This is a genomic window from Brevibacillus sp. IT-7CA2, assembly GCF_949767855.1.
Classification (GTDB): domain Bacteria; phylum Bacillota; class Bacilli; order Brevibacillales; family Brevibacillaceae; genus Brevibacillus.
This window is the reverse complement of record NZ_CATKQT010000051.1, coordinates 1-57,671: the sequence shown is the minus strand read 5'-3', so window position 1 is coordinate 57,671 and position 57,671 is coordinate 1. Positions and strand designations below refer to the sequence as shown.

At 48.2% G+C, this 57,671-nt stretch carries 56 protein-coding genes (1 of these 56 running past the window's edge); 37 read left to right on the top strand and 19 right to left on the bottom strand.

What is annotated here, in order from left to right:
• Positions 1–146, top strand: the end of a protein-coding gene (gene ytxJ / locus ACM6JA_RS23835; protein WP_414854366.1) for a bacillithiol system redox-active protein YtxJ. 181 nt of this gene lie to the left of the window's left edge; 146 of the gene's 327 nt are visible here — the last part of the coding sequence; its start codon lies beyond the left edge, outside the window; it ends in the stop codon at positions 144–146.
• Between the two features lie 71 nt (positions 147–217).
• Here ytxJ and ACM6JA_RS23830 read toward each other — a convergent pair whose 3' ends face one another.
• Positions 218–2,374: a cell division protein FtsA gene (locus ACM6JA_RS23830; RefSeq protein WP_414854365.1), complete on the bottom strand. Its 2,157-nt coding sequence runs from the start codon at positions 2,372–2,374 to the stop codon at positions 218–220.
• 314 nt (positions 2,375–2,688) lie between these two features.
• Between ACM6JA_RS23830 and ACM6JA_RS23825 the strand changes: the two genes are divergently transcribed.
• From ACM6JA_RS23825 to ACM6JA_RS23810, 4 genes are all read left to right on the top strand, one after another.
• The gene (locus ACM6JA_RS23825) at positions 2,689–3,786 is read left to right on the top strand and encodes a bifunctional 3-deoxy-7-phosphoheptulonate synthase/chorismate mutase (RefSeq protein ID WP_007720963.1); all 1,098 of its coding nucleotides are present in this window, start codon (positions 2,689–2,691) and stop codon (positions 3,784–3,786) included.
• A 126-nt stretch (positions 3,787–3,912) separates the two neighbouring features.
• Complete coding sequence (locus tag ACM6JA_RS23820; RefSeq protein ID WP_007720961.1) at positions 3,913–4,221, top strand: metal-sensitive transcriptional regulator; 309 nt, start codon at positions 3,913–3,915, stop codon at positions 4,219–4,221.
• Positions 4,222–4,336: 115 nt separating this feature from the next.
• Positions 4,337–5,347 carry a catabolite control protein A gene (gene ccpA, locus ACM6JA_RS23815; RefSeq protein WP_017250448.1) on the top strand — a complete coding sequence of 337 codons (1,011 nt, stop codon included), beginning with the start codon at positions 4,337–4,339 and terminating at the stop codon, positions 5,345–5,347.
• 44 nt (positions 5,348–5,391) lie between these two features.
• Entirely contained in the window at positions 5,392–6,324 is a 933-nt protein-coding gene (locus tag ACM6JA_RS23810) for a 5'-methylthioadenosine/adenosylhomocysteine nucleosidase (protein ID WP_414854364.1), read from the top strand.
• A 65-nt stretch (positions 6,325–6,389) separates the two neighbouring features.
• On the opposite strand, the gene ACM6JA_RS23805 is transcribed toward ACM6JA_RS23810, so the two are convergent.
• The 6 genes from ACM6JA_RS23805 to ACM6JA_RS23780 all read right to left on the bottom strand — a co-directional run bounded on the left by ACM6JA_RS23805 (position 6,390) and on the right by ACM6JA_RS23780 (position 15,653).
• Positions 6,390–7,544, bottom strand: coding sequence for an acetoin utilization protein AcuC (locus tag ACM6JA_RS23805; protein WP_414854363.1), 1,155 nt, complete (start codon positions 7,542–7,544; stop codon positions 6,390–6,392).
• Positions 7,541–8,185: a CBS and ACT domain-containing protein gene (locus tag ACM6JA_RS23800; RefSeq protein WP_007720953.1), complete on the bottom strand. Its 645-nt coding sequence runs from the start codon at positions 8,183–8,185 to the stop codon at positions 7,541–7,543. Before ACM6JA_RS23800 ends, ACM6JA_RS23805 begins: the two co-directional genes overlap by 4 nt.
• A gap of 34 nt (positions 8,186–8,219) precedes the next feature.
• Positions 8,220–8,852, bottom strand: a complete 633-nt coding sequence (locus ACM6JA_RS23795; RefSeq protein ID WP_414854362.1) for an N-acetyltransferase — start codon at positions 8,850–8,852, stop codon at positions 8,220–8,222.
• Positions 8,853–8,922: 70 nt separating this feature from the next.
• Positions 8,923–12,063 carry a transglycosylase domain-containing protein gene (locus tag ACM6JA_RS23790; RefSeq protein ID WP_414854361.1) on the bottom strand — a complete coding sequence of 1,047 codons (3,141 nt, stop codon included), beginning with the start codon at positions 12,061–12,063 and terminating at the stop codon, positions 8,923–8,925.
• Between the two features lie 409 nt (positions 12,064–12,472).
• Positions 12,473–13,072, bottom strand: a complete 600-nt coding sequence (gene rpsD, locus ACM6JA_RS23785) for a 30S ribosomal protein S4 (protein WP_015892403.1) — start codon at positions 13,070–13,072, stop codon at positions 12,473–12,475.
• Positions 13,073–13,364: 292 nt separating this feature from the next.
• Positions 13,365–15,653 (bottom strand): YcdB/YcdC domain-containing protein, encoded by a 2,289-nt coding sequence (locus ACM6JA_RS23780; protein ID WP_414854360.1) that lies wholly within the window; start codon positions 15,651–15,653, stop codon positions 13,365–13,367.
• Between the two features lie 229 nt (positions 15,654–15,882).
• Here ACM6JA_RS23780 and ACM6JA_RS23775 point away from each other — a divergent pair, with 229 nt between their 5' ends.
• From ACM6JA_RS23775 to ACM6JA_RS23745, 7 genes are all read left to right on the top strand, one after another.
• Positions 15,883–16,464 (top strand): histidine phosphatase family protein, encoded by a 582-nt coding sequence (locus ACM6JA_RS23775; protein ID WP_007720935.1) that lies wholly within the window; start codon positions 15,883–15,885, stop codon positions 16,462–16,464.
• A 38-nt stretch (positions 16,465–16,502) separates the two neighbouring features.
• Positions 16,503–18,743: a sensor domain-containing diguanylate cyclase gene (locus ACM6JA_RS23770; RefSeq protein ID WP_414854359.1), complete on the top strand. Its 2,241-nt coding sequence runs from the start codon at positions 16,503–16,505 to the stop codon at positions 18,741–18,743.
• Between the two features lie 66 nt (positions 18,744–18,809).
• On the top strand, positions 18,810–19,808 hold the full coding sequence (locus ACM6JA_RS23765) for an MBL fold metallo-hydrolase (RefSeq protein ID WP_414854358.1): 999 nt from the start codon (positions 18,810–18,812) through the stop codon (positions 19,806–19,808).
• A 126-nt stretch (positions 19,809–19,934) separates the two neighbouring features.
• Positions 19,935–20,843: a DUF6612 family protein gene (locus tag ACM6JA_RS23760; RefSeq protein WP_414854357.1), complete on the top strand. Its 909-nt coding sequence runs from the start codon at positions 19,935–19,937 to the stop codon at positions 20,841–20,843.
• 255 nt (positions 20,844–21,098) lie between these two features.
• A complete protein-coding gene (gene refZ, locus ACM6JA_RS23755; RefSeq protein ID WP_414854356.1) occupies positions 21,099–21,701 on the top strand; it encodes a forespore capture DNA-binding protein RefZ in 603 nt (200 codons plus the stop codon).
• A 47-nt stretch (positions 21,702–21,748) separates the two neighbouring features.
• On the top strand, positions 21,749–24,199 hold the full coding sequence (locus ACM6JA_RS23750) for a septation ring formation regulator EzrA (protein WP_414854355.1): 2,451 nt from the start codon (positions 21,749–21,751) through the stop codon (positions 24,197–24,199).
• The gene (locus ACM6JA_RS23745; protein ID WP_007720915.1) at positions 24,196–24,405 is read left to right on the top strand and encodes a hypothetical protein; all 210 of its coding nucleotides are present in this window, start codon (positions 24,196–24,198) and stop codon (positions 24,403–24,405) included. The genes ACM6JA_RS23750 and ACM6JA_RS23745 overlap by 4 nt, the downstream gene beginning before the upstream one ends.
• Positions 24,406–24,638: 233 nt before the next feature.
• Here ACM6JA_RS23745 and ACM6JA_RS23740 read toward each other — a convergent pair whose 3' ends face one another.
• Positions 24,639–25,940: an NAD(P)/FAD-dependent oxidoreductase gene (locus ACM6JA_RS23740; protein WP_414854354.1), complete on the bottom strand. Its 1,302-nt coding sequence runs from the start codon at positions 25,938–25,940 to the stop codon at positions 24,639–24,641.
• 78 nt (positions 25,941–26,018) lie between these two features.
• Positions 26,019–26,858, bottom strand: coding sequence for a GNAT family N-acetyltransferase (locus ACM6JA_RS23735; protein WP_414854353.1), 840 nt, complete (start codon positions 26,856–26,858; stop codon positions 26,019–26,021).
• A 153-nt stretch (positions 26,859–27,011) separates the two neighbouring features.
• Between ACM6JA_RS23735 and ACM6JA_RS23730 the strand changes: the two genes are divergently transcribed.
• Together ACM6JA_RS23730 and ACM6JA_RS23725 are read left to right on the top strand one after the other, a co-directional pair.
• Entirely contained in the window at positions 27,012–28,091 is a 1,080-nt protein-coding gene (locus ACM6JA_RS23730) for a M42 family metallopeptidase (protein ID WP_414854352.1), read from the top strand.
• Positions 28,092–28,132: 41 nt separating this feature from the next.
• Positions 28,133–28,648 carry a hypothetical protein gene (locus ACM6JA_RS23725; RefSeq protein WP_414854351.1) on the top strand — a complete coding sequence of 172 codons (516 nt, stop codon included), beginning with the start codon at positions 28,133–28,135 and terminating at the stop codon, positions 28,646–28,648.
• Positions 28,649–28,722: 74 nt separating this feature from the next.
• Here ACM6JA_RS23725 and ACM6JA_RS23720 read toward each other — a convergent pair whose 3' ends face one another.
• Positions 28,723–28,860, bottom strand: a complete 138-nt coding sequence (locus ACM6JA_RS23720; protein ID WP_414854350.1) for a hypothetical protein — start codon at positions 28,858–28,860, stop codon at positions 28,723–28,725.
• Positions 28,861–29,024: 164 nt separating this feature from the next.
• Positions 29,025–30,272 carry an MFS transporter gene (locus ACM6JA_RS23715; protein ID WP_414854349.1) on the bottom strand — a complete coding sequence of 416 codons (1,248 nt, stop codon included), beginning with the start codon at positions 30,270–30,272 and terminating at the stop codon, positions 29,025–29,027.
• Between the two features lie 172 nt (positions 30,273–30,444).
• Here ACM6JA_RS23715 and ACM6JA_RS23710 point away from each other — a divergent pair, with 172 nt between their 5' ends.
• The 5 genes from ACM6JA_RS23710 to ACM6JA_RS23690 all read left to right on the top strand — a co-directional run bounded on the left by ACM6JA_RS23710 (position 30,445) and on the right by ACM6JA_RS23690 (position 32,648).
• Positions 30,445–30,603: a hypothetical protein gene (locus ACM6JA_RS23710; RefSeq protein WP_238543277.1), complete on the top strand. Its 159-nt coding sequence runs from the start codon at positions 30,445–30,447 to the stop codon at positions 30,601–30,603.
• A gap of 1 nt (position 30,604) precedes the next feature.
• Positions 30,605–30,829 (top strand): hypothetical protein, encoded by a 225-nt coding sequence (locus ACM6JA_RS23705; protein ID WP_007720895.1) that lies wholly within the window; start codon positions 30,605–30,607, stop codon positions 30,827–30,829.
• A gap of 132 nt (positions 30,830–30,961) precedes the next feature.
• Positions 30,962–31,273: a YtrH family sporulation protein gene (locus ACM6JA_RS23700; RefSeq protein WP_007720892.1), complete on the top strand. Its 312-nt coding sequence runs from the start codon at positions 30,962–30,964 to the stop codon at positions 31,271–31,273.
• Between the two features lie 62 nt (positions 31,274–31,335).
• Positions 31,336–31,815 (top strand): hypothetical protein, encoded by a 480-nt coding sequence (locus ACM6JA_RS23695; protein ID WP_414854348.1) that lies wholly within the window; start codon positions 31,336–31,338, stop codon positions 31,813–31,815.
• 56 nt (positions 31,816–31,871) lie between these two features.
• A complete protein-coding gene (locus tag ACM6JA_RS23690) occupies positions 31,872–32,648 on the top strand; it encodes a sporulation protein (RefSeq protein WP_409174944.1) in 777 nt (258 codons plus the stop codon).
• 70 nt (positions 32,649–32,718) lie between these two features.
• Here ACM6JA_RS23690 and yjcZ read toward each other — a convergent pair whose 3' ends face one another.
• Positions 32,719–32,808, bottom strand: a complete 90-nt coding sequence (gene yjcZ / locus ACM6JA_RS23685) for a sporulation protein YjcZ (protein ID WP_007720887.1) — start codon at positions 32,806–32,808, stop codon at positions 32,719–32,721.
• A 188-nt stretch (positions 32,809–32,996) separates the two neighbouring features.
• Between yjcZ and codY the strand changes: the two genes are divergently transcribed.
• From codY to ACM6JA_RS23635, 10 genes are all read left to right on the top strand, one after another.
• The gene (gene codY, locus ACM6JA_RS23680; protein ID WP_414854347.1) at positions 32,997–33,773 is read left to right on the top strand and encodes a GTP-sensing pleiotropic transcriptional regulator CodY; all 777 of its coding nucleotides are present in this window, start codon (positions 32,997–32,999) and stop codon (positions 33,771–33,773) included.
• 205 nt (positions 33,774–33,978) lie between these two features.
• Positions 33,979–35,472: a M81 family metallopeptidase gene (locus ACM6JA_RS23675; protein ID WP_414854346.1), complete on the top strand. Its 1,494-nt coding sequence runs from the start codon at positions 33,979–33,981 to the stop codon at positions 35,470–35,472.
• Complete coding sequence (locus tag ACM6JA_RS23670; RefSeq protein ID WP_414854345.1) at positions 35,473–36,351, top strand: MurR/RpiR family transcriptional regulator; 879 nt, start codon at positions 35,473–35,475, stop codon at positions 36,349–36,351.
• 25 nt (positions 36,352–36,376) lie between these two features.
• Entirely contained in the window at positions 36,377–37,975 is a 1,599-nt protein-coding gene (locus tag ACM6JA_RS23665; protein WP_414854344.1) for an ABC transporter substrate-binding protein, read from the top strand.
• Between the two features lie 17 nt (positions 37,976–37,992).
• The gene (locus ACM6JA_RS23660) at positions 37,993–38,913 is read left to right on the top strand and encodes an ABC transporter permease (RefSeq protein ID WP_414854343.1); all 921 of its coding nucleotides are present in this window, start codon (positions 37,993–37,995) and stop codon (positions 38,911–38,913) included.
• Positions 38,914–38,928: 15 nt separating this feature from the next.
• A complete protein-coding gene (locus ACM6JA_RS23655) occupies positions 38,929–39,783 on the top strand; it encodes an ABC transporter permease (RefSeq protein ID WP_414854342.1) in 855 nt (284 codons plus the stop codon).
• Positions 39,784–39,805: 22 nt separating this feature from the next.
• Complete coding sequence (locus ACM6JA_RS23650; protein ID WP_414854341.1) at positions 39,806–40,795, top strand: ABC transporter ATP-binding protein; 990 nt, start codon at positions 39,806–39,808, stop codon at positions 40,793–40,795.
• Positions 40,792–41,799, top strand: a complete 1,008-nt coding sequence (locus ACM6JA_RS23645) for an ABC transporter ATP-binding protein (protein ID WP_414854340.1) — start codon at positions 40,792–40,794, stop codon at positions 41,797–41,799. Before ACM6JA_RS23650 ends, ACM6JA_RS23645 begins: the two co-directional genes overlap by 4 nt.
• Complete coding sequence (menC, locus tag ACM6JA_RS23640) at positions 41,780–42,892, top strand: o-succinylbenzoate synthase (RefSeq protein WP_414854339.1); 1,113 nt, start codon at positions 41,780–41,782, stop codon at positions 42,890–42,892. The genes ACM6JA_RS23645 and menC overlap by 20 nt, the downstream gene beginning before the upstream one ends.
• A 33-nt stretch (positions 42,893–42,925) precedes the next feature.
• Entirely contained in the window at positions 42,926–44,362 is a 1,437-nt protein-coding gene (locus ACM6JA_RS23635; protein WP_414854338.1) for a serine hydrolase domain-containing protein, read from the top strand.
• A 68-nt stretch (positions 44,363–44,430) separates the two neighbouring features.
• Here the strand turns inward: ACM6JA_RS23635 and ACM6JA_RS23630 are convergent, their stop codons facing one another.
• Both ACM6JA_RS23630 and ACM6JA_RS23625 read right to left on the bottom strand, forming a co-directional pair.
• Complete coding sequence (locus ACM6JA_RS23630; protein WP_414854337.1) at positions 44,431–45,750, bottom strand: MFS transporter; 1,320 nt, start codon at positions 45,748–45,750, stop codon at positions 44,431–44,433.
• Entirely contained in the window at positions 45,722–46,456 is a 735-nt protein-coding gene (locus ACM6JA_RS23625) for an ArsR/SmtB family transcription factor (protein ID WP_414854336.1), read from the bottom strand. Before ACM6JA_RS23625 ends, ACM6JA_RS23630 begins: the two co-directional genes overlap by 29 nt.
• Positions 46,457–46,620: 164 nt before the next feature.
• On the opposite strand from ACM6JA_RS23625, the gene ACM6JA_RS23620 reads away from it, so the two are divergent.
• Positions 46,621–47,829, top strand: coding sequence for an MFS transporter (locus tag ACM6JA_RS23620; protein ID WP_414854335.1), 1,209 nt, complete (start codon positions 46,621–46,623; stop codon positions 47,827–47,829).
• 148 nt (positions 47,830–47,977) lie between these two features.
• The gene (locus ACM6JA_RS23615; protein ID WP_414854334.1) at positions 47,978–49,234 is read left to right on the top strand and encodes an MFS transporter; all 1,257 of its coding nucleotides are present in this window, start codon (positions 47,978–47,980) and stop codon (positions 49,232–49,234) included.
• On the opposite strand, the gene ACM6JA_RS23610 is transcribed toward ACM6JA_RS23615, so the two are convergent.
• Complete coding sequence (locus ACM6JA_RS23610; protein ID WP_414854333.1) at positions 49,211–50,041, bottom strand: SDR family NAD(P)-dependent oxidoreductase; 831 nt, start codon at positions 50,039–50,041, stop codon at positions 49,211–49,213. The genes ACM6JA_RS23615 and ACM6JA_RS23610 overlap by 24 nt on opposite strands.
• Before the next feature lie 52 nt (positions 50,042–50,093).
• Between ACM6JA_RS23610 and ACM6JA_RS23605 the strand changes: the two genes are divergently transcribed.
• On the top strand, positions 50,094–50,318 hold the full coding sequence (locus tag ACM6JA_RS23605; protein ID WP_007720868.1) for a DUF1540 domain-containing protein: 225 nt from the start codon (positions 50,094–50,096) through the stop codon (positions 50,316–50,318).
• Between the two features lie 57 nt (positions 50,319–50,375).
• On the opposite strand, the gene ACM6JA_RS23600 is transcribed toward ACM6JA_RS23605, so the two are convergent.
• Positions 50,376–50,966, bottom strand: a complete 591-nt coding sequence (locus ACM6JA_RS23600; protein ID WP_414854332.1) for a 5' nucleotidase, NT5C type — start codon at positions 50,964–50,966, stop codon at positions 50,376–50,378.
• A gap of 97 nt (positions 50,967–51,063) precedes the next feature.
• Here ACM6JA_RS23600 and ACM6JA_RS23595 point away from each other — a divergent pair, with 97 nt between their 5' ends.
• Complete coding sequence (locus ACM6JA_RS23595) at positions 51,064–51,645, top strand: DUF456 domain-containing protein (RefSeq protein ID WP_414854331.1); 582 nt, start codon at positions 51,064–51,066, stop codon at positions 51,643–51,645.
• 65 nt (positions 51,646–51,710) lie between these two features.
• Here ACM6JA_RS23595 and ACM6JA_RS23590 read toward each other — a convergent pair whose 3' ends face one another.
• Positions 51,711–52,241, bottom strand: coding sequence for an inosine/xanthosine triphosphatase (locus ACM6JA_RS23590; protein ID WP_414854330.1), 531 nt, complete (start codon positions 52,239–52,241; stop codon positions 51,711–51,713).
• Between the two features lie 141 nt (positions 52,242–52,382).
• Between ACM6JA_RS23590 and dapF the strand changes: the two genes are divergently transcribed.
• Entirely contained in the window at positions 52,383–53,243 is an 861-nt protein-coding gene (gene dapF, locus ACM6JA_RS23585; protein ID WP_414854329.1) for a diaminopimelate epimerase, read from the top strand.
• A gap of 113 nt (positions 53,244–53,356) precedes the next feature.
• On the opposite strand, the gene ACM6JA_RS23580 is transcribed toward dapF, so the two are convergent.
• The gene (locus tag ACM6JA_RS23580) at positions 53,357–53,503 is read right to left on the bottom strand and encodes a hypothetical protein (RefSeq protein ID WP_414854328.1); all 147 of its coding nucleotides are present in this window, start codon (positions 53,501–53,503) and stop codon (positions 53,357–53,359) included.
• A gap of 276 nt (positions 53,504–53,779) precedes the next feature.
• On the opposite strand from ACM6JA_RS23580, the gene ACM6JA_RS23575 reads away from it, so the two are divergent.
• From ACM6JA_RS23575 to ACM6JA_RS23565, 3 genes are read left to right on the top strand one after another with little or no spacing between them, the layout of a single operon-like run.
• Positions 53,780–54,949, top strand: a complete 1,170-nt coding sequence (locus ACM6JA_RS23575) for a cysteine desulfurase family protein (RefSeq protein WP_414854327.1) — start codon at positions 53,780–53,782, stop codon at positions 54,947–54,949.
• 25 nt (positions 54,950–54,974) lie between these two features.
• The gene (gene thiI / locus ACM6JA_RS23570) at positions 54,975–56,174 is read left to right on the top strand and encodes a tRNA uracil 4-sulfurtransferase ThiI (protein ID WP_007720861.1); all 1,200 of its coding nucleotides are present in this window, start codon (positions 54,975–54,977) and stop codon (positions 56,172–56,174) included.
• Between the two features lie 42 nt (positions 56,175–56,216).
• Positions 56,217–56,993 carry a fumarylacetoacetate hydrolase family protein gene (locus ACM6JA_RS23565; RefSeq protein ID WP_173618447.1) on the top strand — a complete coding sequence of 259 codons (777 nt, stop codon included), beginning with the start codon at positions 56,217–56,219 and terminating at the stop codon, positions 56,991–56,993.
• 68 nt (positions 56,994–57,061) lie between these two features.
• Here ACM6JA_RS23565 and ACM6JA_RS23560 read toward each other — a convergent pair whose 3' ends face one another.
• Positions 57,062–57,343 (bottom strand): hypothetical protein, encoded by a 282-nt coding sequence (locus tag ACM6JA_RS23560; protein WP_007720859.1) that lies wholly within the window; start codon positions 57,341–57,343, stop codon positions 57,062–57,064.
• Positions 57,344–57,671 lie beyond the last annotated feature (328 nt).

Sequence of the window (57,671 nt, the reverse complement as noted above, 5' to 3'; positions counted from 1 at the left end):
GCCCTGTCTCCAACGCAGTTGCAGATCGTTTTTCCATCAAGCACGAATCCCCGCAAATCTTTTTGCTGGAAGACGGAGAAGTAAAATGGCACACATCTCACTGGAAAATTACAAAGGACGCGATTGGCCAAGCGCTAAAAGCGTAATCAAAAAGCCGGACACCCGATAAGCGAGGTGAAACCGGCTTTTTGTATGGAGAAAAAGAGCACTGGAGAAACTATTCCCAGAATAGCTCCAACTTGTCTCCACTTTTCAATTCTGTCTGGAAGTTGGCTTGTTCGCCGTTGACGAGCATGACGAATCCGGAGATACTCTCACGGTCGGGCTTTTCCAAGGAAACATCGACAAAACGGAAGACGTCGCTAAACACAGGTGTAGACGCAGGTGACGACTTTACTGTAATGGCGGCACCTTCGCTCACGGGATCGGAGGCATTCGCCGCTTTTCCGTCTATGGTAATCGTTACCTGTGCGACAGGCAATACGACCCGTTCACCATTGAAGTGTACGATCATTGTCTCCTGTACCCATTCTTCCAAGGGGATGACATCTTGTATGGAAGGGGCGGGGACTTCATCCAGCTGATATACGAGGACATCACCTTGCCGGACGCTATCTGTTAAAGCTGCTGGTCTTCCGTTCAGCTCGATCACCTCGATACGGGACGGAATAGAATAATCTTGTCCATTCACAGAAAAACGCAAGCCTGATTCCGCTGACATTTTCAGTTCTGCGAGCTCCAGTACTTCATAGACAGTGCGAGGAAGGCGGATATCCACCTCGGCACGATCAGTGATCAACGTATCGAGAGTAGCAACCGCTCCGTTAACATGTACGACTGGACCGAGCGAGTAGGGACGATCATTGCAGATGACTTCAAGCGTGTCCAGCTCATCGAATAAATCTTTGGCAAATACACGTGCATCATCGCCATTTGTACCTGCCACTACGGTGATTTGGTCCCCGTCCTTTATTGGCGTGTCGAGACTGACGCTCTCTCCGTTGCGCTCCATCACCGGCGCCGTACCATGACCACCCGGAATCATTTTCATCCGTCCGTTTACGGTGACTGTCATCGCCATTCCGGGGCGACCATACAGACGGCGGATATCCAGTCCGGATGCAATGAGCGCATCACCCAACGTCATTTTTCGCAAATCGAAAATGCGCACAGGAGCGTCATTGACCGTGACCGTTACATAGCGCAACGGATGACGGCGCGCGGCAACAGCAATACCGACTGGCGTTACGAACTCAGGTCCACTGAGCGCAGGATTGTCTCCGACGTACTGTTTGATCGCATCGCCGCCTCTGACAGCAACACGGGCGGCAGGAATATTCAAGACCTGAGCGACTTTTCCAGTAAGCCCAGGGGTGAGACTGCCGCCGCCGATCAGCATCACCGCTTGCGGAGCTTTTCCGTTGAGCTCCAATATTTTGAAGGCAATTTTATCGGCGAGTTGCTGGATGTCTGCTTCAATCGCACTCGTTACCTCGGCAGCGCTCATCGTATGCTCCATGCCGAGAATGTCGGTGAAGGTGACGGATTCCTCAGTGGATAAGAGACGCTTCACTTCTTCTGCCATCGGAAAATCCATGAGAAAGGCGTTCATGAGCGCATCTGTGATTTCATCGCCTGCAACAGGCACCATGCCGTAAGCGGTAATGGCCCCTTCCTCAGTCAGCGCTACGTCAGAAGTACCTGCCCCGATGTCCACCAATGCGATATTCAATCGGCGCATGGTCACAGGAATCAGGACGTTAATCGCCGCAATCGGCTCAAGCGTCAATGCCTGCATTTCCAGATCGCATCGTTTCAGAGCAGCGATCAGCGAGTCGACAACCACGCGTGGAAGGAAAGTTGCAATCACATCTGCGCTTGCTATGTCACCCCGCTGGTCAATCAGACTCCCAATCAACTCTCCATCCAGATGGTAATTGACGACGCTGTAACCGACGCAATAATAGCGGGTGACGTCTTGATCCTTTAGTTCTTGGGCTAATGCGGATTGGGCCTCCTGTACAGCGGAAAACTCCAAAGCGACAACATCTTCACGCGAGATGAAGGCATGTCTGGCTAACGGCATGTCCACACGAACTCGGCGGGTGCGCAATGACCGACCGGCAGCTGCGACCGCTACCTGATGCAGTTTGCCATATTTTCCTTCCAGCTCTTCTTTTATTTGTTGAATCACCTTAGCTACGGCGACAATATCGTGAATTTGTCCATCGAGCATGGAGCGTTCATCGTGCTCTCGAATTGCGCAGTCCAATACGCGGTACTGCTCGCCGGTCGTTTCCACGATCAGGCCGACGACGCTGCGTGTTCCAATATCTAATGAAAAAATAAGCTCAGGGGCTGTGATGTCAGACAAAAGTAGGTCACTCCTTGTAAGAGGTTGTTCAAAAAGTCTTTACAATACTTATCGGTGATTTTGGACTGTATCGGAAAGGAACATTTACTTTTAGCTAGAACATATATCCAAAACTATTCGATTTGAAAGGGAAAGAATCCTGTCGAATCAAGGAATCTTCTTGGGTTTGACGAATAATTGGAAAAGATAAAAAAACAGAAAAAATTTACTTTCGCGCTTTTTGGCGCTAAACTGCTGACAAGGGTGTTTGAATCGATTATAATTACCCTAATTTATCGATAAATCCCTATATAAAAAGAGGAGAGTGGAGAGAGATGGCACACGATCAAATCGAAACCATGCGCAAGCAGATAGACGAGATCAACCTGCAAATTCTTGAATTGGTCAACAAACGAGCTACCTTGGTTCAAGAGCTCGGCAAAGAAAAAGAAAAACAGGGCAGCAACCGTTTTGACCCAGAGCGTGAGCGCCAAATGCTCAATCTGCTCGTTGAAAACAATAAAGGTCCTTTCAATGACAATGCTATTCGTCATTTGTTCAAACAAATTTTCCAAGTTTCCTTAGATCTGCAAGACGACGATAAGAAAAAAGTACTCCTCGTTAGCCGTAAGAAAAAGGCAGAGGATACTGTTATCACGGTAAAAGGCGTAGAGTTCGGTGGGAAAAATCCGATTCTCATCTCAGGTCCTTGCTCCGTGGAAAGCTACGAGCAAGTAAGAGCAGTAGCAGAAAACCACGCAAAACGCGGACTGCGCACACTGCGCGGCGGCGCATACAAGCCTCGTACTTCGCCATACGACTTCCAAGGTCTGGGTGAAGAGGGCTTGCAAATCCTCAAGCGTATCGGGGATGAATTCAACCTCGTAACGATCAGTGAAATCGTGACGCCAGCAGATCTTGAGATGGCGACGAAATACATCGATGTCATCCAAATCGGTGCTCGCAATATGCAAAACTTCGAGCTGCTGAAGGCGGCAGGTCGTGTGAACAAGCCGATCCTCTTGAAGCGTGGCCTCTCTGCTACGATTGAAGAGTTCATCTACGCGGCAGAGTACATCCTGTCCGAAGGTAACACACAAGTCATGCTGTGCGAGCGTGGAATCCGCACATATGAAAAAGCGACACGCAATACGCTCGATATTTCTGCAGTACCACTCCTCAAGCAAGAGACGCACTTGCCAGTGTTTGTAGACGTGACGCACTCTACCGGTCGTCGTGATCTGCTCTTGCCTTGCGCGAAAGCAGGTTTCGCAGTCGGTTCTGATGGAATCATGGTAGAGGTTCACCCAGATCCAGATGTGGCACTGTCTGATGCGAAGCAACAGTTGAACATTCCACAGTTCAACGAGTTCGTTGATGAACTGCTCGCTTCTGGCTTGTACAAAGGCGAGATTGTGGCAACGAGAGCATAAGAATACCTTTCGAGTACGATTTGAGGGTCCTTCCTGCGCGCGGAAGGACCTTTCTTATTTGACGAACCATTGGCGACCAAGTAAGCTAGAATTACGTGCTGATATTGGTGAAGGAGGATAAGCCATATGGAAGACAACCATCAATGCTGCTCGACTGATCGGTCCACCGAAAGGCCGGATAAAATCAAGTCTAATCTCATCTCCCGTCTGAATCGGGTAGAGGGACAAGTTCGCGGAATTCGCGGAATGGTAGAAAAGGATGTCTACTGCGACGACATTCTCAATCAAATTGCGGCTGTGCAGTCTGCACTGAATGCGGTTGGGAAAATGCTCCTCGAAGGACATATGAAAAGCTGTGTAATGGATCGCATTCAACAAGGCGATCATGAAGTGATTGATGAGCTTTTGAAAACGATGAACAAACTCATGAAGTAACGGGTGCGTAAGCCGTCAAAAACGATTGCATCGGCATACGGCATGTCGTATCATAGGTGCATATATTTATGAAAACGCTTATGAAAACCAAAAAATAGGGAAATGAGGGTGCATGATGCCGGTTACTATATACGACGTAGCAAGAGAAGCGGGGGTGTCGATGGCGACAGTTTCCCGCGTAGTCAACGGGAATCCCAACGTAAAGCCTTTGACCCGAAAAAAGGTATTGGCTGCGATTGAGCGCTTGGGATATCGACCAAATGCGGTTGCTCGTGGACTCGCTAGCAAAAAAACGACAACAGTTGGTGTCATCATCCCGGATATCTCCAGTTTGTTTTTCTCCGAATTGGCGCGAGGGATTGAAGATATCGCTACCATGTACAAATACAACATCATCCTGTGTAACTCTGACCAACGGATGGAAAAGGAATTGCAGCTCATTAATACCTTGCTCGAAAAGCAGGTGGACGGGCTCCTGTTCCTGGGCGCAGAAATCAAAGAAGATCATTTGCAGGCATTAACAAGCACGTCTGTACCGACTGTACTCGCCGCGACTCGTGATGCGGACAACGTACTTCCGTCGGTTAGCATTGACCATTTCCAAGCCGCATACGATGCGACGGAAGCATTGGTTGCACGCGGGCACAAGCGCATTGCGATGATCGCGGGTCCTGCAAACGATCCATTGGCAGGGTTGATGCGGTATGAAGGCTATAAAAAGGCATTGAAAGATGCAGGTATCGAGCTGGATGAAGAGCTGATTGCGACAGGCAATTACTTTTATGAATCAGGCTTGTCCACTACAAAAGCGTTTCTTGCCCTTAAAAATCCGCCGACGGCGATTTTCGCAGCAAATGATGAGATGGCCATTGGTGCGATCCACGCCATTCAAGATTCCGGCCTAAACGTGCCAGGTGACATCGAAGTCATTGGTCACGATAATATTCGTCTGGTTGAAATGGTACGTCCACGACTGACTTCTGTCGTACAGCCAATGTATGATATTGGTGCGGTGGCGATGCGCCTATTGACCAAGTACATGAATAACGAGAATGTCGAAGAGCATGTCGTGCTGCTGCCGCATCGAATTGAGTATCGGGAGAGCACAAAGCCCGAGCAAGCTTGATCGAAAAGGGACGTAGGCAATTGATAGCAAGAGGGGGATGGGAAATGCGTTACGGAATTATCGGCGCGATGGATGAAGAAATCGCGCTTTACTTGGAAGCGATGCAAGACACGACTACTGCCACCAAAGCAAGCATTACCTATTACACAGGTAAAATGGAAGGCAAGGATGTCGTGCTGTGCAAATCAGGTGTTGGCAAGGTGAATGCTGCCGTGACGACACAAATCCTCATCGATTCATTCCAAGTAGAACGTGTCATTTTCACAGGTGTGGCAGGAGCCGTACACCCTGAATTAAATATTGGTGACATTGTGGTTTCGACGGATTGCATCCAACATGACATTGATGTGACACCGCTTGGCTTTGAACCAGGACAGATTCCGTTTACAGAGCAATGGACTTGGCAAGCGGATGCTGGGCTGATGCAGCAAGCGATCGATGCGGGCAAGGAGCTGGAAGCGGGAGTTCAAGTAGTGAGCGGGCGGATCTTGTCCGGCGACCAGTTCGTTGCCAGTCGGGAAAAGGTGCAATGGCTGTATGAGCAATTTGCAGCACATTGTACCGAAATGGAAGGGGCATCTGTAGGACAAGTATGTGCGATGAATGGCGTGCCGTTTGTCGTAGTTCGTTCGATGTCGGATAAAGCAGACGGCTCCGCGCATGTAAACTTCGTGGAATTTACCAAGCTGGCTTCCCAGCGCTCCTACGCGATTGTCCGTAACATGCTGACAGCTTCTCAAGCATCGACAGCTGCGGGAGTGATCGTCTACTCGACGAAAAACTGTGTGGATTGCGATATGGTTAAAAATTGGCTGACAGCAAAAGGTGTTTCCTTTGAAGTGCGCGATGTCATGACGAGTCGTGCCTATCAAGAGGAAGTGGAGCGCTTTGGCTTCATGGGTGTGCCTGTAACAGTGGTAGGCGATAAAGCGGTAAAAGGCTTTGCACCTTCTGAGCTAGAAGAGCTTGTGAAATAAGTTTTGGAACAGAAAAAGCGTGCTGACCAGTACCAAAAAGGTACGAGGGCAGGACGCTTTTTTTACTACTCTGATCCAATAGGTGCGTACAGCATCGCACGTTCTAACGTAAGCCGATTTTTTTCCGTGATCTCTGCTCGTCGTGGGATTGTTGGGAATGATTCGTCAAAAAGCCGAGGTGGCAAGGGCAAATCCGTTTCAGGTTGCCATCGCTTGAGCCAGGCTTCGGGAAGATCACCGTCCGTAAGAGGCTGATCGCTCATCTCACTCCATACCAGGGTCCACGCCCGCGGCACCACCCGCCAAATATCGTAGCCCCCGCCGCCTACAGCAATCCAACGACCGTCGCAATATTTATGAGCGAGACGGTGGGCAAGACGAGGAATCGCTTGATAAATCTTCATCGAACAAGACAAATGGGTGAGGGGATCGTATGCATGAGCGTCACAACCATTTTGGGTCAGGACGACATCAGGCTTGAAGCCAGCCGCTAGCTTTGACACTAGCTCTTCATATACTTCCAGAAAAGAATCGTCTTCCGTGAAGGCATCGAGAGGAACGTTGACAGAATAACCGTAACCGCTTCCATCTCCACGTTCAGATAAATTCCCTGTTCCCGGGAAGAGATACTTTCCCGTTTCGTGAATGGATACAGTCAGTACATGAGGGTCATCGTAAAAAGCCCACTGTACCCCATCTCCATGATGGGCATCTGTGTCGATATACAGCACACGTGCATTCCAGTTTTTTCGCAAATAAGCGATCGCGACAGAGCAATCGTTGTAGATACAAAATCCAGAGGCGCGACCACGAAAGGCATGGTGCAGTCCACCGGCGGGATTGAAGGCGTGTTCTGCCTGTCCACTCATAACTGCGTCCACTGCGTTTAACGTACCTCCGACGATCAGCGAGGACGCTTCATGCATGTTCGAAAAACAGGGAACATCCTCTGTTCCCAAGCCATAACTGGCTGCCTGCGGAAGCTCGTGTTCACTATGGCCCTGATCGCGAACAAATTGGATATAACGTGGGTCATGCACCAGGGCGAGCTCTTCATCTGTCGCCGGTCGGGGAGTCAGGATGTCTGAGTCTTTGAGTATACCGTAACTGCTCATCAGATCGTGTGTGAGGAGCAGACGACGCTGGTTGAACGGATGATCATCATGAAAATAATATTGCGTGTAGTCTGGAGAGTAGATCAGACGAGCATTTCGGCTCACTGGGGTATCCCTCCTTCCGTAGGTCCGATTACGGAAAAGCCCTTTTCAAGAAGCAATTGCTTCACGATACGCGGATCAATTGTCTGTACCCGAAAAACAAGGTTCTTTTTTGCGGGCTGTTTCCCAGGAAAGACCACGACGCTGGTGACATTTACTTGTGCATCGCGAAAGACTTGACTGACTTCTGCCAGCATGCCAACGCGGTCATCTACTTCGACTTCGATATGAGAGCTAGGTTTGTTAACGCCGAAAAGTTCGATCAGGCTAGAGAAAAGATCCGATTCTGTGATTAATCCTACGAGCCGATTCCCTTCGACGATGGGGAGTGAGCCGATTTTGTGCTCGTATAGTTGGAGGGCTGCGTCTTCGATGAAATCCAGTGGGTGGGCAGTGATGACTTGTTGATTCATGATATCGGCTACAGGCTTGTGCAGGACGGTGTCGTCATCGTCATGTGTCAGCAGGCGAGAGGGGAGAGCGTCTCGCAGGTCACGGTCCGAGATAATGCCTACGAGTGAGTCGTTTTCAATGACAGGCAAATGCCTGATTCTGTTTGCACGGAGGAGGAGAAGCGCTTCTCCGATTGTAGTGGATGGCTGGATCGTAACAATTTTTTTCCGCATAATCTCTTCAATACGCATAAGAGTGACCTCCTGGAATCAAAAGGCATCCAAACTAGTACAGAAAACGATTTTGAAACCGCATAGCATCAAAGGCAACGACTGTTTCTGGCGGTACACGCTTGCCGATTTTTGCCATTAGACAGTTGGCGGGATGTGAGCATATTTCTGGATCATCTGTCGCCATCCAGCTCAGGCCTGCGCTGCCCATGACCTTTTCCATGACCTTTCTGTATTGCCATACATCGAGTCCTGTTCCTTTCAGATCCCAATGCCAGTAATACTCAGTTGTAATAATGACGTAGTCTTCCATGGCGTCGTCCAAGAAGGCGACTTCCAGCAGCTTTTTGCCTACGCCACCCGCTCTCACTTTATGACTGATTTCAATCGCGCCCAGCTCCAGCAAATCGGGCAGTTGGGCTTGCGACCATCGCTCCAGTGGATCGGGGTGCAGAAAGGTCACGTAGCCGAGGACGAGGTCTCCTTCGCGTGCAATAATAATGCGTCCTTCAGGCAAATCAGCGATTTCGATGAGAGCTTCATGCTGCTGTTCAGGGATACGAAAAGCTTTCAGTCCCTCATCAAAGCGTAATGAGGCCAGATGACTTCCTGTAATCGGTCCTTCGACGAGCAGCTCCTTGTTGTTCACCATTAGGCTCAATGAGTGATAGCGTTTGACGTGCTCCATCAGTTCCCCCCCTACGTTTGTAGAAAAACAGAGATGGCGTCTAACCATCTCTGTCAGTTGTCATTCCAGTTTATTCTGTGGTGTTGGCAGTTACGATGTTAGAATGTGGCGATTCTCCGTAACTGTTGACTGCGGTAATGTAATAGTTGCTGCCATTCGGTACTTCTGCTGCATGTGTAAAGCTTGTGCTAGAGACTGTACCGAGCAGCAAATAGCCACTTGCTGAGTCTGGGCTAAAATATACGTTGTACATCTGCTCAGACGAGCTGCTTCCTTTCCACTGTAGCTGCCAACCGTTTGGCGTATTCTTGATGGACAAGGATTTCGGAGCAGCAGGTGGTGAAGTGGAATCAGTGTTTGTGTTCGTGCCTCCTGATCCATCTGGCGGGTTAGTCGCAGTTCCATCTGGATCTGTTTGACCATTCCCGTTATCGTCCGTTGGATTCGGGATGCCTGTTTCCGTACCTTGGTTTGGATCAGGCAACTGCCATGTCTGTGTAGAACCGACAGAAGCGATTGCGGAAGGCTGCGATTCATTGCCAGCGATATCCACAGAAGTGACATAATAGCCTAAATCTCGATGGGCTGCAGTCGTATCGGCAAAAGTCAATTCCGATGGATCTTTCACAGTCGCTACTTTGACAAAGCCGTTCTGCACATCAGCGCGGTAGATGCGATAACCGACCAAGTCAGCTTCTTTGGCTGATTGCCAGGTAAGTGAAATTTGCTTGCCTGAGCCTGTAACTGTTACACCGCTTGGCGAAGCTGGCGCTCCACCTGCCTCTGTGCGAGGGTCTTCCTTGTCAGGCAGGCGGTCCTCCCAATCTGGTGGTTGGGTGGCGACCCTACTGTTTTTCGCTTGAATTTGCTCCTTGGTAGGGAGCGGATCAGGTGAGCGGTAGAAGACGCTTTCGGTAACAAAATCTTCAGGTGTCCCTTCCTTCGCCAAATACCGTTCGCCATTATACGTAATGACGCGTGCTTTTTGGTGGGTATCGTCCACCTTCGTCGGAACGAATTTGCTGTTGAACAAATCAGTGATCAAATGGCCAGCTTCTTTTGAAAGCTCACTTGGCAAAAGGCCTGACTTGGAGTCAACAGTCGCACTGACAATTCCTGCTGGCTTTTTAAAGCTGGAGTCAGGAGGTGAAAGGTTTGGATGCTTCGCAATGACATCCTTCATGACCTTACCCCATACGACCATCGGAACATATTTGTCCGCGTCTGGCATTGGATATGGCTCGTCAAAGCCAACCCATACCCCCATGGACAGCTCTGGCGTGTAACCGACGAACCAGAGGTCGTTGCTGTTGTTCGTTGTTCCGGTTTTCCCTGCCACATCGACTTTGCGCGGCACGTATTTGCGGACGTGTGTACCTGTACCGTTATTGACGACGGAACGCATCATATCAGTGATCAGGTATGAGGTTTGCTCGCTGTACACTTGCACAGGCTTGGTTTCGTGGCGATAAATGGCTTTTCCGGTGTTATCCTCAATTCGGTCAATCAAGTAGGCATCCACAAAAGAACCGTGATTTGCGAATGTCGCATAGGCGTTTGTAATTTCCTCGGCAGTTGTTCCGTAGGTAAGACCGCCAATTACGCCAGTAGCTGCATAGTTGTCAGCATCCACCAATGTTGTGATTCCCATTTTCTTCACGTATTCGAGAGCCGTTGGAATGCCAACTTTCAAATACGTCTTGATCGCCGGAATGTTCCAGGACATCCGTAGCGCTTCACGGGCACTCATAATCCCTTGCCATTTGTTGTTCCAGTTCTTAGGTAAATGGGAACCGTTCTGGCCGTCAGCGAGTAACACCGGAGCGTCATCGATTGGGGATGCTGGCTGGAGCAATCCCAATTCAAAAGCAGGAGCATAAGCGGCAAGTGGCTTCATGGCCGAACCAGGCTGGCGTGGTACGGTGGCGTGGTTCGTCTGTTCCACCTTGAAGTCACGTCCCCCGATCATGCCGAGGATGGCTCCTGTTTTGTTGTGAATCAGCATTGCGCCGACTTCTTCCAGAGCATTTTCAATTTTTTCTGTTTTGCCGTTAGAGCGACGAATCGTATAGGTACGATTCTTACCGAAGTTTTTCGGGTCGGCTGCAACAGCCTGCATGATGTCATATACGCTCTTGTCGATAGTGGTATGTATCTTGTACCCTTTTCGCAGTATGTCGCGACGTTTCTCTTCAACTAGCTGTCGGTATTCGTTGCGGCCGATGGTTGATTTGTCTCGTCCTTTTTCCAAGAGGTCTGCATCCACAAGTTGACGTGCGGCACGATCTTCAATCTCCATCATCAAGAAAGGTACTTCTCGATAAGCTTGCTGCGTCGGTTTTGCTAGCTGTGCCTTCAATTCACTGGCGAGAGCTCCATCGTATTGGGTTTGTGTGATGTAGCCATTTTCCAGCATGCGATCCAACACCATTTTTTGGCGTTCCTTCCCGCGCTGATAGCTTTCTGCACGGAATGGAGAGTAGGCACCTGGGTTTTGAATCATGCCTGCAAGATAGGAGCCCTCAGCGAGCCCGAGCTCTTTTACATCTTTGCCAAAAATCCCTTTCGCGGCAGCCTGAACGCCGTATACGTTTGATCCGTTGGCGTTTTTTCCGAAGTAAATTTCGTTCATGTAGGCTTCCAGAATCTGATCTTTGGAAAACATGCGCTCGATCCGAATCGCGGTAAAGATTTCACGGGCCTTACGGGTGTGGCTAACTTCAGCAGAAAGGATTGTATTTTTTACAAGCTGCTGTGTAATCGTACTACCACCTGTTACGACAGGTTGGTTGGTAATTTCCTGAATCGCTCCGCGCATGGTAGATTGCAGCGAAACTCCGGAGTGGTGGTAGTAGGTTTTGTCTTCAGTTGCGATGATGGCATTAATTAAATAGGGAGAAACGTCTGCTTTCTTCACCAAACGTCGATCGCCTTCTTCGGCCCGCAATTGGCCGATCAGAGAGCCGTCGTTGTAGTAGGCGAATCCAGTCAGATAGTTGGTGAAGATTTTATTCTCCAGTTCCTCCTTGCTGCGCACAGGCTCGTCCTTCACGAGTGCGGCAACATAACCTGTCACGATTCCTCCCGCAACTGCAGCTCCCATTAGCCCTAGTACGAAGACGATTTGGAAGATGATCCAGAACGTTCTACCACGGCTTCTGCGTCGCTTTTTCTTCGTCGGTTCAGAGGAAGATGTGTGGTTATTCGACATAGTTCTACGACCCCCTAGCATACCCCCTGATTATACCATACGAGGAACCTAGAGGATAGAAAATGCGGAGGAGATAGCAAAATGTGTCAAAAACCGTTGAAAGTTGTCAACGGCATGTGTTTGATTGCGTTTCACAGATATTGTTAAGCTTACAGAGTGGGATCAGGAAATAGATTTCATAGGAGGAGACAAATGAACATAGACGAGCCGATTCATCTCGAAGGCTTCACAGAAAACTGGTCGCAGATGTTTACAGAGGAGCAGCAGCTACTCTCCGTGCATCTGGCTGACCTGTAATGAATTCGTTCGCGAGGTGTTGGCGTGAGCGAAAGCGTGGCATAAGGCAAATAAATAAAAAAAGAGCAGGCCGACAAGCGGCACTACTCTTTTTCTTTTTATCCTCAGACGATTAACGGCTGTAGAACTCAACGATCAGAACTTCGTTGATTTCAGCTGGCATTTCTTCACGGTCTGGCAGACGAGTGAAGGTACCTTCAGCAGCAGCATCGTTGAATGTAACGTAGTTCGGCAGGAAAGTGCGACCTTCCAGAGCGTCCTTGATCAGTTGCAGACCACGGGACTTTTCACGAATGGAGATTACATCACCCGGTTGTACGCGGTAGGATGGGATGTTTACTTTTTTGCCGTTTACCAGGAAGTGACCATGGTTTACCAACTGACGAGCAGCTGGGCGAGTTGGAGCAAAGCCCATGCGGTATACCAGGTTATCCAGACGGGATTCCAGCAATTTCATGAAGTTTTCGCCCACTACGCCAGCCATTTTGCTAGCATTGTCGAAAGTGCGGCGGAATTGTTTTTCGTTAAGGCCAAACATGTGGCGCAGTTTTTGCTTTTCTTGCAACTGGATTCCGTACTCGCTCAGTTTACGACGGTTGTTGTGACCGTGTTGACCTGGAGGGAAGTTGCGTTTGATGTCTTTTCCTGTACCATCGAGGGAGATACCCAGACGACGAGCCAGTTTGTGACGAGGTCCTGTGTAACGTGACATGTTTTCATTCTCCTTTAATATGGATTCGCAGGTGTTTACTTCCGGCAGGTTAGTTCCTACTTTATCTACACGAACTTCGGACGGTAGCGTTTCCGCATCGTGCTCCTCACAGATGATCAGCCGCAGTCTGTAAAGGGAGGGAACTAAGAGGGTACATCCTTCCGTTTTTACCTACAATCAATGCTACCCTGTACACATACATTCAATAATACTAGGCGCGATATAGTAAAGTCAAGGGAAAAGAAGCGCGCCATCCGCCGCAAGAAGTGGGCTGGATGGCGCTTTTTGGGTATTATTTTCGCAACAAAGTAACCGGCCCGTCTGAAGTATCCCGTTTTTCGAGGAAACGGGTAAAGGTAATGGCTGCATCGGCACGAGGGACAAGGCTTTGCGGCTGGAACTTCTGCTTGTCGGTTGGCACGATATCGAGTGTAGTCGCGATGATGATCGAACCGCGGTACTTCGAATTGGCAATGTCTGAGAGCTGGGACTGGAACATACCAGGGAAGTCGGTCAGTTTTTTGTAACCGAGTGCACGAACAATCATATCAGCGAGCTCTTCACGTGTAATCGTCTCATTTGGGTTCAGCTTGGAAGCATTTTTATCGAGAAGTCCACGATCAACAGCACCTTCCACGGCTGAGAAGAAGCGCGAACCATTTGCCACATCGCTATAAGTGGCCTTGCGTTCCAGAGAGTACTGTGGATAGTGTCTGCCTTGGTTGAGACTGATCATGAGCATTTCAATCATTTCGCCACGTGTGATCGGTTTTTGCGGCATGATATTGCCGTTTTCAAGCGTTAGTGCGTCGTATTCATACATCAGCAAGAGTTCCTTCTCCGCTGGATGACCTTTCAAATCGGCAGGAGCCGGACGATGCAGCGCAATCGTTTTGCCAGTAGAGGTGGAGCTCCACTCGCCTGTTACACCATCAAGGTAATATGGCTGCTCAAACGGCGTCATTGTCGCGCGATAGACCATCTTGGCAGTTCGCTTCGGGGTGTAGGAAGGCTGCTCTTTTGCGCGTTTGGCATCCTCAGGACTAAGAGGGACGAGGGCGTATACTTCCTCTGCTTTTGTCTCGGTCCACCACTTCTCGCTCGCTTCGGCAGCAGGCAGGTGCTTGGGAACTTGTGTCGGGTATGTTTCGCTGCCCAATTCAGTACTGTAACTCAGCAGATCGCCTGTTTCTGTGTCAAACGTGAAGTAGGCAGAGCCGCTAGCTGCAGCTATTCCATTGATAAAACGCTCAAATCGGATCTGCGTCCGCTCGGAATCAACGGGTTGGTTTTGGATTTCCTCTTCAAAACGCTCTGTCCAGTAAAGCTGGTGGGCCATGGTTGGCGCCAAATCACGAATCGTTTCCATCGCTTTTGCCTTGAATTTTTCCATGTCTGGTTTTTTAGAAACGGTTGTTTTTTCTTTATGGCTACGGAAGTCCTTGTTCAATCGGTAGATGTCCCCGGATACAGCATCCACGGAGACATACGCAAATCCGTCTTCGCTATTGCCTTTTTCGCCAAATTCGAGATCCCAGACAGGACGATTGCCACGGTAGTCTCTTTCATTGTAATTGGCAGAACGAAGCTCATAGTTGGACAAATTCAATGATTTCGATGCCCATTGTACAGCTTCCTCTTGGGAGAGCGGTTGTCCGCTTCGGCGTGCAGGAAGGACTTTGCGGCTTACAGGCTCAGGATCTTTCGGCGGTTGATACGGGGTCAACGATTGTGTCAATGCTTTCCCAGTCTCCGCATCAATGTAGAATGTGAAAGGATTCATATACCCGAGAGAAGGCTTGTTATTTTGAGTCTCCATCCGCTCCCACGGCAGCAGGTAAACTGGTTTTGGATTCGCTTGTTCTTTAAACAGTTTCTCAGCTTCTTCTTCTGAGATTGTCATATCCGTGTCCTCGAAAGTCACGTCGTTCCACGACAGAGAATAGTTGGTCACTTTGCCAGAAGCATCTACTGTGATATCTGCGCCGTTGTCAGGAAAGAGAATGCCGTCCACTTCACGAACAAAGCGGAAATTATAGTAGACTTCCGAGTTCAACGGAGTTTTTGGCTCTGGCATATCGCGGGTATACAGTCTTGTTTCCGCTGCTTTTCCTGCATTGTTTTTCTCGAAAAAGCGCTTCGCCTGTTCTTGCGCCTCTGTATAGGAAATTCGTTTTGCATAGGGAAGCGAAGATGCGTCCTGCTCTTGATGTGAATAGGAAGTCAGTTCGCCTGTATTAGCGTGGATACTGACGCTATATGATAGTAGGGCTTTACTGTTTTCTGGATCTTTCTTCACCCAACTAAACGACCATTCTGGAAATGGGCGCCAGCTGTCCGCTGAACGAAATGACACATTCTGCACTGTCATCCCAGCGGTAGGCACTATTTTTGTAGCGAGTGCCAAGGCTGCTTCCTTGGATAGCTTTGCTTTGGCTTGTGCCACGGAGTCTGCTTGTGCCACAGTAGTCGCTATTTTATTGGTACTCACATGAGGTGATTGTGCATGCGCTTGTGCGACAGGCAGCAACAGACTGGCAGATAGAACAAATGAGCTAGACCGAATGATCCACGGTTTCATAGGAACCCCTCCAACGATGTCATATTCTTCTTATCACCTCTGACGAGAGGAAGTAAAGGTTCGTTTCAGTTCAAATTCATGAAAAAAAGTGCCTGGTATTTGCAGAAAGGAATGAAATATAGGAATTTTGTACCAAATGTTTTTTTATCAATCTAGAATTGTGAACATGCATCTTATATAATAAGAAATACTATCCATAGAATACAGAACGGTAAGGAGATAATTCGTTTTGGAAACCATCATGTATCTCATTCGTCATGGAGAGACGGAGTGGAATCAGATTCGTCGTATACAAGGCCACAGTGATATCGCATTGAACGAGCTCGGGGTACGTCAGGCCGAGCAAGTAGCAGACAGGTTCCAAGGCGAGAAGATTCACGCTTTTTATTCGAGTGATCTCAGTCGAGCACACGATACGGCTGCCAAGATTGCTGGTAACTTCCAATCCTCTGTTTCTACGCGGCCAACCTTGCGGGAGCGCTGCTATGGGGAGTGGGAGGGACTCACCTATGAAGAAATACGTGAGCGATTTGAAAATCAGGATGAAGCCTCCTGTGGAATCGAGACATTTGAAGACATGCAGCGTCGAGCTGTAGCTGCCATGACAGAAATAGCAGGGAGCCATCCAGGTGAGGCGATTGTCGTTGTCTCGCATGGCGGTCTTATTAATAGCTTCTTGCATTATGTGACGGTAGGAGAACAAGGAACGGGTATCACACGTATCGATAATACCGGTATTACGATATTTCGGTATGTAGATCGCAGGTGGGAAGTTCTATCCGTTAATGATACAGACCATTTGAAAGCTTGAGAAAATGCTGAGAGAGGGAGTTTCTCGTGTCAAGTAAAATGTTGGGGAAGTTAGAGACGGTCTTTTCCTACACGGCCCATTTTATCTTACAATCTTGGCCGGAAAAGCGCCCAGGCATCCTTTTCTTGACAGATTCCGGGGGCCGTGTAATCAACTACATGGAAATGCAGGTTGGTCCATCTCAGAATTCTCAAGGGCTTACCCTGCAACACGATGTATCGATTGGCAAAGTCTTTGATTTTATTTTAGAGGCACTTTCCTCCAAAGAGATCGTAGTCAAAACGAGAAGTAAAACGAACAACGTGTGTGGAGCCTTTCCTTTGTGTGAAGAAGATGGAAGGGTTCGAGCTGTCATTGGCATGATAGCGCCCGAAGACCAGATCCATTTCGATTTGTCATCCTACATGCGCGGGCTAGAGCCGTTGATTCGCATGGGATATGATGCATATATTCAACACGTCACAAGCCAGATTGTCATGGATTTGACACTGCATGATACGACCAAAGAGCTGCTGCAAAGCTTGACGGGTCAGATCAGTGACATTATCCAAAAAGGCTATTGTTCGGCCGTGAAGCTCGCGGACAATGCCACGTTGATTCCGCAGGAGAGCGTAACAACGCAAGAGGCCGAAGGCGGACAAACCCACATTGCCCAACTGGTTTCGAGATTCGGTAAGACGCAAATCATGCCTTCCATTTTAGATGACCACAGGCTTGTTGTCGTTCCTGTCTCCTTGAACCAAACGCCGCTCTACGCACTGTTTTTGCATCTGCCACCCGAAGAGACAGATTGCGTGTACGATGAACGGGATGTTGCTTTTTTGCAGGAAGTAGGCGCGAAGGCAAGCTGTGCGCTTTGGCGTTCGATCATGTCGGACGACCTGCGTCGTGAAGCGAGCAAAAAAGATTTGTTGTATCAGTTGATGTCAAAGATTCAGGCATCGATTGATGTGAATGATGTTTTGCATGAAATCGTGACGAGCATTCCCAGCCTTTATCCGTACTTGTCGGTAGAGCTTTTCCTGACGGTTGAACCTAATGCAACCACCCCGGTCAAACAGCTTTCTTTTCAAGAAGTAGAGCCGTCTACCAGTACCAAGGCCTATTTGGAAGGACGTCTCATTGCCGAAGAAGTGGGAGAAGGGGAGCAACAGGTGACGGTGATCGCAGCGCCACTCTTGGGCAAGCAGGGTATCTACGGAGTATTGCAAGTGACGTCCGATCAGCGAATCTCCTTGAATCAGCATGAAAAGGACTACATCTCGATCTTGGCAGATACTGCTGGCACTGCGTTTGAAAACGCACAGCTCTATCAGCAATCGCGCAATTTGATTCGAGAATTGCGTTTAATTAATGAGATGGCACGCCAGTTGAACAGAAGTCTTGATTTAAAGGAAATTCTCGATTTTGTTACGACGATGATGCGGGCAACCTTTGATGCAGAGTTTTGTGCCATCTTGCGAAAAACGCCGGGTGAGGATTGCTTCGATGTGCTTTCTTCCTCCATTCCAGCTTTCAATGGCATGGCAATCGATTCTACTGAAAAGCCATTTCAGCAAATCTTGCAAAACAAGCAGGCGTTATTGCTGGCTCAACCAGGGGCAGGACCGCTTCCTTTTTCGCTCTTTTCGTGCTGTTCCTTCATGGGGGTTCCGCTCGTTGTTGAGGGTGAGATTAGTGGAGTCCTTTTAGTCGCAGATTCCCGTTATCATTTTTTTAGTTTTGACGACTACAAACTCCTCGAAATATTCGGACAACATGCGAGCTTGGCAATGACCAACGCCGTCCTGCATAATGAAATGGAACGAATGGTCATTACGGATAATTTGACAGGTCTGTACACGAGAAGACATTTGAATGAACGAGTAAGAGGATCATTACAAAAAGACAACTATGGCTCGTTGATCTTGATCGATATTGATTATTTTAAAACCGTGAATGATACATTTGGCCATCAGGTAGGGGACGAGGTACTGATTCAGGTCTCCAATCTGATTCGACATAGCATCCGAGACAGTGATATCGCGGCAAGATGGGGCGGAGAGGAACTCGCTGTTTATTTGCCGCGTGTGGACAAAAACACCGCACATTCCGTGGCAGAGCGCATACGGGAATGCGTCGAGCAGGAGACGTCTCCACAGGTCACGATCTCGTGTGGACTAGCGAAATGGAGCAGGGAAATGGATGTAAACCTGAGTGTAGAAGCGCTGTTCCATCAAGCAGACATTGCTTTGTATGAAGCCAAAAATTCAGGTAGAAATCAAGTTGTTCTCGCCTAGAGCCAAAACAAAGGCTCTTTTCTCTTTTCGGAAAAAAAGGCAAAAAACTTGAGAGGTAGATAAAAAATGACAACGAATGATGACAAGCAAAGGATCGCGAGGCAAGTAGCACCTGATATTTTTTGTCTGGAAATACCTACGCCTTTTGATGTGGGGGCAGTAAACGTCTACTTGCTAAAAGGGGAACGCTTGACGTTGGTTGATGTGGGTCCATTGACCGATGATGCGTGGGCGGCCTTAACAGAAGGCTTAGAATCGATTGGGACAGGCGTGCAAGATATCGAGCAAGTCATACTGACGCATCATCATGTGGATCATTGCGGGCAGTTAGAAAAAGTACGGGAACGATCGGGAGCGAAGACGTTTGCCCATCCGCAGGCAACCCCTTATGTACAGCAGGATGAGCAGTTTATGACTTTTCATGATCAGTTTTTCGAAGAGCTGTACATCCAGAGCGGTGTACCAGAAAAAATGATGGTCATTATCTCGAAATTTCACAAGCTGATGAAGACGTTTTCTGCGCCAAGCCAGATTGATTTTCATCTGAAGCATGAGCAAAAGGTACCGTACTTGGAGGACTGGCAGGTACTGTATACGCCAGGACACAGCCAAAGTCATCTGTCGTTGTATCGGGCAAAGGATCAAGTCATGATTGGTGGAGATCATATCATCAAGCGAATTTCATCCAATGCCTTCATTGAACCACCTCGGAATCGTTCGAGTTCAAGACCACTGACCTTAATTCAATACCGCACAGCGTTGCAAATGTGTGCGGACATGGAGATCGAACAGGTCCTCAGTGGACACGGTGAACCGGTTTACAAGCATCGAGAGCTCATACTCGCTCGTCTGCAAAAGAACTGGGAGAGGACAGACACGCTCCGCACGCTTCTTGCAGATGGAGAAAAGACAGCTTTTGAACTGAATGCTCTCTTATTTCCAGGCTTGTACCAAAAAGAATTGCCATTGACGCTATCCGAAACGTTGGGGCACATTGATTTGTTGATGATCCTCCATCAGATTGAAGTGAGAGAGCAGGATCGTATCTTGTATTACCACCTGTAAAACCTGATCGTACAAGAGAGGCTTGTAAGTAGAATAAGCCTATTCCTCCCCGGAAACGCTAAAAGGGACTATTACCCTGGGACCCACATGAGGCTGACCCAGGGTAGCCGAGGGAGGGTAGCATCTATGCAGAAGTATTTGCCCATTTGCGTGATGGCTCTTGTGTGTACAGTTGTTGTAGGTGGCTGTAATCAAATGAGTGTGAAGCAGGATGCGAATACAACGTTTGAGCAGGTACGTGACAAGTTCGATGCGCAGAAATCGTATGCGTTCTACGGGCAAACCAAGCTGTTGACGGCGAATAGTGCCAATGCGAACATGGTTAACTTTTCGGGCAGAAAAGACGGAGCGGCTGTGTACATGAACGTGAAGCTCTCTGTCCCAGAAGAAAACAGAGTGGACAACTTATCCTTGCTCAGCCAAGGGGACAAGCTGTATACCAAGCATGATCAAAACGAAAGCTGGAAACATGTCGCAGGGGATAGTCCGGCCCTGCATCAAGAAATGAACAACTGGAACCCCATCGCTTCCTTTCAGCAAATCGACAACATGAAAAGAAACGTTCGGATGCTGCCTGATGAGAATCCAAAAGACGATTTTGAGGCGTTCGGAGTCGTATTGGATTCTGCCAAACTAAAGAGCTGGCTTGTTACCCAAATGCAAGAACAAACAAAGTCGGGAGCAAAAGTCCAATCGATAGCAGGGCGGGAGAAACCCTACATACCGAAGCTAAAGCTAGCGATGTCACTCTCGGAAGGCAATTGGAGAGGGACGCCTGCACATCATTCTGGGCCCACGATTCAGTCCAAGAAAAAGGTGGACGTAAACGAGCTCGTGAACCAGATGGAAGTGGAGGCAGAGTATACGATTCACTACAACAAAAAAACGATGCTCCCCACGAACATGACGATGTCCATTCGATCTGCGTACGATTTGAACGATCAGCGTGTAAAAGAGCATACGCAAGTAGAAACATATTTGCAGCAATACGGAGCAGTAGCCCCCATCACAGCTCCAGAGGAAAAAAGCAAATAGGGAGTAAGAGTAATCAAGTGAGACGTTCCTCTTGCAAAAAAGACAGGAGCGTCTTTTTTTTGTCAGGGAAAATTAAAAATTGAGGTAACGTACTCGATACTTTTTACGTACTTCTTATGTGGAAGAAAATCTATGCGATAGCGGTTTTTTTCGATGGAATCAGCATTTCGAGAAGGAATACCGGAAAACATTGTCGAACATACAACATGACTATCTTTTTTCGTCGAATAATCTGTACAATGGGAAAGATGCCTGATGGATCAGACGAAAATGCGTATTTTATCCGCAGCAGCGAAGCTTTTTGATGTTCATGGCTACAAAGGGACCTCCGTAAGACAAATTGCCTCTGTTGCTCAAGTAAATTCCGCGCTGATTTCCTATCACTTTGAAGGGAAGCAAGGAGTCCTGGAGACGTTGATTGCTTCTTACTTTGAGACGTTGTTTCGCCTTTTGGAAGAACTGGAAAACGAGCAGGAAAACTTCCCTGCCTATCAACGATTGGAACAAGTTGTGCAGCTGTATTTGCAATTTCAATGTGAGCATGCGCCTATCACGCGTTTGATTCATCGTGAGCTGAGCGTAGAATCCATGCTTGCACGTGAAGTGATGACGCTATATATGAGCCGATGGAAGCACGGACTTTCGCGTGTGATCGAGGGCGGTGTCGTCTCGGGTGAGTTTTTGCCCGTCTCTATTGATCGTACAGTACTGGCTATGACGAGCCAGATGATATATCCATTTTTGCAACCACAAATGGTTCGCCAGGTCTATGATCTGGAGCCATCTTCCGAGGAGTTCGTCCAATGGCTGCAAACCTCGATTATGTGTTATCTGCGAGGTTCTTTGCTGCCCGCTTAGGCGTGGCCTCTCCCAATGAATGATTCTAGTAAGGGGATGTATGACAAGTGAAACGAAAACTATTCATGCTCTGCTTGGCAGGCATGTTGTTATATACGAATCCGGCTTATGCGACGCCGTTTCCAGATAAAAAAGACGAAGTTGTTCAGGACGCTGACAACTATTTGAAAAAAGAAGATAGGACGACCTTTGCAAATTCATTGAACGGCATACCGGGCAGCTACAAAGTCGTGGTCGTGGAAAGCACTGCACCGGAAGCAGAATCTCCGGATATCTACGCGCAAAAGCTGTTCGACAATTACAATTTAGCCGACGATGCAATAATGATCGTACTCGACATGAACACCGAGCAGTTGGGGATTTATGCTGGTCCTAATTTGCAGGCAAAAGGTGCCACGATGGCATTGCTGCATGACAAGATCGCGTCTTTCTATGAACCATTCCGTACACAAAAGCAGTATTTGACCGGGATTCAGACGTTAATTGCGGAAGTAAACCAAGAGCTTAGCCGCATTGAAAACAAGCAAGCAACAGCAAAACCGGGTGCGACCGACGCTAGTAAAGCTGAAGAGAGCGAAAGCAGTAGCGCACTCGGAGGCATTCCATGGTGGATCTATCTGGTTGGGGCTGTATTTGCTGGACTATCGATCGGCTTGATTTACGCGATGATCAGACGCCGTGCTATTTTTGCTCAAGTAGACGATGTAGAGGATTGGAAGGAAGAGCTCGTAGAGAAGATCAATGTCATCGAGGTGGAAAAACCGCTTCGCCGTTCCAGCGGCATGACAGAAGTACGTTACCACCACTTGGCTGACAAAAAAGAAAATCTGTTGCGTATTCGCATCCCTGATGTGGAAATGATGATTCTCGATGCGGAAGAGGCTTGCGATCGCTTCCGTTTTACATTGGCACTTGGCATGCTGAATGAGGCGAGAGAGGCCATTTCAAAAATTGAGGAAGAGCTGAATGAGCTAAAAACAGACACTTCCAAAGTGGCAGTTACCAAGCAAGAAAACAAGGTTGTTGTTCCTGAGATTGGAAAGCAAGTGGAGCAGATGGAACGACGCTTGTCCGATTTGCGTCTGGAGTACGGATTGTCTTTCCATGAGCTGAAAGCGTCGCTCGATGAAGTAGACACGATGCGAAAACTCGTAAAAACTGCGCGGGCGGCAGGGGACGACATTGCGGCGTATGAAACCACACAAAAAGCTCAGCAAGTACTGGAGCAGGTGGGACAAGCGATGGAGCTCATTCCAAAGCTTGTGCAACGCGTGAAAAAAGAAATGCCGGAAGAATTCAAGCATCTGGAAGATGGAATTGAGCAAGCCGTTCGTGACGGCTTTGATTTAAAGCAGGATTCCTTGGACAATGCCCTCTTGCAGGCGAAGCAATTGGTCATGTCCGCGAAAAGCGCTTTGGAAGAGGGCAGCCTGGAAATGGTGTTGACCCATGTCAAAGCGTTCGAAGTGCTCCTTGATGCGACGTATCAAGCAATAGAAGATGGCGTTCTTGCTCGTGATGAAGTAGCCGCGACGGTATATGCAGAAGCGGAACCGCAAGCAGAAGTGAATCAAGGCAAAGATGAAACAGAATTTGTGCAGGTAGAAAAGAAAGCAGAAGTAGGAGAGGTGGAACAGGATGATTCGCTACAGCAAGTAGCTGCGACATCCGCGCCTGTGGAGCGGGAGATTCGTATACCTGAGCCGACTCCTGCTAGCGAGACCGAGTATTCTACCAGCGAAGCAGAGCCTGAAAAGCCGGCTCATATCCAGCAGACGAAAGTGGAAGAAGAGCGAACGGTGCGAGGAAAATCCTCAGAGCTGAGTGAAGCTGAACGTTCCGTTTTGTTGCAAGCCATTCCTCAGCTTTTCAATAAAAAAGCACAAAAGCCTGCTTCAGCAGTCAAAGCTGAGGAGCCTGCTTACGAAGAAGAAGAAGAGTATGAACTGGTCATGCCGAAGAATCAGCCTGAACAGGAAGAGATGATTCCGGAAGAAGAAGAGCAAACGTATTTGGTCATCGAAACGGAAGACGATGCGCTGGATGAATTGGAGAGAATTTCGAACACATTAGTCCGCGTCCGTCAGCAAATCAAGCGCAGCTACTTGCCGGGGATTCCGGATCAATTGAAATACATGTTTGAAGAAGTCGTGCAAACGTTGGGCCGCGTGCAAACGATCATGGAGCAATACCGCTATGATCTGGAAGAGGTGGCCATGCTGGTTCAGGACGCGAGTGATTTGGTCGGCGAAACAGAGCGGATGGCAGAACGGATTATCACAACTTGTCAGATGGCAGAGGGTGCCATTCAGTATACAAACCGTTATCGCCGCCAAAATCGCCAGGTTAATGAGTTGTTGACGAAGGCAGAGATATCATTTCGCCAACTGGCTTTCGCAGAAGCCTATCAACTTGCCGAAGAGGCCCGTCTGGTAATTGAAGGCGCACCAGCCGAAGAGGACAACCGTTGGCTTCTCCGCCGTAAGAAAAAGGGATGAGTCCCATGATGGTCTTTCCTCTCTTCTTACTGGCAGCTGGCATTCTCGTCATGGTACAGCCGCGGACAAAACGTTGGCAATCGCGAATGAACGCCTATTTTCAAGGAGACGAAAAGCGCGTCAAGCAGCGCGCCAACACGTTTTTTCTGTTGGGCTTAGCCTTTTTGTTCGCTGGATTTGCGTATTTGTTCCGCCTTGTCGGATAAACCAATAACGAAAAGCACCTGCTATCAAAAGATGGACTTGCCTTCTTTAGTAGCAGGTGCTTTTTGTTGGGCAAAAAAAAGAAGCATCGCTCACGCAGGCGATGCCCCATCTAGGAAGATAAAGGGAGTAAGGTCTGTTAAACCAGCACATTACAACTAGGGGGGAGTAATGTGCTGATTTCTCTTTTCATGAAAAGAGAACCTGATTCATAGTTTCCCCAATCCTTCTTGATCTAAACGTCATTCTCGTAAAAAAATTCAAATGCTTCCTGCGCACTATGCGTACCCGCGGAATAGCCGGATGAAAAGGCGATGGTGATGTTGTAGCCACCAGTATGGGCGTGGACGTCCATGACCTCGCCAGCAAAATACAACCCATCCATGAGCTTGGATCTCATCGAGCGTGGATCGATCTCTTTCACGCTCACGCCGCCACCTGTAATGAACGCTTCCTCAAGGGAGAGCGTGCCCGTAATCGTGAGTGGAAAAGCTTTGATCAAGCTCGTGAACTTGCTCCACTCTTGTTTTTTCATATGGCTGTAGGTCGTTTCTTCCGAAATTCCTGCCAACGAAAGCAAGAGTGGGATAATCCGTTCGGGGAGGAAGCCTTTGATTGCATTTTTAACTGCCTTTTTTGGCTGCTCCTCAATCAGCTGCCAGCTTTCCGCCGTGATTTCATCGGTCGTTCTGTCAGGCATGAGATCGATCGTCAGAGATAGAGGAACCGCTCCATATTTTCGTTGCGACACAGAGACATAGTGCCCCATGCGCAGGGAGGCGGGGCCTGATATTCCGAAATGAGTGAAGATCATATCGCCTTCTTGGGTGTTGATCTTTTTCCCATTGGGCGCATACAGGGTCATCGTGATGTCACGCAGCGACAGACCCTGAATTGATTTATCGCGAATGAAAGAGTCATTGGCTGTAAGCGGTACTTCAGTAGGATACAGCTCTGTAATCGTGTGCCCGGCTGCTTTCGCCCATGCATAACCATCGCCTGTAGACCCTGTCTGTGGTACAGAACAGCCTCCGACAGCAATAATCACACAAGGCGCGGTGATTTTCTCACCGGACTGAAGCATGATACCACCGACTCTCCCTTCCGAATAGAGAACATCTTTTACAGCGGCATTTAAATGGAGGGCGGCACCTCGGCGCTTTAATAAATCAATCAACGCCTGGGCAACTGTCACTGCTTTATCTGTGACGGGAAACATACGGCCCCGATCCTCTTCTTTTAATGCGACACCCATCTCCTCAAAAAACTGGATAATCTCTCGGTTGCCGAATTGGGTGAGAGCGCTGTACATAAAGCGGCCATTTCCTGGCATTTGTTTGATTAATTCATCTTGTTCCTTGGCATTGGTTACATTACAGCGACCGCCGCCAGATATGATGAGCTTGCGTCCGAGCTTCGAGCCTTTTTCCACGAGACAAACTCTTGCTCCTTGGCCAGAAGCAGCAATAGCAGACATCAGCCCAGAGGGGCCGCCGCCAATGATGATAACGTCATAATTGTATTGTGATCGATTCATTTCATTCTCGTCCTTTGTTGTGTAGGGTTGGGCAACACTCATTTTACCACATACCGCCCACCCGTCGCGCAATTCTAGCTAGGATAGAGAGGACGAGGCACCTAAAATATCAGTCAACGGCTGCTTTTCTAAGACGTAGCGAACGGTGGATTGGCCACGGAGGATATTCGTGACGACATATCCTTTGGCAAAATAAGCCGTGAACAAGTCGCACGTCATCTCTCTCCACAAGGAAGCGACGCTCATATCTGCTCGTTTTACATCCTGGAAGAAGGCAGGGACAGGGAGCAACACCATGGGCTCTTCGCGTGACAAATCTATTTCGATGGGATGTGGGATACCATCCTTGATTTCTAGACGCAACAGGTCTGGCGCCTGTTCAATAGAGGGAGTAGAGTTCTTCCCTGCCTGACGTGATTCCACACGATCGCTTCCGATAAACCATTCCACGAGGAAACGGTCTGTCGGCAGTCCACGATTGAAGTCGTCATCAAGCTGTCCGTAGCAGTTTGGCAAATAAGTTCGAACGATACCTCCCAGCTTGGCGATGTTCAGAACACCGTTTACAGTCTCAAGCGGATCGTACGTCCATGTGATTTTGGAATAGCCCGCAGCTGCCGCTTCATCTTTTTGCAGCCATTTCATTTGTACACCTAACCCTTGCTTGCGATACTCTGGCAAAAAGCCGAGCATGTGCGAACAAAGATGGGGTTCTCCGTTGGTGAAGCCCGGGAAGCTGTACAAAAAGCCGATCATTTCCTCGCCATCGAATGCCCCTAAAAACAGACCGCCAAACTTTTGCATGGTGAGTGTCATATGGTGGGGAATAGCACTAGAAGGGTCCCATATTTTCCCCTCCATTGCTTCTAATTGCTCAATCTCACTGAATTCGGCCAACTTTCGTAACATGATTGCCATCTACTTTTTCCCCCTCAAACGATTCGTGTTTTTTTCTTCATTCGGGACAAGCTCTTGCATTCCTGCTTGGGAGTAGTTGCGTCTGAATTCTCTCTCGCTGATAATAGAGAAGGATAATAGGCATGAAACTAGGGTCGAGGAGGATTTTTGGCGATGGAAAATAAATTTCAAGTTGAACTGTGGAACCGTTTGACGCAGGCACCAGGAGCGCCTGGCTTCGAAGGTCCGGTACGCGAGATTATGCGGGAATACATAAGCAGCTATACGAGTGAACTCATGTACGACAATTTGGGCAGTATTTTTGGCGTTATGCGTGGTGACGAGAACGGTCCGAAAATTATGGTAGCGGGTCACATGGACGAAGTGGGTTTCATGGTCACTCGAATTTCTGATAAAGGATTTATTTCATTTCAGACATTGGGAGGCTGGTGGGGGCAGGTCCTGCTTGCGCAACGTGTACAAATTATTACGGACAATGGACCAGTCGAAGGCGTAATCAGCTCGATCCCGCCGCATGTCTTGAGCGACGATCAGCGCAATCGACCGATGGATGTACGCAACATGTACATTGATATCGGCGTGGATTCACGTGAGGAAGCAGAACAGGTAGGGATAAGGGCTGGCCAGCAAATCGTTCCGGTTTGCCCGTTGCAGGTCATGGCCAATCCGCGCCGCATCATGGCTAAAGCATGGGATAATCGCTATGGTTGCAGTTTGGCTGTGGAGCTCGCAAAAGAGCTGCACGAAAAACCCGATCATCCGAATGTCGTCTTCGTCGGGGCCACTGTACAGGAAGAATTGTCCGGACAGCGCGGCGCGAAAACTGCCGCTGCGTCCATCGATCCGGATTTGTTCTTGGCCTTGGATGCGAGTCCAGCCACAGACATACCAGGTGTAAAAGATGACGGCGGCAAGCTCGGCGGTGGACTTTTGATGCGCATCTACGATCCGATGTACGTCATGCCGGTAGGATTGCGTGAGCTTCTTATCTCCACGTGCGAAGAAGAGAACATTCCGTACCAGATTTATGTGGCAAAAGGCGGGACGGATGCAGGTGTCGTTCAGTACCATGGCAAGGGAGTGCCGTCTGCCGTAATTGGAATTCCTTCCCGTTACATTCACAGCCATGCTTCGATCATTGATCGCGAGGATTACGAGGCAGCCAAGCGTCTGCTGTTCAGTGTCATTCGCAAGCTGGACCGTGCGACGTGGGAATCCATTTTGCCTAGATAAATGGTCTGGAGAATATCCTCGAGGAAAGAGAAAGTGGGGGAGTGCTTTTGAACGGGATCATATTGTATACACGGCGTCAGGGCGAAGCTACGTCCTTTGAATTTAATGTGTTTGACAATCAATTCGCTACGGAGAATCTGGCAGTGCGCAAGGTGTTGATGGCAATGCTTGCAGCCGTTTCTAACAACTTGACCGATCTGGAAGTGGAGTACAACGACAGCATACTGGTGGAAAAGGTCGGGGCGAAGCGTGCCGGGGAGCTGCTTCGTTTTCTCGGGGCAACAAAAGAGAACATGCGGGAAAATCTGAGCAATGATGTAGTCGTCAGCCGGACCTTTCAAGCGCCTTTTACACAGGAGCGCTATGAATACTTCTACAACCTGACGGACATCGCACAGCTGTCACACTATCGCTTGAAAGAGGGCAAAGAAGATCGCATCGTGTTTTATTTCACACGCTATCTCCAACTGATTGTGCCTGATGAAAAGTCTCGCCAAGCATTTTTGGACAGATTGGAAGCATTTAGCTTGCCGTACAAGCTCGTACCGATTGCGTAAATGAAATGAAACGAAAAAAGTCATTTTGCCCTTGCATGAGGCGCAAAATGACTTTTTTATTGATTGCCTGAGGGTTAGGTGGAAGGACGATTTGGCCCCTCCAGTTTTTTGTCACCATATCCCGGTGCATCGTTTTGAACGCTTTTGGGCTGGCGATTGCGCTCGTCTGGTCGATTTTGCTGTATAGAGGAATCTTTGTTTTGCTTGGTCATATAACTACCCCTTTCTCAGAGCCATGGTTGCCAAGGCGAATTTGTTTTTTGACGAATGCGGGAGGATACATGGTCCTCCAATTGGATGAATAGGGAGGTAAGCGGCACTCGCCTAAGCACTTCCATTTGTTTTTCGGGTTGATGCTGTGTTTGTTCCTCTATGTTCATGTGGCGCCTTCCTTTCTGCGATTTTTTAAGGGCGAGTCAGGTACAGCGTTTTTGTGGCGAGGAATTGCATATACGGCAAACAGACCAAGAATGGCCGCCAAAAACAGCGTAATCACTCCATAGCCAATCCACGGATATTTGCTGCCGACTCCCCCTAGCTTTTCAACCATCGCTCCACCCAATCCCGTCCCAAGAGCCGTCCCAAGACCAGATACGAAATTGGAAAAGCCAAAGTACGCTCCCAGCGATTCTTCCTTTGCGAAATGAGTGACGAGACTGTCCAGCATCGGCATAAACAGCATCTCACCCAAAATGAAAAGAATCGCTGCCCCGCACAGTGTGAGGAAGTGGTTCGCCCAACCCATGAGTGTAAGCCCTGCACCCAACAAGATCGTTCCCATCGTGACAGACAAGTACGGATTGATGCGCTGTAGTACAAAGCGTGAGATGACCCCTTGCAAGATGACGACACTGAGCGAGTTGATCGTCCAAAGGAGACCAATCATCGTAGCAGAATGCAGGACATGCTCTCCCCGCAGCGGCAGGATCATGGCGAATTGAGCGTAGACCGCCCAGATTAAGAGCGAGATCACGGAAAAAAGCAGAAAGCTGCGATGGGTCAAGATGTGACGATACTCCTTGATCGGCGTTTGCTTACAATCAGCTCCCACACAGCGATCATCGGGAAGGATGAAGCGGGAAAAGACAGCAAGTGCTCCGTAAACAATGGCAGCTACGAGAAACGGTTGTTTCCCACCCGCAGTCATCCACGTAATGATCAAGCCTGCGACAATGATCCCGCTATGAGCGAGTATCCCTCTCCATGAGAAGGCAGCGGTTCTTTGGCTCTCATCCACTTCATCCGCGATCATGGCTTTAATGGTAGGAGCGAGCAGGCCAAGACCCAAACCGTTGACAGAGGAGAATAACAAGAAGAGACCATAGGAATGGCTGAAGTGATAGCCTGCCATGGCACAACCTTGAAGGAATGCCCCCAAGGCTAGGATGGAGCGTTTGCCCCAGCGATCTGACATCAAGCCGCCTGCCAAGCTTCCGATTTGGTATGTGATGCTTCCCGCTGCCAAAATGATGCCGACTTGGGAGAGAGAAAGAATCCGTACCTTTTGCAAAAAGACTGGGAAGACGGGAATGACCAGATAAGAGGCCATGTGCATGAAAAAGACGACTGTCAGTAACAGCAAGTAAGGCTTGTTGCGTAACAGAGATCCAGTAGAGGCTGTCATGTTCGTCTCCTCTTTGATTCATTCCTCTCTAGTATGCTCATCCTGTTTTATGAAAAACGTCTAGTCGTTTTTCACAAACCCAAAGTAGGCCAGCACACAAAATCGATATGAAGGCAGGCAAGTGTCCAATCCAACAAGTGTGGAACCACATATACCTATAGGGAAAGGTACCATGGGCGATATGGAATGGTGCGAGGAGCGCGGCAGGATGAAGGGGGGATCTGACGTGAGAGGATTTGGTTTCTTCAACGAGGAAGGTTTCGAAGTGATCATCTGGATCATCGTGATCGTTTTTCTCCTCGTTATATTTTTTGACGAAGGGATAGATTAAGATGAGTGGATATCGGCCGGTTAGGCAATTGAATCACTATTACAAATCAAACGACGCTTTCAAGAAATGGATAAAGGCCAATGAGCAATGGTTCAAGCAAAATCCAGAGGTTTTTAACCAGATGCTGCGCAATCCGAAAATGGTCAACTTGTTTACAGATCTCATGATCATGAACTCGCCGCGCATTGAAAAGAAACTGAAGAAATGGAGAAGGAACCGACGCTGACCGATCCGGCATGCTGCCAAATAGAGCATGCCGCTTTTTATTTGGAACGTTGACGAGTCCTGTTATAAAACCGGGATGACGAGCGTAGGGATAAGCATATGCTGCTTGTTCGAAGAAAGGATGAAGCACAACATGGCACAAGTCATTTTGACGTTTTTCGTGGCTTATGGCATTGTGGTTGGCGGTGCTCTTTCAGGTGGGGTGGGCGCATTTCTCACAGAAAAGCCTCCGCTGTTATCCATGGCCCAATTAGCTGACCAGCTCAAAATATGGGGATTGGTTGGGGCATTGGGCGGAACTTTTGATTCGTTTTTGCAGATTGAAAAAATACTGATGGGAAATTTGACACCTGTCTTTAAACAGCTTGTGATGATCGTCGTCGCATTCTTGGGTGCCCATATCGGAACGATCTGTGTGCATTGGCTGGTACAGGTGCGCTCATGAAGGTGATTCTTTGGAAACGTTACCTCGCTCTTTTGCTCATGGGGTGCGTGTTGGGGGGTACCATGATTTTATTTACATACGGACGCGAAATGGAACAGATGATGCTGATCAAAAAAAGCTTGGAGCTGCAAAACAAAAAACTGTACGAGGAAAATCTGGAGCTGAAGCAAAATCAGCGGGTCTATCGCAAAAAGCAAGAGACCGTCATCGAAGACGTACGCGCTTCTGTACTCACTGCGGATCAGAAGCAGCCACTTCATGCCACCATTGTGGTACAAGTAGTTGATCGCGTGGAAAAGGATCTCGCTTCGTTAAAAGGGAAAAAGGTTGAGCAGGTTGCGGAGGTCCATCAGGTCTTGCATGAAATGCTGCGACGCCGCGAATACATTTTGTCTGATCGAACGACAGTGGAGGTACGAATCAAAACAGTCGTAATCAGTAGAACGTTGCATGTGTTCGTGACAGCGGACGTTATACCCGATGATGTTTGGCAAAAGATTGCGCGAAACTTTCTATTTCTTCCGCCGTATATTTCAATATAGAATATCTGATAGCCAGATCATGTAGGTCTGGGTCGGTATAAAGGAGAGGCGAACACATGTCCATGTTCAAAAAATTATTGGCTAGTGTAGGTATTGGCTCTGCGCAAGTAGATGCACGTCTTGAGCAGGATTCACTCATTCCCGGAGATATGGTCAGAGGTGAGGTCCATATCAAGGGAGGAGATGTCGCCCAGGAAATCGACGAAATCTACATGTATGTCGTCACACACTATGAAAGAGAAATCAACGACTCTAAGACGAAGGAAGAATGCACACTTGTAAAATATCGTCTGTCTGAGCGGGTACAATTGAAACCGAAAGAAGAAACCGTTCTGCCATTCGCTTTTCAATTACCGTATGAGACGCCATTGACGATGGGGCGTCAACCCGTTTACCTACGGACAGGTCTCGATATTAAAAATGCGATTGACCCGGGGGATTCCGATTTCATTGAGGTTCGCCCACATCCGTTAATGTCCAAAGTGTTGGATGCTGTTCAACAGATCGGATTCCAGCTGTATAAGGTAGACTGCGAATACAATCGCCACCTTGGTCGCAATCATCCGTTTGTACAGGAATTTGAATTCCGTCCAACAGGGCCATACCGTAGCCAATTGGAGGAGCTCGAAGTAGTCTTCTACCTTCGCGATGGCGAATTGGAAGTTTTATTGGAACTGGATAAACGTGCGCGAGGCTTTATGGGAGCTTTTGAAGAAGCGTTTAATCTCGATGAACGCTATATCCGTTTCCGCTTAACGAATGCAGATGTGAACAAACATACGCATGTCATTGCAGAAGCAATTGAAGCGCTCATTAAGCAGCAGCTTCGCTAGAGAATGATACAAAAAAGGCCTGACGGAGTGAAAGTGACCACTCTGTCAGCCTTTTTTCTTTATGGAGGTCTTAATCATCGCCAACGCCTACGATAGTCAACAGAACGAACAAGACGAGAATTAGCGCAATCCCATTAAAGCCGCCGTTAAACAAGCTCATCGATTTTCCTCCCACCAGCAAGATGTAGTCAATTCCCTATAGAATAGTCATTGATCTATGAATCGGTGTCGAGGCTTCTACCTAAATTCCTGTACACAACTCTCTTTTTAATTTTTCGATTTGCATGTATAGGGCTGGATTTTTCTGACAATACTGTGAGCATGAAGAATCCAGAGGAGGATATTATTATGAATTTGTTAGAAAAAACGAGAAAAATTAATGTGATGCTTCAAAAAACAATGGGTGGTAGCGGAGTAGGCTTCCAAGATCTCGCAAGACTTTTATCTGAAGTAATTTCTGCAAATGTTTACATCATTACCGCAGATGGCTCGATCCTGGGAAGTGGAATGAATCAGGAAATTTCCCTGCATGAAGAAGGACGTTCATCCACGCAACTGCAGCAAGGTGTACATCAAAAGCTGCTGGAAGTTACACAAACCTTGGCAAACGAGCCGATTACCAGTCCGTACAGCCTGGTTCCAAAAGAGTTGAATTCGATCTTCCCGCAAATGATGACGACGATTGTTCCAATAAATGCAGGGGGAAGCCGTCTTGGCACACTAGTCCTGCTGCGTGCTTACGGTCAGTTTGAAACAGAGGATCTGATTTTGGGCGAGATCGGTGCTACCGTGATCGGTATGAAAATCGTTCGTCAGCGCACAGAACAAATTGAAAATGAAGTGCGTGACAAAACATTTGCCAAAATCGCACTCTCTTCGTTGTCCTACAGTGAACAGATCGCGATTGAAAAAATTATGGAGCAATTGGATGCACGCGAAGGCTTGCTGGTAGCTAGTCAACTGGCAGATCAAGCAGGTCTGACACGTTCTGTCATCGTGAACGCTCTTCGCAAGCTGGCAAGTGCGGGTGTGCTGGAATCCCGTTCGTTAGGGATGAAGGGTACATATATCAAAGTGCTGAATGACAAGTTCCCATCTGAATTGGCGAAATGGAAAACCTCATAAAATGGCACGAGCTACCCAGAAGCTCTCCCTGTACAGGGAGGGCTTTTATTTATGAATCAACAAGTATAGCAGAATCGATAAAACGTTCATAATTTAGCGATTGAATAAATGATTTTCCTCCCTTTATAATGTCCACAAAGGTTTAAACTTCAAAAAATTCAAAAACTTAAAGTTCATACTTCAAAATCGAATGGAGGGTCTAAGAATGAAGGTGATTATTGGTGGGATTGCGCATGAAACGAATACGTTTTCCAATGTGCCCACGACGCTCGAGATGTTTCAAAGCTATGAGTGGGATTATCATGAAACGATTGTGAATCGCAATCGGGGCGTTCGCAACTTTCCTGGTGGGATGGTGGATCGCGCCGAAGAGCTGGGCATCGAGCTACTGCCGACCTTTCTCACCTTTACGTATCCAGCGGGGACGATTTTGCGAGAAGCGTATGACCGGATTAAAAAGGAGCTTCTTGACACAATTGCTGCGACAGAAGGTGCAGATGCCATTTGTCTAGGGCTTCACGGAGCGGGGGTCGTAGAAGGAATGGATGACCTGGAAGGCGACATTCTGGCGTCAGTGCGTCAGGTGGTCGGTTATGACATTCCCTTAATAGTTACGCTCGACCTCCACGCAAACATGACACAAAAAATGGTAGATGAAGCCGATGCCCTCCTGGGTGTCCACCTCTACCCGCATGTGGATTGCTATGAACGCGGAATTGAAGCGATCGATCTGGCGCACAAGATGGTTACGGAAGGGATTAAGCCGACCATGCATTTGACCCGACTGCCACTATTGATTCCGACATCAGCTACTCATCATTCCCCTGCACGCGAAATAAACGAAGCCTGCTGGGCGTGGGAAAAGGAAGAAGGCGTCATCGACTGTGCATTCTTCCACGGATTTCCGTATACGGACATTCCTGAGCTGGGCGTCTCTGTTTTGAGTGTTACGAATAACGATCAGGAGCTCGCCAAAAAAGTGAGCGAGGATGTAGCCAGTCTGATTTGGGAAAAGCGGGATGAATTCGAGCTGAACATGCCTGCTCCTGCCGAGGGTATTGCAATGGCACTGGAAACGGAAGGGATGCCGATTGTAATCAATGAGACCTCAGATAATCCAGGCGGAGGCACACCTGGAGACGGAACGCATTTACTGCGGGCAATGCTGGAAGCCCAGCTGACAAATGCATGTTTTGGTTTTATTTACGATCCTGAAGTGGTCCAGATTGCCCATCAGGCTGGAGTAGGCGCTACCATACAACTATCACTGGGTGGAAAGACAGACTACTTGCATGGAGAACCACTTGAAGTAACAGCCTATGTCAAAGCTTTGACAGATGGAAAATTCATTGCGACGACACCGATGGGGCAAGGGGGTCATGAGAATTTTGGCAAATCCGTTCGCTTGCAAATCGACGGGGTTGACGTCTTGGTTTGCTCCGTGAAATCGCAAGTGCTGGATGAGCAAATTTTTCTGTTGCACGGAATTGACGTGACCAAATACAAGATCGTGGCCTTGAAATCAAGCACACATTTCCGGGCATCATTCGAACCGATCAGCGCACGCGTCATTACCGTCGATTCGCCGGGATTGACGACGCTCAACTTCCGCTTCTTCAAATACGAGCGCGCCATTCGTCCGATTTATCCGTTAGATCCAGCCACCGAGTGGAACCTACATCAATTGACAAGGAAGTAGATGATCATGGAATCCGTACAGGAGCGCATCCGCAAGCATTATCCGGAATTGACCAACCAACAAAAACTCGCAGCCAAATACATTCTCGCCGAGCCGAAGACCGTTGCACTGCAACCAGCCAAAGTTGTCGGGGCTTTGAGCGGCACAAGCGAAACCACGATCATCCGACTATCTTACGCTCTCGCCTACTCCGGGTACAGCGAATTGCAAAACGAGATTCGCAGCTCCTTATTGGAAAAAGTACCAAAAGCTGATGCCATCCGCAGTTTTCGTACAGCAGCTGTGGAGATGAAGGGGAAACAAGACCTGATTTCTTATAACATGGAGCAGGATGTAGCGTATATTCGGCAAACGTTAGGGGAGCTGCAAAAGGACCATCTTTTGCAAGCGGTTTCTAGTATAATGGCAGCCAAACACATTCTCGTCGTAGGGTTTCGCAGCTCCTATGCTCCGGCCCATTGGCTCGCCTTTACACTGAATGTCGTCAGAGGAAACGCGCATCTGTACAACGGGCCAGTTGATGACGTCAATTATCTGTTGACCCAGATCAATCAGGAGTGGCTCGTGATCGCTCTCTCCTTCCCCCGCTATACGAGTGAAACCATCCTATTTGCAAAAGCAGCCAAAGAGAGAGGCGCCAAAATCATCGGGATTACAGACGATGAGCTATCTCCGATTGGGCCGGTAGCCGACCAAATTTTGAAAGTCAGCGCACCTGCTCCTACCGCCTTAAAAGGAATGACGGCGATCTTTTCCATGCTGAATATTTTGATCAGTGGCGTGGTTCAGGCCGATGGGGAACAGGTACAACAAAGACTGAAAGAATACGAAGAGACAAGTCGACAAATATACCCGTTTGCGGAAGGGACAGAAGTGTAACGGCAACTGATAAGGGGGATGGGACATGAAGATTTACAAGTGGAAGCAAGGGGCCTTGAGTGTATTTGTAGCAACGGCGTTGATTGCAGGCTGCTCCTCACAGCCGACCAATCAAACGGGGAATGACACGTCGGCCAAAGGTAACACATTAGTCATCGCTTCCTTGACGGACCCAGACTCGCTTGATATGCACAAAACGAGCTGGCTGAGTATGGAAAACAGTTTAATATACGAGCCTCTGTTGACCCGCGATGCAACAGGCAAACTCCATCCGGGTTTGGCAGAGAAGTACGAAATCTCGCAGGACGGCAAGGTTTGGACATTTACCCTCCGCAAAGATGTCCGCTATCACTCTGGCGATCCAATGACGGCAGCATCCGTAAAAGATTCATTTGACCGTTTGCTTGCCATTTCGCCTGTGAAGGGGCTTGCAGGTCCGATTGAAAAAGTGGAAGCAACAGACGAGCAAACGCTCAAGGTGCATTTTAGCCAACCGTTTGCCCCTTTTGTGAACGTCATTGTCGGTGGATTAGTCTCGCCTCTTGACGCCAAAAAGGCAAAAGAATTAGGGGATGGTTTCGCAAATAACCCATCTGCAACGGGGCCGATCATCTTTGATAAACGCGAGCGGGGTGCTTCGCTCACTTATAAGAAAAATCCTGATTATAACTGGGGACCGGAGTACGCTACCAACAAAGGTCCTCTGCAGTTGGACAGCATCATGTTCCGGCTTATGAAAGACGATGATACGCGCCTGATGGAATTCAAAAAGGGTACGGTCCATGTGTTGTACGATGCGCCGCCGAACTCGGTTGCGGAGCTGGAGACACTGCCCGGAGTCAAGATTGAGAAAGTGATGGACATTGGAAACAAATACATCGCACTTAACAATAAGCACCCGTTGTTTTCAGATGTCCGTCTGCGCAAAGCAGTAGCCCTCTCCGTAGATCGAGATCCACTTGTTCAGGTAGCGTTGAACGGATTCGGCAAGCCGGTCTATGGTCCATTGGCACCCACCATTTATGGCTACAGTGAAGCGATTGAAAGCAAGGCGAAGCAGTTGTATACGAGAGATTTAGGCAAAGCTAAGGAGTTGCTAGCGGAAGCAGGCTGGACGGATAGCAATGGGGATGGAATCGTAGATAAGGACGGAAAACCGTTGTCTGTAGAAATGCTCGTCTCTCAAGAGCCAGCATTTCAGCGAGCGGTGCAGATTTTGCAGAGCCAGCTGAAAGAAGCCGGTATTGATATGAAAATCAGCGTGCAAGAAATGACAACCATCAAAGAGCGCATTTCGAAAAAGTCGTATGACATGGCTTTGATGTACTACGGCTGGTTTGATGCTGATATCTTGTACCTCATCTTTGAAAAGAGCAATTCAACAAGCCGTACTCATTACAACAGCCCTGAGTTGGATGTTTTACTGAACAAAGGACGTTTGGAAATGAATGAGCAGGCGCGTCTCAAGATTTACGAAGATGCACAGGAGATTTTGCTAAATGATTTACCGTGGGTCCCTTTATGGGTAAGTGAGACGGTTGTAGCAACTCGCGGGGTCAAAGGCTTTACAGTCAATCCGTTCACGCAAGGTATTACGTTGCATGATGTCACGCTCGAAAAATAGACAACGGAGGTGAAGGCATGCGCCGATATATAGTAAAAAGATTACTTTCCCTGGTGGGTACACTGCTTGGCGTATCCGTCCTGATCTTCTTGATGGTACACCTCATTCCGGGCGATCCCGCAGCACAAATACTTGGACAGTTTGCAACACCAGAGGCCATCAGTCAAATGAGAGCGAAGCTTGGTCTTGATCAACCCCTGTGGCAGCAATACATGCGGTTTGTCGGAAACCTGTTCGCTGGCGATTTGGGAACATCGTTGTTCACTGGCGAAAAGGTATGGGATCAGATTATGAACCGTTTCCCGATCACCATGCAGCTTGCCATCCTTAGCGTAATCATTGCCGCAATATTCGGTATTTTGTTAGGCACGATTGCTGCCGTCAAGCAAAACACCATCATCGATCGGCTTGTGGTGCTTACCTCATTACTCGGTATTTCGGCACCCGGCTTCTGGATTGCCTTGTTTCTCATCTGGATTTTTGCTTACAAGCTAGCCTTGTTTCCGATTTCCGGCTATGAGGGGATTCACTCCCTGCTATTGCCGGCGATCACCTTGGGAATGGCGGAAGCAGGGATGATCGCCCGTATGACCCGCTCCAGCATGCTGGAAGTCATCAAGCAGGATTACATGCGGACAGCCGAGGCCAAGGGGGCGGCGCTTTTCCGAATCATTTTGAGCCACGGTCTGCCGAATGCCATTATTCCTGTTGTCACGATGTTAGGCTTGCAGTTCGGTGCGCTCATGGCTGGAGCAGTGGTGGTGGAAACCGTGTTTTCTCTGCAAGGAATCGGAAGCCTGGCGATTGAGGCGATCAGTAAACGGGATATGCCGACTATACAGGGCATGGTGTTCTTCATGGCGTTGATTTTTGCCTTAACCAATTTGATCGTGGATCTCATTTACAGCCGGATTGATCCGCGAATCCATTTCGACTAAGGAAGGAGCGGATGAATGGTGAACAGTAATCGTCCGGAGTCGTATTGGGGAGGGATGGGCAAACGGCTGAGACGCAATAAGACAGCCATGGCGGGTGTGGTCATCCTGATCGTCTTTACACTGGGATCGCTTCTTGCTCCAGTCGTTGCCCCTCATCCTGTCGAACAAATGAACTTTAACAGCCGATTAAGCGCTCCGAGTCTGACACATCTTCTCGGAACGGATGATTTCGGCAGAGATATTTTTTCCCGTTTGTTGCACGGGGGGCGAATTTCTTTGCTGATGGGTTTGATAACGGTTGTACTTTCTACCTTGATAGGTGTAACGCTCGGTATTATCGCTGGCTATTATCGTCGTGTGGATCTGTTTATCATGCAGGGCATGGATATTCTCATGTCACTTCCTGCACTGCTTCTGGCAATCGCTGTCATTGCGGTCTTGGGTCCTGGGTTAACGAATGCCATGATCGCGGTAGTCATTGCCGTTATTCCGTCCTATGTGCGGGTCGTTCGCTCTGCGGTCTTATCCATAAGGGAAAAAGAGTACATTGAGGCTGTTCGCGCTCTGGGGATCAGGGACTGGCAGATTTTGCTGAAGCATATTTTACCCAATATTCTCTCCCCGATCATCGTGCTTTCCACCATTCAATTCGGTGTGAGTATTTTGGCGGCAGCTGCCTTGAGTTTTCTCGGACTGGGTGCGCAACCGCCGATGCCAGAGTGGGGAGCCATGGTTTTTGTCGGCAAGGCATTCTTGAGTCAGGCCTGGTGGATGTCCATTTTTCCTGGATTGGCCATCATGCTGGTTGTCCTTGGCTTCAATCTGTTAGGTGACGGATTACGGGATGCATTCGACCCGAAAACGAGGTAATGGATGAAGGGGGCACGAGCTGATGAAAGAGGTACTCTTGGAAGTAATTGATTTACGCTTGCAGTTTAAGACGGATAAGGGCGAGCTGCCAGCGCTGCAAGGCATTTCTTTTCAACTGAAAAAAGGTGAGACGGTCGCACTGGTAGGCGAATCTGGCTGTGGAAAAAGCGTGACGTCTTTGGCGATCATGGGGCTCTTGTCCCGGGCGAATGCACAGATGGAGGGAAGCATTCGGTTTCGTGATACCTTATTGAACCAGTTGAGTGCCAGTGAACTTCGCAACATTCGCGGAAAAGATATCGCGATGATTTTTCAGGAACCGATGACGTCACTCAATCCGGTTCATACGATCGGCCGACAACTGGAGGAAGTGTATCAGCTGCATACCGATTTATCGAAAAAAGAACGCCAAGCAAAAGCGATTGAGATGCTCAAAAAAGTGGGCGTGCCGAGGGCAGAAGACATCATGCGGGAATATCCCCATCAGCTATCAGGTGGGATGAAACAGCGTGTCATGATTGCTATGGCGATGGCTTGCAACCCGGATTTATTGATCGCGGACGAGCCGACGACTGCACTGGATGTGACCATTCAAGCGCAAATTTTGGAACTGATGAACGATCTGAAGGAGAACGACCATACCTCCCTGCTGCTCATTACGCATGACTTGGGAGTGGTAGCTGAAATGGCTGATCGTGTACTTGTCATGTACTACGGGGAGATCGTAGAGGAAGCTGACGTTGCCAGTCTGTTTTCGAATCCGAAGCATCCGTATACGATTGGGCTTTTACGCTGCATCCCCGATCTGGATGAGGAGGAAAAGCTGCGCCTCGATCCGATTGAAGGCAGTGTCCCGCTACTGGGTGAAGTGACACAAGGCTGTGCATTCCGCTTCCGCTGCTCCCAGGCCGAAGAGCGATGTTACCAAGAAAAACCGCCGCTTAAGGCAACGGGCACAGGCACACAGGCCGTTCGATGCTGGCTGTACGAGAACAAGGAGATGGCGGTATGAGTGATATCTTGTTATCGGTAAACGATTTAAAGACGTATTTTCCCATTAGCAAAGGAATGTTTCGCAATAGCGACGAAGTGATCAAGGCAGTCGATGGAGTTTCTTTCCAGTTGCGAAAAGGAGAAACGCTTGGGTTGGTAGGAGAAAGCGGTTGTGGCAAGTCAACGACTGGTCGCAGCATCATGCGACTCATTGAGCCGACGGGTGGAACGATTGAATTTGAGGGGCAAAACATTTTGGATATGTCAGCTGTACGTTTTCGTCCACTCCGCAAACGAATGCAAATCGTGTTTCAGGACCCGTATGCGTCGTTAAATCCACGGATGACCGTGCAAGGGACTTTGGAGGAAGCGTTAGGCGTCAAAGATCCGCAGATGTCTGCGAAAGAAAGGCGCGATCAAGTAAAAGAACTGCTTCAGATGGTCGGACTGAATACTCAATACGCTACTCGCTTTCCCCATGAGTTTAGCGGAGGGCAGCGGCAGCGGATCGGGATCGCTCGAGCACTGGCGGTAGAACCTTCATTGATCGTAGCAGATGAGCCGGTTTCAGCACTTGACGTTTCCATTCAGGCGCAGATCGTGAATCTTTTGCAGGATTTGCAGCAACGTCTAGGCTTGAGCTATCTGTTTATTTCACATGATTTAGGTGTCGTTCGCCACATCAGCGACCGAATTGCGGTAATGTATCTCGGACGAATCGTCGAAATCGCCAGCAAAAAGGATTTGTTTACGCGCCCGTTGCATCCGTACACAGAAGCGCTCATGTCAGCAGTTCCCAAAGCCAATCCGTTTCGGAAGAAGGAGAGAATCGTTCTTTCCGGGGATGTTCCCTCTCCAGCGAATGTTCCTGTTGGATGTGCGTTTCATACCAGGTGCTCATATGCTACGGATGTTTGCCACACAGTGCGTCCTGTCGCTACACTTGCTTCGCCACAACATTATGTTGCTTGTCATTTATATGGAACAGAAGGGATGAAGTACATTGAAAATCGAACGAATTGAATTACAGCAACTACACATGCCACTTCGTTTCCGTTTTGAAACGAGTTTTGGACATACGACCATCAAGGAGCTCATTCTGGTCAGTGTGTATGGAGAGGGAGAGGTAGGGTACGCAGAAAGTGTGGCAATGTCGGCTCCTTATTATAGTGAAGAAACGACAGAGACAGCATGGCACATGATGGAAAAGTTTATGATACCGAAGCTGTTCACGAGTGAAATCGAGACCCCGGAGGATGTGGATCGGCTGTTTGCTCCCATTCGCCGCAATAACATGGCGAAGGCTGCTTTAGAAGGCGCGATCTGGGATCTCTACAGCAAGCAAAAAGGAATCTCACTCGCCAAAGCATTAGGAGGCGAGAAATCTGTCATCGATGTAGGGATTAGCATCGGTATTGAACCGACTGTCGATCAAGTTTTAGCAAAAGTAGAGCGCCATCTCGGTGAGGGCTACAAGAAGATCAAGGTAAAGATCAAGCCAGGCTTTGACGTAGAGGTGATTCGAGCAATCCGCGAACGCTTTGGCGAGGGTGTCCCGCTGATGGCGGATGCGAACTCCGCTTACACGATGGAACATTTGGATGTGATGAAGGAGCTGGATCAATATGGGCTGATGATGATCGAACAGCCACTCGCCCATGATGACATTATTGATCATGCCAAGCTGCAAAGGGAGCTGTCCACTCCAATTTGTCTCGATGAAAGTATTCACAATGTGGATGATGCCAGAAAAGCGATAGAGCTAGGCAGCTGCGGCATTATTAATATCAAGGTGGGGAGGGTCGGTGGACTAACAGAGTCAAAACGCATTCACGACTTGTGTCAGGCACACGACATTCCGGTTTGGTGCGGAGGCATGATTGAGTCGGGTGTAGGCCGCGCACATAATATTGCGATTACCTCTTTGCCGAATTTTACAATCCCAGGTGATACAGCCGCCTCCAGCCGTTACTGGGAGGAAGACATCGTGGAGAATGGAGTAGAGCTGATGGCTCCCGGCCAATTGGCAGTTCCAGATACCCCGGGCATCGGTTATACCCTGAACCAAAAGGCGATCGGCAATTATGTGATTCGTACGGCAAACTTCCGGCCTTAAACCAAAAGCTTACATGAAAAGGGGAGAAGGAACATGGCGGATTGGGTACAGTCGTTTGAGGAATATGCGCAAAAGCTACTTGCAGAGGCAAAAGTAACAGGAACAGCCGTCGGATTGGCAGAGCAAGGAGAGCTGAGGTATTTCCATGGCTTCGGTTTGGCAGACAACACAGAGGATGCAAAAGCATTAACCCCTGATACGGTGTTTGGCATCGGTTCCGTGACCAAGTCCTTTACATGTGTGGCCATTATGCAGCTTCAGGACGCAGGTCAGCTATCCGTTCATGATCCGGTCATCACGTATCTCCCTGAGCTCCGCACGCCTAATGAAGCTTATACCCGTGAGATGACTATCCATCATCTGATGACACATACCGCAGGTTTTCCTCCTTTGGATACATTAGCGGGTGCAATGAAAAGAAGCATTGTGGAGGGAGGGGATGACCTGTCCTCTAGCTCCGGTCTTGCTTTTGATCTCGATAAAGCGGAAGAGATCAATACAAAAGAAGAATTCATGGACTATATCGGCAAGCTGAATTACGAGTTTTTAGGTGCGCCAGGGACGGAGTTTAGCTACTCCAACGACAGTTATGCCATGCTCGGTCTGATTATTGAGCGAGTGAGCGGGGTTTCCTACGAGCAGTTTGTGCAGGACCATATTTTGGAGCCAGCAGGGATGAAGAACAGTGCTTTTCTCGTCGAAGATTTGCCAGAGGGGGCAGAGGTAGCTACCTTGTTTACCCGAAAAAGCCCGAAGGATGGCGGTGAGGTATATCGTTCCCCTTCATGGTGGGATTCACCATCAATGCGTGCCGCTGGTTTTCTGAAATCGACCATTCACGATCTATTGCGCTATACGGAAATTTTTAGAACGGGCGGACTGGTGGGCGAGAATCGCTTGCTCTCACCTGAGAGTGTGCAGGCCATGACGGCGCCTCATTTCTCGATTTCGCCGTTTCAAGCATACGGCTATGGATTGTTTGTAGCCAATTGCCATGATGGAACACTCATTGAGCATGGTGGAGCGATCAAGGGAGTGGCGGCACAAATTTTTGTTTTACCGGAGCGGGGCCTGACAGGAGCCGTACTGATGAACACAGATGGCGGGCCAATGGCCGATTTGATGCATGGCATTTTAAACGCAACCAATGGACGCTCTCCGGATACAGTGCCGTTCCCATATCCGGATTATGAAATTTCTGTAGATGCACTTGCTGCATTTACAGGGGAGTTCCGCTCGTCCGAAGGAGCAACTGTATCGGTAGAAATCGAAGAGAACGAGCTGGTAGCCAAGACTAATGGAACGAATATTCCACTTCGTTCAGTAGGAGAAGACAGCTTCGTCATGAAGCGGGGAGAAACGGATATGTTTATCCAATTCGTCCGCGATGCGGCAGGGGTAGTAACACGGATGGGCTTTGGGGCTCGTCAACTGATAAAGGTCCTTGCCGAAAAAGAACAAACCGTATAAATAGCAAAACGCGTACCTGCAAGAGCTATGCTTGCGTGGTGCGCGTTCTTTCTATATATAGAAGAGATTTAAGACGAAAGGGTGGAAGGAAGCTGCTGTTCCTCCATAGCTGGTCGCTTCCAGTTCGGATGCTGCTCCATTTTCCGGAACGAGCGGAAAAAGAACAGGCTAAGGCTGATACTTACAAAGATGATACCGCCAAAGAATAATAGAAGCCCCGGTGTTGTGATGTTTTTGGCGAGAAGAAAGGAGCACAGTGCATAGCTGACTGGCCCGAAGCCGACGGACATCAAGGAAAGCAAAGACATGACACGACCGAGCATGTTGGTTGGGACGATACTTTGAATGTAGGTGATAAACGGAATATTCGTCATACTGAGTGCCATTCCGATGAGAAAATGAGAGACAAGTCCAAAGGAAAGCTCCTCAATGAAATAATACGAGCTGATTCCAACTCCCATACATCCGAGAATGACAGGGAGTAACATAAATTTTCCACGGAATCCTTTAAACAATGCAGTCAAAATACCGCCGACAATCATGCCCGCTCCAAGTGAGGTACTGAGTGAACTAAAAGCACTCCCGTCCCATCCGAGGTCATTTACATGAATGGGAATGATCATGTTAACTGGGCCGGAGAACATCATGTTGGTGAACAGTGATGTTGTTAAAATAAGTGCGAGGATCGGGATTGAATACGTAAAACGAATTCCTCCCACGATATCTTTGAAATATGAGCTTGCCCTTGATTCTGTTGTAGACTCTGAAGTCGTATCTTTGGTGTATGAGTGTGAATGGAGAGAGAGTACAAAGAGTGTTCCTACGAAGAAGGTGCATGCCAAGAGCATAAACATGATCGGATAACTAACGGTTCCAATTAATAAGGCAGTAACTACCGGTCCGGCAACCATGCTAATCTGATGGCATAGTTCCATTAAGCTGTTAGCTGGTGCAAGTTGTTCTCGAGAGACAAGAGAGGGCAGAATCGAGCTGCGTGCTGGCCAAAAAAATGCATCGACTGTTCCGAATAAAGCTGCCATGACGTACAGGCTCACTGGGAACCAGTCGCTATTTCCTTGAAGCATAAGCAAACTGAAGCAGGCTAAAATAATTCCTCTAACCAAAAGGGAGGAAAACATAATCCATTTTCGATTCAAACGATCAGCAGCCACCCCGCCCGCCAGCATAAAGAGGAGACGGGGGATGGAAAGACAAATCAAAGTCGTGCCCAGGATTGCTCCTGAGCCCATGGCATTCACGATATACCAGTTGAGCAGGATGAAGAAAGCTCCGTCAGCCATTGCCGAAAATAAAGTGCCGCTCCATAACCGGACAAACGATCCATTTTTCCACAGGGAATTATTTGTCGCCAGAGTGCTCATCTCCATTTTCCTCCTTCTTTTTCTTCACGACAATCTTGCTGGTGTAATGCTTGAATTCAGACTGTTGGTGCTCATAGTTATCTGGCAAGGAATCGTCTTCTGCGACGTAGTAACGTTCATTCGTCATGAACCCGACCGTGACCATGTAAAAGTTTTCAAGCGTATCCTCCACTTCTCCAGCAGCAATCCTCTCTAAGTAGCGATCTTCCATTTCGGATAGCTCCTCAAGTAAAGCCTTATATTTAGTGAGCCAAGCAAATATTTCTTTTCGAGGTGCTCTCACTTCGGAGCTAACTGCAATTGCAGGAGGACGATCCTCTTGATCCGAAAAGAGCATGAATGACTCGTCTGGTGCGTTATACAGGCGATTAATACTGGAGCGCAGGTGATTTATCATCGTTTCCTGCAACAGGATACTGTCTTCGCGCAGGGAAGGCAGCAAATCATCACTAACCTTGAAGTCATAAGCAACAGCCCGATAAAACTTTTGCACGATCCCGTTCTTTTCTTCCGTACGCACGACCTCAACGAAGCCGTGGCTTTCCAATTCCTTCAGGTGATAATGCACTTTTGAGGGAGAAAGGGAGAGAAGAGTCGCGAGCTGCTTGCCTGTGGATTCCTCCTTGACCAGCATTGTGATGATCTGTAGGCGCAAGGAATCGCTGACAGCTTTTAATTGATCCAAAGTTTCCACAACTACGTATCGTTTCAAGTCGATCAACCTCGTTTCACTGAACGTGAATGTTTTGTTATTTTTAGACGTTCAGTTTTATTTGAACGTATTGTAACAACAAAACTATCCGTTTCGCAAGATGGATTTGCGCTTATTTTTCGACAAATGCTACAATATTGAAAACGGTGAGAGGGTGCATTCTTGTGGCGATCTTACAACATCCCGTCTTTCGCCGTTTGTATACGGCCCACATTGTACACATCATCGGAAATGAATTTACATTTATTGCGGTCGTTGGACTTTTACATGATTTAAGTGGATCGGGCCTTTCATTTGCGGCAGGTACTGTATTTCGCATGATCCCCTATGTATTTGCCAGCTTTTTCGCAGGGACGCTTGTGGAGAATTGGGATAAACGGCGGGTCATGATTGTCGTCAATTTGCTTCGCGGCATTCTCGTCAGTTTGTTTTTCTTTATCACATCTGCGACCTACTTATGGGTGGCTTTTTTGTTATTGATTTTAGTCAATATTTGTAGTGCTTTTTTCCAACCAGCCATGCAAGTAGCGATCGTACAATCCGTGGCGGAAAAGGATAGGCTGGCTGCCAATTCCCTTTTGCAGGGGACGACTTCGTTTCTCATTATTGTTTGTCAGGGTGTGGCAGCAGTTCTGGTTTACTTGTTCTCCTACCGTTACAACTTTTTGCTCGATGCCGCCTGTTATTTGTTGTCGCTGTTCATCTTGCTTCCGCTTCCGTATATCGCCAACAATGTTGTATCGAAAGCGGCTGTATCTTTTATGGAAAGGCTAAAAGAGGGCTTCCGTTACATCGGTAAACATCGGGAAATCGGCAGTGTGATCGGCTATCAGATGGCGGAACGGGTATGTGGCGCCTATTACATTATGCTGATGTACTATGTTCTTACGGAGCGGGGAGAGGGCTTGTACGTATTCGGACTCTTGGATATTCCGTTGGGCCTCGGAGGTGTGATCGCTGGGATTGCGGTGAATAAGCTGTCTGACAGCCTGAGTGAAAAGGGAACGTGGCGTGTCCAAGGCTGGGCACTCGTCGCGATGGGATGCTCGATTATCGCCGTGTTTCATGCGAAACCACTACTTGGACTGGCAATCGCCATCCTCTTTGCATCAACGGCTCAGTTTAGCTCATCGATATTGTCAGTAACGAAGTTGCAACGATTATCTGATCCTGCTTATTTGGCTCGCGTTTTTTCCATTCGGGAAATGGCCACTATGGGAAGCTTTTCTGCGAGCTGCTTGATTCTCGGATTCAGTGCGGAGCAGATTGGTAGTGCCGCTGTCTCCGTGTGGCTTGGTTTCTTTGGGATTGCAGCAGGACTTCTGTGGCTTTGGAGCCGTCGTATGTTGCAAAAGATAGCGGATGTACAGTGAGGCTCAATGAGAGATTCCTCTGCTTATTTAGAGCAGAGGCTCTTTTTTTATACAAAATGAAACTTTTAGATTTAATAAATATAATTGTTGAAAAAGTATGAATGTAATTATACAATGAATGGAAAAAAGAGAAAAAGGAAGATGCAGCATGAAGGAATTATGGCGGCAGCGTTCATTTCGCTGGTATTGGCTGGGGATGTTCTTATCTGGTCTGGGGGATCAGTTTGGCTGGATGGGCTTGACGTGGTTTGTCATGAATAAAACAGGCTCACCTGCTGCGATGGGTGGGGTCGTTCTTGCGTATATGCTCCCTGCTGTTTTTGCTGGGTTAGTAGCGGGAGTTTTGCTGGATCGGTTTGATCGACGCAAGCTTATCATGATGGACAATGTGGCGAGAGGACTTATTTTTATAGCGTTGGTCGTATTATTGCAGATCGATCAAGTTCCGCTATTTGTGATATACGTGCTGATTGTGATTGCAGGAATTCTTTCTCCGCTGAGCACAGCTGGGGCGCAGACATTGTTGCCGAGAATCGTCTCGGACAAAAACCAATTGGTCAAAGCAAATGGCGTGATGGAAACGCAATGGCAAATTGTTTATATGTTTGGACCGGCACTCGCGGGTGTTTTAATCGGGTTGATTGGGGAAGCATATGTTCTGTTGATCGATGCGGCTAGCTTTTTTGTATGTGCCTTCTGCTTCTCCCGGCTGCCGCGTCAGCTTACGAAAAGTGCGAATCCTACAACGATTGCAAAAGGCCAAAGGGGAGTGTTCTTTCGGTCTCTCTTGAGTGACATGCGGACAGGGTATCGCTACATATTTGGACGCAAGCAATTGGTTATTCTTGTCTTCTTTACGTTTTTGTTTAACATGTCGTACGGTCCCATTGAAATTGCACTACCCTTGTATGCGAATCAGGATTTGGCAGGAGGATCTATTGCATTAGGGATGCTGTGGTCTTCTTTAGCAGTCGGGGCATTACTAGGCTCTCTGTTTTTCTCGACGGTTACGTGGAAACTTCCGTTGGGGTCGACGCTAGCGGGGATTATCGTGGCGTGGGGATTGACCACATTGCCGATCGCATTATTCTCGAGGTTAGAGATCGCGATGGCTTCGATGGTTGTGGCGGGCTTTTGCTTTGCTCCTTATAACATTATGTATAGAAGCTATCTGCAAAAGCAGGTGCCCGATGCTCTCTTGGGGCGGGTATTGACCAGTGTTCGCACGATTACAGGGACAGGAATGCCGGCGGGAGCGGCTGTCTCTGGCTTCCTCATACCCTTCTTGGGCGTTCAAGGGATCATTGGAGCCGGAGCAGCCGTATGTATCATTTTCGGCCTTATTGCATTCGGAGCATTGAAAAACTTGGAGGATTCCTCATCACTTCCGATTGAGGAGAGGTGAGACGAGGTGTTTTAGCCACGCAGGCAATAGGAAGTAAATGCGGGAGAGCGCATGCAGACGAAATGGCATGGCAACCTCCGGACGCTTTGCTTCCGCCGCTCGATAAATGGCCTTTGCCGTTTGTTCCGGTGTCAACAAATACCGACTCACTTTGCTGCGATAGCTACCCGTTTTGTCTGCCTTATCCAAAAAGGGTGTGTCGATCGGCCCTGGCATCGCACACGTCACAGCAATTCCAGTGCCTTGCAGTTCGTGGCGCAATCCTTCACTAAAGCGGATGACAGCTGCCTTGCTGGCTGCATACACTGCAGCTTTGGCTGTTGCGACCTGTCCGGCAAGGGAGGCAACCGTAATAATATGACCTTGCTTTTGTTGAAGCATCATCGGCAAAAAGGCACGGGTCGTGTAGAGAACACCGGAAATATTCGTTCGCAGTGTTTCTTCCAACGCCTCTACCCGCATTTCGATCAGCGGTTCAAAGACGGCCATCCCGGCATTGTTGTAAAGAAAATCGCAACGTTCGAAGCGGATGTGCACCCATGCAGCGAACTGCCGAATGTCTTCGTTGCTGCTGACGTCTAACGGGTAATGATGGAGATGATTCGGATAAGCGTTTTGTAACGAAACGAGCTTCTCGTTGATGTCTTTGCGACTCGTGGCAATGACACAATCTCCTTTTTCCAAATGAAGTCGTGTCAAAGCTAGACCAAGGCCACCAGAAGCCCCGGTGATGACGACAATACGGGGAGTCGACATGTCATCCACTTCTTTCTTGTGTAGAGTTTTGATTTCCACTGTGAATGGCAAAGTATAAGCCCCCGAGTTGTTGTGAAGGCTAGCCTCTAGGGGGTGAATGCACATGCCAGCAGTAAAATGTTCTGTAGCAAACTGTGAGTACTGGGCGCAGGGAAACCTTTGCAACGCCGAAGAGATCATGGTAGAAATTGACGCACACGCCACCGTAAACTTGAAAGAAGAATTCGCGGGCGAGTACGGTCAAAACACGCAGCATCAGGATCAGGCAAAGACATCGTCTGAAACCTGTTGTCTGACGTTCAAGCCGAAGACATCCGAAAAGAAATAACGCTTCGGCGCAAAAAGGACGTATCCCTCAATGGTGATACGTCTTTTTGCTATTGACCTATACGCTTGTCGTGGCCGGAAAAAGCTCGTTGACCTTTTGGGCAACCTCTTCCCAAGAAGTGACTCGATGGACAAGCGGGGGAAGGGAAGCTTGATTATACGGAGTGTCAAACAAGAACACGGGAATTTGCAGCGCTTCTGACAATTGCAAAGCGTTCTCCAGACGATCCTCCAAAAAAAGGTCCACGCCCCATTTGCGAGCAGCTGACAGCTTGTCGTGGCTCCCAATCAAATCCACTTCATGGTGAGGGATATTGTAGTGAGCAAACCATTGTAAGGTCACATCGCGATGACGATCCTCACGAGCACTTATATATACCAGCTTGTGGGAGGTAAACCAATCGCGTAAAACCTGATCGGCAATTCCGTGAACAGGCGCACCATCATAAAGGCGCTCCCCGTTTTGATCCAGCCACATCTCAAACTCTGCGTCCGTGATTTGATACACGTTGGCTAAATTGTACTCCACACAATCTTCATATCGTAAATCTCTTCCAAAGCTTTCATTCATCAACGGAACAATACTGCTAGGTGATGTGACTGTACCGTCAATATCAATGCCAATGGTTAGGATTTTGTCTGGTTTCATTCTCTCGCCTCCCGTTTAAATTGTACAACGTAGGCAGACAATAAGGCTACTTCCTTCACTTAATTAATCCTTTACCAAAAAAGGGGCTGAGCATGCTATGTTGGATCGACACGAACGTAATGATGCGAAGCGGAAGGAAGATACCGGTTTTTCCGAGACGGTTGATCAGCACGACAGGGAGTTTGCAGCGAATACTTGGACACAGGCCGTCTTTGACGAAGAGGAAGAGCGGTCGAGGCGCAGGATTCACTATGACCCCCATTCCTTGACAGAGCGCTATACAGGCGAGCTGGATGAGGAGCGAAACGACTTTTCGGAGCGTTTGGATGGCGTTGTCCTGACCAAAGAGGATCGTTCACGGGTCGCCAAAGTCAGAGATGACGACATCGAGGCGGCGGCGGAAATCGCCGAGCCGTTTCCGACCAGTCGTGCTGCCAGTGAGATCGACACAGACGAGGACAACCGGGAAAATGGGGCCAGCGGTATCGGGATGACTGGCTTGGGCTTATCGATCCTGTCCCTGTTTCTCATGCCGTACTTGGTGGCTCCTATTGGTATGGTGCTTGGCTACCTGGCGTATCGACGCAACTCGAAGACGCTCGGAGCTTGGGCGATGATCGTAGGTGCTATTGCCATTTTGGGCGCTTTAGTCATCTACCCGTTCTATACGGCTCGCTAAAAGCATCAAAACCGCAAAACCTCTCCGGTTCATTCAGTCGGAGAGGTTTTTGTGTTGCACCACTGCTATCTGTACAAGGAGGAGACGAAAGGCGTAATTGCTGCGATAACGGCGTCACAAAACACATCGGAACGACGTACGCGATTATCCGTTAACAGGGAATAGGCGCCGCCGCGATGATTACTGCCGACGGTTTTCCCCCATTCATCTATGATGGTACTGAGCTCAATTTGCTCCTGCTGGATTCGGTGAACGGCTTGATTCGGGATAGGAAAAGCCAATCCTTTTCCAATAAATAACTCACTTCCATTCCAGGCTGCGCAGATGGAAATCAAATACCACTGTTTTGTAAACTGCTCATCGTACATAAGCCCGCCTTCCAAGCCTAGCCCAATGTCTGCTTCTGGGGTTTGACTATGTGCAGCTTTTGCTCGATTGATTGCTCCTGTAATCGTTTCTTCTTCACTCATCGGCTGAGCCGCTACGCCCGAGGGGACAGATATGCAGAAAGGCTCCGTTCCGGTTGCTTTCTGTACAGCGAGACGTTTTGCTTCATTTTTCGTTCCGAGCGCATAGAGGAAAATATGATAATCCAACGGCTTGTTCCACCTCTTTCCATCATCGATGCTAGTGGTAGTATACCACCTTTTGATTCGACCGCGATTCTCTAGGTTGTGATAAGATAATGCATAGAAAAGAGTCAGACCTAGCATACGAAAGAGAAAGAGGAGTGGACGATGAAATTTACAAAGCTGCATGGCTTGGGTAATGATTACGTTTACGTCAACTGTTTTGAGGAAGACTTGTCGGGTGTAGATTTACCCGAATTGGCTAGAAGGGTGAGCGAGCGGAATTTTGGCATTGGGGGCGATGGACTGATCCTCATTATGCCATCTGAGCGAGCAGACTTTCGCATGCGGGTATTTAACAATGATGGCAGCGAAGCAAAAAATTGCGGAAACGGCTTGCGCTGTGTGAGCAAGTACGTATACGATCACGGTTTGACTCAGCAAACAACGTTTACCGTGGAGACGTTAGGTGGGACCGTTACTCCTGTCGTATCGCTTGGAACAGACGGTAAGGTCGATCAAGTAACAATAGATATGGGAGAGCCTCGTTTTGAGCGAGCAGCAATTCCAATGACAGGCATTCCTGAAGAGCAAGTGCGAGAAGAGGTAATCGAAGTCGGTGGAACTGCGTTCACGATGACAGCTGTTTCGATGGGCAATCCTCATGCCATCCTTTTCGTGGATGAAGTGAAGGAAGAAGATGTTCGTCACTACGGGCCATTGATCGAGTATCATGAATGGTTTCCTGAACGAACGAATGTAGAATTTATCCAAATATTGAATCAGGAGGAAATTTTTTTTCGTGTATGGGAGAGGGGATCAGGTGTCACGCTTGCCTGTGGGACAGGAGCTTGCGCTGCTGCAGTAGCTGCCCACTTGAGTGGAAAGACCGGTAGAAAAGTCACTGTTCACCTGGCAGGAGGCGATCTCTTTATTGAATGGAAGGAAGCGGATAACCGCGTCTATATGACGGGTCCGGCTACTGAAGTTTTTTCTGGTAAGTATTTGGGGGAGATCCCATTTAAATAACAGCAAGCCAAAACCGTTCCGTCGAAATCGACAGGAGCGGTTTTTTCACAAAAAATAGCGTGGTCACGGCGAATCCTTCATGCCGTCACCACGCTATCGAATTCGAATGAGCGTCACGCGTTGTACACCTCATTTAGGTATGCGACATCTGTGCGATCGTACTGAGGGGCATTTTTGTTCATCTTCGCCAGTTCCGCTTGCAGTCTTTTCAATTCTGCTTCCATCTTCTTGATTTCTTCTTGCATAGCTTGTGCTGTCATGGTGGTTCTCTCCTTGTTGTCGTTTTTTATCTAAATTTATTGACTATTCTAACGAAAGGCCAAACCAATGTAAATAGCCTATATTTGGATGTAAGCGCTTTATCCGTGAATAGTCTGTGAACGGTTGTTCAGATTGTCTGATTTGGTCTTTTGAGAGCAACGCAATCGGGGAAAAATAAGGTCGAGAAGTGTAATACTTTGTATGTTCTTTACGAAAAGTCATGTTATGATGAAGCGTAGTATTCGGGCATCTTGCCCTTAGGAAGGTGTGTACTGGTGATTTACTTGGACAACAGTGCGACTACCCGGCCTCATCCTCAAGTGATTGAAACCGTTAGACGCGCGATGGAAAGCTACTATGGAAACCCGTCTTCTTTGCATCAAAAAGGAGTAGAGGCGGAAAATGTACTGAAGCAGGCGCGAAAGGTTGCCGCTCAGTATTTGAGCTGTAAAGAAAGTGAAGTTATTTTTACTTCAGGTGGTACGGAGAGCAATAATACGGCGATCAAGGGTATAGCCTTTCAATATCAAAACAGAGGGAAACATATTATTACGACGCAGGTAGAGCATCCGGCTGTTTACGATGTTTGCAAACAGTTGGAAGGCCTAGGGTTTACTGTGACGTATCTGCCGGTAGATCGCGAAGGTCGCGTATCGGTAGAAGCTGTTCAGAAAGCAATGCGTCCGGATACGATTCTCGTTTCGGTTATGCATGTGAACAACGAGTTGGGAACCATTCAACCGATCTTGGAAATCGGACAATGGTTGAAGCAATTCCCGAAAGTCTTGTTTCACGTCGATGCTGTCCAAGGAGTTGGGAAAGTTCCTTTGCGCATCAAGGAATCAGGGATTGATCTGTTGAGCGTCTCTGCTCACAAGTTTTACGGCCCCAGAGGAGTCGGCATTTTGTATAAACGAGAAGGCTTGATCATTCACCCGTTGATGATGGGTGGCGGTCAAGAAGGCGGTGTTCGCTCAGGAACGGAAAACCTACCAGCCATCGCTGGTATGGCAAAAGCAATCCGGATTCTAGAAGAACTGGGCAGCGTCGAGATGATTAGGCTACAAACATTGAATCAACAGCTTCGTGAAGGGATTGCAACGATTGAAGGTTGCATAGTGAATACCCCGGAAACGAATACGGCTCCCCATATTATGAACTTGTCAGTACCAGGAGTAAAAGCGGAAGTCCTGTTGCATGCTTTGGAGGATAAAGGCTTTCTGATATCCACCAAGTCCGCATGTTCATCCAAAGTCAATGAGCCAAGCAGAGTTTTGACTGCGATTGGCATCGAGCGGGATTGCGCGTTGTCGTCTCTGCGGGTCAGTCTGGGCCGTGAAAATACAGCGGAGGACATTCAGCAGTTTTTGAAGGCGTTAGAGGAATGCGTCAGTGTGCTTCGTTCCTATATAAAACAACAGCCTGCCCCCGCTCTTAGAAAATAGTGTGGACAACTAAAAGGAGATAAACATGAACTACGATGTTATTTTAATTCGTTATGGTGAGTTGGCGCTTAAAGGGAAAAACCGCGATCAATTCGAAGAGGCACTTGTAAAAAGTGTGAGAAACGTACTGCGCTCGTTTTTTAAAGTAAAAGTTCGACGCAATTACGGTCGGATGTATGTGGAGCTGCACGGTGAGGATGCTTATGCGGTTATGGAACGATTGAAGCGCGTTTTTGGTATTTCTTCCTTTAGTCCGACGATCCAAGTAGATCCTGATATTGAAACGATCAAGGAAAAAGCGCTGGAGTTGGTTCGTCAATTGAATCCACAACCGCGTACGTTCCGCGTGGTTTCTCGTCGCGCTGATAAACGCTATCCGATTCCTTCTATGGAAGTGAATCGAATGGTGGCAACGCATATTTTGCGCGCACTGCCAGCGATTAGTGTAGACTTGCACGAGCCAGATGCCATCGTGAATGTAGAAATTCGCACAGAGGGTACTTACATTAGCTGTGAAACCATCAAGGGACTAGGTGGCTTGCCAGTTGGGGTGAGCGGAAAAGTACTGCTGCTTCTATCTGGGGGAATCGACAGTCCTGTCGCTGGCTGGATGATGCTGAAGCGTGGTGTGACGCTTGAAGCGATCCACTTCCACAGCTATCCGTTTACGAGCGAGCGCGCTTTGCAAAAAGTGCGTGACTTGGCTCATAAGCTGACAAAATGGGGAGGAACTGTTCGTCTTCACGTCGTACCGTTTACTGAGATTCAGACCGCTATTCGTGAAAAATGTCCAGAAGACTATTTGATCACCATCATGCGTCGCTTCATGATGCGCATTTCAGAGCGTGTTGCGGAAAATACCAATGCCAAGGCACTCGCAACAGGAGAAAGCCTCGGTCAAGTCGCGTCGCAAACCTTGGAAAGCATGGACACGATCAACAAGGTGATTTCGATTCCGATCCTGCGACCACTCGTCGCCATGGACAAGGTAGACATTGTGGACATTTCTCGCCAAATCGATACGTACGAGCTGTCTATTTTGCCGTATGAAGACTGCTGCACAGTGTTTACACCGAAAAATCCTGTGACACGACCGAAGCCTCGCCTCGCCGCAAAATTTGAGGAAGCGCTGGATGTAGAAGCGTTAGTGGAGGATGCGGTAGCGAGAACTGAAATAGAAGAGATTACAACGAAGCCAAAAGAAACGACAACCGATCTGTTCTAAATACAGGTATAGAGAAAATCGCGACACGGGGGAGAAGGAAACATGATAATCCGTTATGAGCGCAATGGTAAGGTGAAGCATGGCTGGATGGTGGAAGAGGATCACAAAGTACGCGTGATTGAAGGGGATATTTACAAAATCCATACAGCAAAACCGATCATGACGGGTCTAGAGCTACCTTTGGATGAGGTCACGTTGAAGGCTCCAAGTGATCCAAGTAAGGTCGTATGCATCGGATTGAATTACCGGGACCATGCGGCTGAGATGGGGATTGACCTGCCAAAAGAACCGTTGATGTTTTTGAAGCCGTCAACCACTGTCATTGGACCTGGTGAGCCCATCGTCTATCCAAAGCTGACGCAGAACCTTCATTATGAAGGCGAACTCGCCGTGGTGATTAAGAAAGAGGCCAAGAAGATCAAGGCTGCGGATGCAGACGATTATATTTTGGGATTCACTTGTGCGATTGATGTGACCGCGCGCGATCTGCAGATGAGCGATGGGCAATGGACACGGGCAAAAGGCTTTGATACGTTTTGTCCGCTTGGACCTGCTATTGCGGCCAAACTGGATTATCATAACTTGCGTATCGTGACACGAGTAAACGGGGAAGTGCGTCAGGATGCTCGCACTGACCAATTGATTTTTTCGATTCCGCAGTTGATCGAGGCCGTATCTGCGGTCATGACGCTTCGCCCTGGCGATGTTATTTTAACCGGGACTCCATCTGGTGTAGGTGAGCTTGTTCCAGGTGATGAAATCTCGGTAACTATTGAAGGGATCGGAACCTTAACGACGCATGTAGTGGCTGAGGAGTAGTCATACATTCTTTGATAAGATCGACCAAGCCCCCTGCTTGTGTGAAGTGGGGGCTTGGTTTTTTTATTTTATTCTTCTTTGTTCGGATCATCATGAATGGGATGCGCGGATGGGTCTTGTCGAGGAAGATCTTGATGCATCTGCCGTGTTTCGTAAGTGAATCGAGTGGTGGTGGAATGTTGTCCGGGCTCCCAGCCTGTTGCTTTCCCTAAGCGAGTTTCGTTGGTGGCAGCTCCAAATGGCCCCTCGGGGAATTCTTCCTGAAGGATTTCATTGCGCTGCGACTCTACAGTAGATAATTCACTGTAATTGTCGTTTTCGTATTCTTCATAGGTTGGTTTTGGATCCATAGTAACACCGCCGTTTATTTGTTGGGTACTTCACGGTTACGCAGATTAAACGCCTAGCGGTTATAGTGTGAAATAAAAAGAGAATCGCTATTCGTTTTTCCTATTGACTCTTTCACTTATTTCATTTATATTTAAATTCTGCTCGAAACAATCAATACACATAAAAAATCACTGATAAAAAATTAAGAGAAACACTTGACTTACACCTGGTGATTTTGTTATATTAGATCTTGTCGCTGCTGAATGAAGCGAAATGGTTAAAAAAACCTCTTGCGATAACAACTGCGATATGATAAGATAGAAAAGTCGCCTTCGGGCGAATGGTACA

What these genes read in the sequence shown, in the direction of transcription:
- ACM6JA_RS23825 (WP_007720963.1), top strand. Translation starts at nt 2,689, where the DNA reads ATGGCACACGATCAAATCGAAACCATGCGCAAGCAGATAGACGAGATC.
- ACM6JA_RS23820 (WP_007720961.1), top strand. Translation starts at nt 3,913, where the DNA reads ATGGAAGACAACCATCAATGCTGCTCGACTGATCGGTCCACCGAAAGG.
- ccpA (WP_017250448.1), top strand. Translation starts at nt 4,337, where the DNA reads ATGCCGGTTACTATATACGACGTAGCAAGAGAAGCGGGGGTGTCGATG.
- ACM6JA_RS23810 (WP_414854364.1), top strand. Translation starts at nt 5,392, where the DNA reads ATGCGTTACGGAATTATCGGCGCGATGGATGAAGAAATCGCGCTTTAC.
- ACM6JA_RS23800 (WP_007720953.1), bottom strand. Translation starts at nt 8,185, where the DNA reads ATGCGTATTGAAGAGATTATGCGGAAAAAAATTGTTACGATCCAGCCA.
- ACM6JA_RS23795 (WP_414854362.1), bottom strand. Translation starts at nt 8,852, where the DNA reads ATGGAGCACGTCAAACGCTATCACTCATTGAGCCTAATGGTGAACAAC.
- ACM6JA_RS23790 (WP_414854361.1), bottom strand. Translation starts at nt 12,063, where the DNA reads ATGTCGAATAACCACACATCTTCCTCTGAACCGACGAAGAAAAAGCGA.
- rpsD (WP_015892403.1), bottom strand. Translation starts at nt 13,072, where the DNA reads ATGTCACGTTACACAGGACCTCGTCACAAACTGGCTCGTCGTCTGGGT.
- ACM6JA_RS23780 (WP_414854360.1), bottom strand. Translation starts at nt 15,653, where the DNA reads ATGAAACCGTGGATCATTCGGTCTAGCTCATTTGTTCTATCTGCCAGT.
- ACM6JA_RS23770 (WP_414854359.1), top strand. Translation starts at nt 16,503, where the DNA reads ATGTTGGGGAAGTTAGAGACGGTCTTTTCCTACACGGCCCATTTTATC.
- ACM6JA_RS23765 (WP_414854358.1), top strand. Translation starts at nt 18,810, where the DNA reads ATGACAACGAATGATGACAAGCAAAGGATCGCGAGGCAAGTAGCACCT.
- ACM6JA_RS23760 (WP_414854357.1), top strand. Translation starts at nt 19,935, where the DNA reads ATGCAGAAGTATTTGCCCATTTGCGTGATGGCTCTTGTGTGTACAGTT.
- refZ (WP_414854356.1), top strand. Translation starts at nt 21,099, where the DNA reads ATGGATCAGACGAAAATGCGTATTTTATCCGCAGCAGCGAAGCTTTTT.
- ACM6JA_RS23745 (WP_007720915.1), top strand. Translation starts at nt 24,196, where the DNA reads ATGAGTCCCATGATGGTCTTTCCTCTCTTCTTACTGGCAGCTGGCATT.
- ACM6JA_RS23740 (WP_414854354.1), bottom strand. Translation starts at nt 25,940, where the DNA reads ATGAATCGATCACAATACAATTATGACGTTATCATCATTGGCGGCGGC.
- ACM6JA_RS23735 (WP_414854353.1), bottom strand. Translation starts at nt 26,858, where the DNA reads ATGGCAATCATGTTACGAAAGTTGGCCGAATTCAGTGAGATTGAGCAA.
- ACM6JA_RS23730 (WP_414854352.1), top strand. Translation starts at nt 27,012, where the DNA reads ATGGAAAATAAATTTCAAGTTGAACTGTGGAACCGTTTGACGCAGGCA.
- ACM6JA_RS23720 (WP_414854350.1), bottom strand. Translation starts at nt 28,860, where the DNA reads ATGACCAAGCAAAACAAAGATTCCTCTATACAGCAAAATCGACCAGAC.
- ACM6JA_RS23715 (WP_414854349.1), bottom strand. Translation starts at nt 30,272, where the DNA reads ATGACAGCCTCTACTGGATCTCTGTTACGCAACAAGCCTTACTTGCTG.
- ACM6JA_RS23710 (WP_238543277.1), top strand. Translation starts at nt 30,445, where the DNA reads ATGGGCGATATGGAATGGTGCGAGGAGCGCGGCAGGATGAAGGGGGGA.
- ACM6JA_RS23705 (WP_007720895.1), top strand. Translation starts at nt 30,605, where the DNA reads ATGAGTGGATATCGGCCGGTTAGGCAATTGAATCACTATTACAAATCA.
- ACM6JA_RS23700 (WP_007720892.1), top strand. Translation starts at nt 30,962, where the DNA reads ATGGCACAAGTCATTTTGACGTTTTTCGTGGCTTATGGCATTGTGGTT.
- ACM6JA_RS23695 (WP_414854348.1), top strand. Translation starts at nt 31,336, where the DNA reads ATGATTTTATTTACATACGGACGCGAAATGGAACAGATGATGCTGATC.
- ACM6JA_RS23690 (WP_409174944.1), top strand. Translation starts at nt 31,872, where the DNA reads ATGTCCATGTTCAAAAAATTATTGGCTAGTGTAGGTATTGGCTCTGCG.
- yjcZ (WP_007720887.1), bottom strand. Translation starts at nt 32,808, where the DNA reads ATGAGCTTGTTTAACGGCGGCTTTAATGGGATTGCGCTAATTCTCGTC.
- codY (WP_414854347.1), top strand. Translation starts at nt 32,997, where the DNA reads ATGAATTTGTTAGAAAAAACGAGAAAAATTAATGTGATGCTTCAAAAA.
- ACM6JA_RS23675 (WP_414854346.1), top strand. Translation starts at nt 33,979, where the DNA reads ATGAAGGTGATTATTGGTGGGATTGCGCATGAAACGAATACGTTTTCC.
- ACM6JA_RS23670 (WP_414854345.1), top strand. Translation starts at nt 35,473, where the DNA reads ATGATCATGGAATCCGTACAGGAGCGCATCCGCAAGCATTATCCGGAA.
- ACM6JA_RS23665 (WP_414854344.1), top strand. Translation starts at nt 36,377, where the DNA reads ATGAAGATTTACAAGTGGAAGCAAGGGGCCTTGAGTGTATTTGTAGCA.
- ACM6JA_RS23660 (WP_414854343.1), top strand. Translation starts at nt 37,993, where the DNA reads ATGCGCCGATATATAGTAAAAAGATTACTTTCCCTGGTGGGTACACTG.
- ACM6JA_RS23655 (WP_414854342.1), top strand. Translation starts at nt 38,929, where the DNA reads ATGGTGAACAGTAATCGTCCGGAGTCGTATTGGGGAGGGATGGGCAAA.
- ACM6JA_RS23650 (WP_414854341.1), top strand. Translation starts at nt 39,806, where the DNA reads ATGAAAGAGGTACTCTTGGAAGTAATTGATTTACGCTTGCAGTTTAAG.
- ACM6JA_RS23645 (WP_414854340.1), top strand. Translation starts at nt 40,792, where the DNA reads ATGAGTGATATCTTGTTATCGGTAAACGATTTAAAGACGTATTTTCCC.
- ACM6JA_RS23635 (WP_414854338.1), top strand. Translation starts at nt 42,926, where the DNA reads ATGGCGGATTGGGTACAGTCGTTTGAGGAATATGCGCAAAAGCTACTT.
- ACM6JA_RS23630 (WP_414854337.1), bottom strand. Translation starts at nt 45,750, where the DNA reads ATGGAGATGAGCACTCTGGCGACAAATAATTCCCTGTGGAAAAATGGA.
- ACM6JA_RS23615 (WP_414854334.1), top strand. Translation starts at nt 47,978, where the DNA reads ATGAAGGAATTATGGCGGCAGCGTTCATTTCGCTGGTATTGGCTGGGG.
- ACM6JA_RS23605 (WP_007720868.1), top strand. Translation starts at nt 50,094, where the DNA reads ATGCCAGCAGTAAAATGTTCTGTAGCAAACTGTGAGTACTGGGCGCAG.
- ACM6JA_RS23600 (WP_414854332.1), bottom strand. Translation starts at nt 50,966, where the DNA reads ATGAAACCAGACAAAATCCTAACCATTGGCATTGATATTGACGGTACA.
- ACM6JA_RS23595 (WP_414854331.1), top strand. Translation starts at nt 51,064, where the DNA reads ATGTTGGATCGACACGAACGTAATGATGCGAAGCGGAAGGAAGATACC.
- dapF (WP_414854329.1), top strand. Translation starts at nt 52,383, where the DNA reads ATGAAATTTACAAAGCTGCATGGCTTGGGTAATGATTACGTTTACGTC.
- ACM6JA_RS23580 (WP_414854328.1), bottom strand. Translation starts at nt 53,503, where the DNA reads ATGACAGCACAAGCTATGCAAGAAGAAATCAAGAAGATGGAAGCAGAA.
- thiI (WP_007720861.1), top strand. Translation starts at nt 54,975, where the DNA reads ATGAACTACGATGTTATTTTAATTCGTTATGGTGAGTTGGCGCTTAAA.
- ACM6JA_RS23565 (WP_173618447.1), top strand. Translation starts at nt 56,217, where the DNA reads ATGATAATCCGTTATGAGCGCAATGGTAAGGTGAAGCATGGCTGGATG.
- ACM6JA_RS23560 (WP_007720859.1), bottom strand. Translation starts at nt 57,343, where the DNA reads ATGGATCCAAAACCAACCTATGAAGAATACGAAAACGACAATTACAGT.